Source organism: Arthrobacter oryzae (assembly GCF_030718995.1).
GTDB classification, from domain to species: Bacteria; Actinomycetota; Actinomycetes; order Actinomycetales; family Micrococcaceae; genus Arthrobacter; species Arthrobacter oryzae_C.
Map to the genome: position 1 here is coordinate 4,379,593 of NZ_CP132204.1, position 54,365 is coordinate 4,433,957.

55 protein-coding genes, 4 tRNA genes and 1 other RNA gene (2 of these 60 only partly in view) are annotated in these 54,365 nt (G+C 65.8%); 25 read left to right on the forward strand and 35 right to left on the reverse strand.

Features of this window, described 5'->3' with window-relative positions; translation table 11 throughout:
• Window positions 1-1,448, forward strand: the 3' portion of a protein-coding gene (valS, locus tag Q8Z05_RS20140; protein ID WP_305941301.1) for a valine--tRNA ligase. 1,174 nt of this gene lie to the left of the window's left edge; 1,448 of the gene's 2,622 nt are visible here — the last part of the coding sequence; its start codon lies off the left edge, out of view; it ends in the stop codon at window positions 1,446-1,448.
• Window positions 1,449-1,805: 357 nt separating this feature from the next.
• On the opposite strand, the gene Q8Z05_RS20145 is transcribed toward valS, so the two are convergent.
• From Q8Z05_RS20145 to Q8Z05_RS20170, 6 genes are all read right to left on the reverse strand, one after another.
• Window positions 1,806-2,420, reverse strand: a complete 615-nt coding sequence (locus Q8Z05_RS20145) for a mycothiol-dependent nitroreductase Rv2466c family protein (protein ID WP_305941302.1) — start codon at window positions 2,418-2,420, stop codon at window positions 1,806-1,808.
• Between the two features lie 68 nt (window positions 2,421-2,488).
• Entirely contained in the window at window positions 2,489-3,778 is a 1,290-nt protein-coding gene (gene clpX, locus Q8Z05_RS20150; protein ID WP_305941303.1) for an ATP-dependent Clp protease ATP-binding subunit ClpX, read from the reverse strand.
• 197 nt (window positions 3,779-3,975) lie between these two features.
• Window positions 3,976-4,635 (reverse strand): ATP-dependent Clp protease proteolytic subunit, encoded by a 660-nt coding sequence (locus Q8Z05_RS20155; RefSeq protein WP_305941304.1) that lies wholly within the window; start codon window positions 4,633-4,635, stop codon window positions 3,976-3,978.
• Between the two features lie 36 nt (window positions 4,636-4,671).
• A complete protein-coding gene (locus Q8Z05_RS20160; protein WP_011692247.1) occupies window positions 4,672-5,283 on the reverse strand; it encodes an ATP-dependent Clp protease proteolytic subunit in 612 nt (203 codons plus the stop codon).
• A 270-nt stretch (window positions 5,284-5,553) separates the two neighbouring features.
• Window positions 5,554-6,966, reverse strand: coding sequence for a trigger factor (tig, locus tag Q8Z05_RS20165; RefSeq protein ID WP_305941305.1), 1,413 nt, complete (start codon window positions 6,964-6,966; stop codon window positions 5,554-5,556).
• A gap of 66 nt (window positions 6,967-7,032) precedes the next feature.
• Window positions 7,033-7,107 (reverse strand) — tRNA-Pro (locus tag Q8Z05_RS20170).
• A gap of 130 nt (window positions 7,108-7,237) precedes the next feature.
• Here Q8Z05_RS20170 and Q8Z05_RS20175 point away from each other — a divergent pair.
• Window positions 7,238-7,311, forward strand: a tRNA-Gly gene (locus Q8Z05_RS20175).
• A 58-nt stretch (window positions 7,312-7,369) separates the two neighbouring features.
• On the opposite strand, the gene Q8Z05_RS20180 is transcribed toward Q8Z05_RS20175, so the two are convergent.
• From Q8Z05_RS20180 to Q8Z05_RS20190, 3 genes are all read right to left on the reverse strand, one after another.
• Complete coding sequence (locus Q8Z05_RS20180) at window positions 7,370-8,302, reverse strand: Fpg/Nei family DNA glycosylase (protein WP_305941306.1); 933 nt, start codon at window positions 8,300-8,302, stop codon at window positions 7,370-7,372.
• The gene (locus tag Q8Z05_RS20185) at window positions 8,302-8,796 is read right to left on the reverse strand and encodes a ribose-5-phosphate isomerase (RefSeq protein ID WP_305941307.1); all 495 of its coding nucleotides are present in this window, start codon (window positions 8,794-8,796) and stop codon (window positions 8,302-8,304) included. The genes Q8Z05_RS20180 and Q8Z05_RS20185 overlap by 1 nt, the downstream gene beginning before the upstream one ends.
• A 113-nt stretch (window positions 8,797-8,909) precedes the next feature.
• The gene (locus Q8Z05_RS20190; protein WP_305941308.1) at window positions 8,910-9,911 is read right to left on the reverse strand and encodes a hypothetical protein; all 1,002 of its coding nucleotides are present in this window, start codon (window positions 9,909-9,911) and stop codon (window positions 8,910-8,912) included.
• Between the two features lie 145 nt (window positions 9,912-10,056).
• Here Q8Z05_RS20190 and pepN point away from each other — a divergent pair, with 145 nt between their 5' ends.
• Both pepN and Q8Z05_RS20200 read left to right on the forward strand, forming a co-directional pair.
• Window positions 10,057-12,609, forward strand: coding sequence for an aminopeptidase N (gene pepN, locus Q8Z05_RS20195; RefSeq protein WP_305941309.1), 2,553 nt, complete (start codon window positions 10,057-10,059; stop codon window positions 12,607-12,609).
• A 10-nt stretch (window positions 12,610-12,619) separates the two neighbouring features.
• Window positions 12,620-13,099, forward strand: a complete 480-nt coding sequence (locus Q8Z05_RS20200; RefSeq protein WP_305941310.1) for an OsmC family protein — start codon at window positions 12,620-12,622, stop codon at window positions 13,097-13,099.
• Here the strand turns inward: Q8Z05_RS20200 and Q8Z05_RS20205 are convergent.
• On the reverse strand, window positions 13,096-14,103 hold the full coding sequence (locus tag Q8Z05_RS20205; protein WP_305941311.1) for an NAD-dependent epimerase/dehydratase family protein: 1,008 nt from the start codon (window positions 14,101-14,103) through the stop codon (window positions 13,096-13,098). The two genes, Q8Z05_RS20200 and Q8Z05_RS20205, sit on opposite strands and share 4 nt — an antisense overlap.
• Before the next feature lie 114 nt (window positions 14,104-14,217).
• On the opposite strand from Q8Z05_RS20205, the gene Q8Z05_RS20210 reads away from it, so the two are divergent.
• Window positions 14,218-14,883, forward strand: coding sequence for a mechanosensitive ion channel family protein (locus Q8Z05_RS20210; protein WP_305941312.1), 666 nt, complete (start codon window positions 14,218-14,220; stop codon window positions 14,881-14,883).
• Between the two features lie 4 nt (window positions 14,884-14,887).
• Window positions 14,888-15,346, forward strand: coding sequence for a globin (locus Q8Z05_RS20215; RefSeq protein ID WP_305941313.1), 459 nt, complete (start codon window positions 14,888-14,890; stop codon window positions 15,344-15,346).
• A gap of 25 nt (window positions 15,347-15,371) precedes the next feature.
• Here the strand turns inward: Q8Z05_RS20215 and Q8Z05_RS20220 are convergent, their stop codons facing one another.
• Together Q8Z05_RS20220 and Q8Z05_RS20225 are read right to left on the reverse strand one after the other, a co-directional pair.
• Window positions 15,372-16,079: a Pr6Pr family membrane protein gene (locus Q8Z05_RS20220; protein WP_305941314.1), complete on the reverse strand. Its 708-nt coding sequence runs from the start codon at window positions 16,077-16,079 to the stop codon at window positions 15,372-15,374.
• Between the two features lie 39 nt (window positions 16,080-16,118).
• Window positions 16,119-16,778 carry a hypothetical protein gene (locus Q8Z05_RS20225; protein WP_305941315.1) on the reverse strand — a complete coding sequence of 220 codons (660 nt, stop codon included), beginning with the start codon at window positions 16,776-16,778 and terminating at the stop codon, window positions 16,119-16,121.
• Between the two features lie 63 nt (window positions 16,779-16,841).
• Here Q8Z05_RS20225 and Q8Z05_RS20230 point away from each other — a divergent pair, with 63 nt between their 5' ends.
• A complete protein-coding gene (locus Q8Z05_RS20230; RefSeq protein WP_305941316.1) occupies window positions 16,842-17,822 on the forward strand; it encodes an acyl-CoA thioesterase in 981 nt (326 codons plus the stop codon).
• Window positions 17,823-17,894: 72 nt separating this feature from the next.
• On the opposite strand, the gene ettA is transcribed toward Q8Z05_RS20230, so the two are convergent.
• From ettA to Q8Z05_RS20245, 3 genes are all read right to left on the reverse strand, one after another.
• Complete coding sequence (ettA, locus tag Q8Z05_RS20235; protein ID WP_305941317.1) at window positions 17,895-19,577, reverse strand: energy-dependent translational throttle protein EttA; 1,683 nt, start codon at window positions 19,575-19,577, stop codon at window positions 17,895-17,897.
• A 73-nt stretch (window positions 19,578-19,650) separates the two neighbouring features.
• Entirely contained in the window at window positions 19,651-20,187 is a 537-nt protein-coding gene (locus tag Q8Z05_RS20240; protein ID WP_305941318.1) for a DUF6993 domain-containing protein, read from the reverse strand.
• A 62-nt stretch (window positions 20,188-20,249) separates the two neighbouring features.
• Entirely contained in the window at window positions 20,250-20,828 is a 579-nt protein-coding gene (locus Q8Z05_RS20245; protein ID WP_305941319.1) for a single-stranded DNA-binding protein, read from the reverse strand.
• Between the two features lie 223 nt (window positions 20,829-21,051).
• On the opposite strand from Q8Z05_RS20245, the gene Q8Z05_RS20250 reads away from it, so the two are divergent.
• Both Q8Z05_RS20250 and Q8Z05_RS20255 read left to right on the forward strand, forming a co-directional pair.
• A tRNA-Arg gene (locus Q8Z05_RS20250) sits at window positions 21,052-21,124 on the forward strand.
• Between the two features lie 206 nt (window positions 21,125-21,330).
• A complete protein-coding gene (locus tag Q8Z05_RS20255) occupies window positions 21,331-21,774 on the forward strand; it encodes a LapA family protein (RefSeq protein ID WP_305941320.1) in 444 nt (147 codons plus the stop codon).
• A gap of 22 nt (window positions 21,775-21,796) precedes the next feature.
• Here Q8Z05_RS20255 and Q8Z05_RS20260 read toward each other — a convergent pair whose 3' ends face one another.
• The 5 genes from Q8Z05_RS20260 to Q8Z05_RS20280 all read right to left on the reverse strand — a co-directional run bounded on the left by Q8Z05_RS20260 (window position 21,797) and on the right by Q8Z05_RS20280 (window position 25,816).
• The gene (locus Q8Z05_RS20260) at window positions 21,797-21,973 is read right to left on the reverse strand and encodes a hypothetical protein (protein WP_305941321.1); all 177 of its coding nucleotides are present in this window, start codon (window positions 21,971-21,973) and stop codon (window positions 21,797-21,799) included.
• 82 nt (window positions 21,974-22,055) lie between these two features.
• Window positions 22,056-22,487, reverse strand: a complete 432-nt coding sequence (locus tag Q8Z05_RS20265; protein WP_305941322.1) for an SRPBCC family protein — start codon at window positions 22,485-22,487, stop codon at window positions 22,056-22,058.
• A 106-nt stretch (window positions 22,488-22,593) separates the two neighbouring features.
• Window positions 22,594-23,436 carry a sugar phosphate isomerase/epimerase family protein gene (locus Q8Z05_RS20270; protein ID WP_305941323.1) on the reverse strand — a complete coding sequence of 281 codons (843 nt, stop codon included), beginning with the start codon at window positions 23,434-23,436 and terminating at the stop codon, window positions 22,594-22,596.
• Window positions 23,433-24,647: a dihydrodipicolinate synthase family protein gene (locus Q8Z05_RS20275; RefSeq protein ID WP_305941324.1), complete on the reverse strand. Its 1,215-nt coding sequence runs from the start codon at window positions 24,645-24,647 to the stop codon at window positions 23,433-23,435. Before Q8Z05_RS20275 ends, Q8Z05_RS20270 begins: the two co-directional genes overlap by 4 nt.
• On the reverse strand, window positions 24,647-25,816 hold the full coding sequence (locus tag Q8Z05_RS20280; protein WP_305941325.1) for a Gfo/Idh/MocA family protein: 1,170 nt from the start codon (window positions 25,814-25,816) through the stop codon (window positions 24,647-24,649). The genes Q8Z05_RS20275 and Q8Z05_RS20280 overlap by 1 nt, the downstream gene beginning before the upstream one ends.
• 163 nt (window positions 25,817-25,979) lie before the next feature.
• On the opposite strand from Q8Z05_RS20280, the gene Q8Z05_RS20285 reads away from it, so the two are divergent.
• Genes Q8Z05_RS20285 through Q8Z05_RS20295 form a run of 3 tightly spaced genes read left to right on the forward strand, consistent with a single transcriptional unit; the run spans window position 25,980 to window position 28,425 of the window.
• Window positions 25,980-27,077, forward strand: a complete 1,098-nt coding sequence (locus Q8Z05_RS20285; protein ID WP_305943646.1) for a LacI family DNA-binding transcriptional regulator — start codon at window positions 25,980-25,982, stop codon at window positions 27,075-27,077.
• An 11-nt stretch (window positions 27,078-27,088) separates the two neighbouring features.
• Window positions 27,089-27,823, forward strand: a complete 735-nt coding sequence (locus Q8Z05_RS20290) for an alpha/beta hydrolase (RefSeq protein WP_305943647.1) — start codon at window positions 27,089-27,091, stop codon at window positions 27,821-27,823.
• Between the two features lie 11 nt (window positions 27,824-27,834).
• Entirely contained in the window at window positions 27,835-28,425 is a 591-nt protein-coding gene (locus Q8Z05_RS20295) for a GNAT family N-acetyltransferase (protein WP_305941326.1), read from the forward strand.
• On the opposite strand, the gene Q8Z05_RS20300 is transcribed toward Q8Z05_RS20295, so the two are convergent.
• Window positions 28,422-29,678: an ROK family transcriptional regulator gene (locus Q8Z05_RS20300; RefSeq protein WP_305941327.1), complete on the reverse strand. Its 1,257-nt coding sequence runs from the start codon at window positions 29,676-29,678 to the stop codon at window positions 28,422-28,424. The two genes, Q8Z05_RS20295 and Q8Z05_RS20300, sit on opposite strands and share 4 nt — an antisense overlap.
• Window positions 29,679-29,805: 127 nt before the next feature.
• On the opposite strand from Q8Z05_RS20300, the gene xylA reads away from it, so the two are divergent.
• Together xylA and xylB are read left to right on the forward strand one after the other, a co-directional pair.
• Window positions 29,806-30,993 (forward strand): xylose isomerase, encoded by a 1,188-nt coding sequence (gene xylA / locus Q8Z05_RS20305; RefSeq protein ID WP_305941328.1) that lies wholly within the window; start codon window positions 29,806-29,808, stop codon window positions 30,991-30,993.
• A gap of 10 nt (window positions 30,994-31,003) precedes the next feature.
• The gene (gene xylB / locus Q8Z05_RS20310; RefSeq protein WP_305941329.1) at window positions 31,004-32,431 is read left to right on the forward strand and encodes a xylulokinase; all 1,428 of its coding nucleotides are present in this window, start codon (window positions 31,004-31,006) and stop codon (window positions 32,429-32,431) included.
• Window positions 32,432-32,441: 10 nt separating this feature from the next.
• Here the strand turns inward: xylB and Q8Z05_RS20315 are convergent, their stop codons facing one another.
• The gene (locus Q8Z05_RS20315; protein WP_305941330.1) at window positions 32,442-33,347 is read right to left on the reverse strand and encodes an aldose 1-epimerase family protein; all 906 of its coding nucleotides are present in this window, start codon (window positions 33,345-33,347) and stop codon (window positions 32,442-32,444) included.
• Between the two features lie 143 nt (window positions 33,348-33,490).
• Between Q8Z05_RS20315 and Q8Z05_RS20320 the strand changes: the two genes are divergently transcribed.
• Entirely contained in the window at window positions 33,491-34,177 is a 687-nt protein-coding gene (locus Q8Z05_RS20320; RefSeq protein ID WP_305941331.1) for a DNA alkylation repair protein, read from the forward strand.
• Here the strand turns inward: Q8Z05_RS20320 and mptB are convergent.
• On the reverse strand, window positions 34,170-35,726 hold the full coding sequence (gene mptB, locus Q8Z05_RS20325) for a polyprenol phosphomannose-dependent alpha 1,6 mannosyltransferase MptB (protein WP_305941332.1): 1,557 nt from the start codon (window positions 35,724-35,726) through the stop codon (window positions 34,170-34,172). The two genes, Q8Z05_RS20320 and mptB, sit on opposite strands and share 8 nt — an antisense overlap.
• Window positions 35,727-35,924: 198 nt before the next feature.
• On the opposite strand from mptB, the gene orn reads away from it, so the two are divergent.
• From orn to def, 3 genes are all read left to right on the forward strand, one after another.
• Entirely contained in the window at window positions 35,925-36,518 is a 594-nt protein-coding gene (orn, locus tag Q8Z05_RS20330; protein WP_305943648.1) for an oligoribonuclease, read from the forward strand.
• A 131-nt stretch (window positions 36,519-36,649) separates the two neighbouring features.
• A tRNA-His gene (locus Q8Z05_RS20335) sits at window positions 36,650-36,722 on the forward strand.
• Between the two features lie 102 nt (window positions 36,723-36,824).
• Window positions 36,825-37,397 (forward strand): peptide deformylase, encoded by a 573-nt coding sequence (gene def / locus Q8Z05_RS20340; protein ID WP_305941333.1) that lies wholly within the window; start codon window positions 36,825-36,827, stop codon window positions 37,395-37,397.
• Between the two features lie 55 nt (window positions 37,398-37,452).
• On the opposite strand, the gene Q8Z05_RS20345 is transcribed toward def, so the two are convergent.
• The 4 genes from Q8Z05_RS20345 to rnpB form a co-directional block, all read right to left on the reverse strand.
• On the reverse strand, window positions 37,453-38,250 hold the full coding sequence (locus Q8Z05_RS20345; RefSeq protein ID WP_305941334.1) for an HNH endonuclease family protein: 798 nt from the start codon (window positions 38,248-38,250) through the stop codon (window positions 37,453-37,455).
• 92 nt (window positions 38,251-38,342) lie between these two features.
• A complete protein-coding gene (locus Q8Z05_RS20350) occupies window positions 38,343-38,552 on the reverse strand; it encodes a hypothetical protein (protein ID WP_305941335.1) in 210 nt (69 codons plus the stop codon).
• Between the two features lie 76 nt (window positions 38,553-38,628).
• Window positions 38,629-40,071 carry a glyceraldehyde-3-phosphate dehydrogenase gene (locus Q8Z05_RS20355; RefSeq protein WP_305941336.1) on the reverse strand — a complete coding sequence of 481 codons (1,443 nt, stop codon included), beginning with the start codon at window positions 40,069-40,071 and terminating at the stop codon, window positions 38,629-38,631.
• A 316-nt stretch (window positions 40,072-40,387) separates the two neighbouring features.
• Window positions 40,388-40,779: RNase P RNA component class A (rnpB, locus tag Q8Z05_RS20360), an RNA gene on the reverse strand.
• A 121-nt stretch (window positions 40,780-40,900) separates the two neighbouring features.
• On the opposite strand from rnpB, the gene Q8Z05_RS20365 reads away from it, so the two are divergent.
• Together Q8Z05_RS20365 and Q8Z05_RS20370 are read left to right on the forward strand one after the other, a co-directional pair.
• Window positions 40,901-41,713, forward strand: coding sequence for a slipin family protein (locus Q8Z05_RS20365; protein ID WP_305941337.1), 813 nt, complete (start codon window positions 40,901-40,903; stop codon window positions 41,711-41,713).
• 66 nt (window positions 41,714-41,779) lie between these two features.
• The gene (locus Q8Z05_RS20370; protein WP_305941338.1) at window positions 41,780-42,544 is read left to right on the forward strand and encodes a YaaA family protein; all 765 of its coding nucleotides are present in this window, start codon (window positions 41,780-41,782) and stop codon (window positions 42,542-42,544) included.
• 62 nt (window positions 42,545-42,606) lie between these two features.
• On the opposite strand, the gene Q8Z05_RS20375 is transcribed toward Q8Z05_RS20370, so the two are convergent.
• Together Q8Z05_RS20375 and Q8Z05_RS20380 are read right to left on the reverse strand one after the other, a co-directional pair.
• Window positions 42,607-43,344, reverse strand: a complete 738-nt coding sequence (locus Q8Z05_RS20375) for a zinc ribbon domain-containing protein (protein ID WP_305941339.1) — start codon at window positions 43,342-43,344, stop codon at window positions 42,607-42,609.
• A gap of 122 nt (window positions 43,345-43,466) precedes the next feature.
• Window positions 43,467-44,375 carry a Nif3-like dinuclear metal center hexameric protein gene (locus Q8Z05_RS20380; protein WP_305941340.1) on the reverse strand — a complete coding sequence of 303 codons (909 nt, stop codon included), beginning with the start codon at window positions 44,373-44,375 and terminating at the stop codon, window positions 43,467-43,469.
• 100 nt (window positions 44,376-44,475) lie between these two features.
• Between Q8Z05_RS20380 and msrA the strand changes: the two genes are divergently transcribed.
• The 3 genes from msrA (at window position 44,476) to epsC (ending at window position 46,639) form a co-directional block, all read left to right on the forward strand.
• Window positions 44,476-45,000, forward strand: a complete 525-nt coding sequence (gene msrA / locus Q8Z05_RS20385; protein ID WP_305941341.1) for a peptide-methionine (S)-S-oxide reductase MsrA — start codon at window positions 44,476-44,478, stop codon at window positions 44,998-45,000.
• Window positions 45,001-45,077: 77 nt separating this feature from the next.
• Entirely contained in the window at window positions 45,078-46,013 is a 936-nt protein-coding gene (cysK, locus tag Q8Z05_RS20390; protein ID WP_011692288.1) for a cysteine synthase A, read from the forward strand.
• 41 nt (window positions 46,014-46,054) lie between these two features.
• Window positions 46,055-46,639: a serine O-acetyltransferase EpsC gene (gene epsC, locus Q8Z05_RS20395; protein ID WP_305941342.1), complete on the forward strand. Its 585-nt coding sequence runs from the start codon at window positions 46,055-46,057 to the stop codon at window positions 46,637-46,639.
• On the opposite strand, the gene Q8Z05_RS20400 is transcribed toward epsC, so the two are convergent.
• Both Q8Z05_RS20400 and gndA read right to left on the reverse strand, forming a co-directional pair.
• Window positions 46,636-47,469, reverse strand: coding sequence for an oxidoreductase (locus tag Q8Z05_RS20400; protein WP_305941343.1), 834 nt, complete (start codon window positions 47,467-47,469; stop codon window positions 46,636-46,638). The genes epsC and Q8Z05_RS20400 overlap by 4 nt on opposite strands.
• Window positions 47,470-47,590: 121 nt before the next feature.
• Window positions 47,591-49,027 (reverse strand): NADP-dependent phosphogluconate dehydrogenase, encoded by a 1,437-nt coding sequence (gene gndA, locus Q8Z05_RS20405; protein WP_305941344.1) that lies wholly within the window; start codon window positions 49,025-49,027, stop codon window positions 47,591-47,593.
• A 218-nt stretch (window positions 49,028-49,245) separates the two neighbouring features.
• On the opposite strand from gndA, the gene Q8Z05_RS20410 reads away from it, so the two are divergent.
• Window positions 49,246-49,974: a FadR/GntR family transcriptional regulator gene (locus Q8Z05_RS20410; protein WP_305941345.1), complete on the forward strand. Its 729-nt coding sequence runs from the start codon at window positions 49,246-49,248 to the stop codon at window positions 49,972-49,974.
• A 59-nt stretch (window positions 49,975-50,033) separates the two neighbouring features.
• Here Q8Z05_RS20410 and Q8Z05_RS20415 read toward each other — a convergent pair whose 3' ends face one another.
• Genes Q8Z05_RS20415 through Q8Z05_RS20425 form a run of 3 tightly spaced genes read right to left on the reverse strand, consistent with a single transcriptional unit; the run spans window position 50,034 to window position 52,802 of the window.
• Window positions 50,034-51,092, reverse strand: a complete 1,059-nt coding sequence (locus Q8Z05_RS20415) for an L-idonate 5-dehydrogenase (protein WP_305941346.1) — start codon at window positions 51,090-51,092, stop codon at window positions 50,034-50,036.
• Window positions 51,092-51,862, reverse strand: a complete 771-nt coding sequence (locus Q8Z05_RS20420; protein ID WP_305941347.1) for an SDR family oxidoreductase — start codon at window positions 51,860-51,862, stop codon at window positions 51,092-51,094. The genes Q8Z05_RS20415 and Q8Z05_RS20420 overlap by 1 nt, the downstream gene beginning before the upstream one ends.
• 13 nt (window positions 51,863-51,875) lie before the next feature.
• Complete coding sequence (locus tag Q8Z05_RS20425; RefSeq protein ID WP_371745895.1) at window positions 51,876-52,802, reverse strand: NAD(P)-dependent oxidoreductase; 927 nt, start codon at window positions 52,800-52,802, stop codon at window positions 51,876-51,878.
• Window positions 52,803-52,918: 116 nt separating this feature from the next.
• On the opposite strand from Q8Z05_RS20425, the gene Q8Z05_RS20430 reads away from it, so the two are divergent.
• Complete coding sequence (locus Q8Z05_RS20430) at window positions 52,919-53,983, forward strand: D-2-hydroxyacid dehydrogenase (protein WP_305941348.1); 1,065 nt, start codon at window positions 52,919-52,921, stop codon at window positions 53,981-53,983.
• Between the two features lie 6 nt (window positions 53,984-53,989).
• Here the strand turns inward: Q8Z05_RS20430 and Q8Z05_RS20435 are convergent, their stop codons facing one another.
• Window positions 53,990-54,365, reverse strand: the 3' portion of a protein-coding gene (locus Q8Z05_RS20435) for an FMN-binding negative transcriptional regulator (protein WP_305941349.1). It continues 248 nt past the right edge of the window; only the last 376 of its 624 coding nucleotides appear in the window; its start codon lies beyond the right edge, outside the window — the gene reads right to left on this strand; it ends in the stop codon at window positions 53,990-53,992.

A 54,365-nucleotide genomic window follows, 5' to 3' on the forward strand; every position in this document is an offset into this window, starting at 1 on the left:
TCTTCGAGAAGGGCGACAAGCCCCTCGAAGTGGTGACGTCGCGCCAGTGGTACATCCGCAACGGCGGCCGTGACGAGGACCGCCGCGAACGCCTGATCGGGCGCGGCAACGAGATCGAATTCCACCCGGCGTTCATGCGCTCCCGCTACGAAAACTGGATCTCAGGGCTGAACGGCGACTGGCTGGTGTCCCGCCAGCGCTTCTTCGGCGTGCCGGTGCCGGTCTGGTACCCGCTCGACGCCGACGGGAACCCGGACTACGACGCGCCGGTCCTGCCGACAGACGAACAGCTCCCCGTCGACCCGGCTGCCGACGCCGCTCCCGGATACGAGGAAGCCCAGCGCGACGTGCCGGGCGGCTTTACCGGTGATGCCGACGTCCTCGACACGTGGGCCACCTCCTCGCTGACGCCGCAGATCGTGGGCGGCTGGAGCACGGACGAGGCACTGTTCTCCAAGGTCTACCCGTTCGATGTTCGCCCGCAGGCCCACGACATCATCCGGACGTGGCTGTTCTCCACGGCCGTGCGTGCCGACGCGCTGCAGGACACGGCACCCTGGAAGCACGCAGCCATCTCCGGCTGGATCCTCGATCCGGACCGCAAGAAGATGTCCAAGTCCAAGGGCAACGTGATCGTCCCCACCGATGTCCTCGAGGAGTACGGCTCCGACGCGGTCCGCTACTGGGCGGCCTCGGCCAAGCTCGGCGCGGACACCGCCTACGAGATCGCGCAGATGAAGATCGGCCGTCGCCTGGCCATCAAGCTCCTCAACGCCTCGAAGTTCGTCCTGAACCTGGGCGCCACGGAAAACTCGGTGGTTTCCGCGGACCTGTCGGTGCTCACCAACCCTCTGGACCGTGCCGTGCTGGCTCAGCTGTCGGACGTCGTGGCCCAGGCCACCAAGGCGTTCGAAAACTACGACTACGCCCGTGCGCTGCAGATCAGCGAAAGCTTCTTCTGGCAGTTCACCGACGACTACGTGGAACTCATCAAGGACCGCGCCTACGGTGCGGCCGGCGAGCCCGAAAAGGCGTCCGTGCTGGCCGCCCTGGCCACCACGCTGGACACGTTGCTGCGGCTGTTCGCGCCGTTCCTGCCGTTCGCCACTGAAGAGGTCTGGAGCTGGTGGCGCAGCGGATCGGTGCACCGCGCCGAGTGGCCGGCCGCCCTTGAGGTCCCCGACGGCGACACCACCATGCTGGCGACCGTCGGAGTGGCGCTAAGCGGCATCCGCAAGGCCAAGTCCGAGGCGAAGGTCAAGCAGCGCACTGAAGTGCTGTCCGCCACCATCACCGCCACGGAATCAATCACCACGCAGCTGAAGGCAGGCCTTGCCGACCTTAAGGCCGCGTCCAATGCGCGCGAGCTGACGCTTGTGGCGGGCGAAGGCGAACTGACGGTCAGCGATGTTGTCCTGGCCCAGCCGGAGGACGCCCCGGGCGCCTAGCCGGCAGTTTCGGGCAAAAGGGAAGCCCCATCAGCGAGGAACGCTGGTGGGGCTTCTGTTTTCGGGCAAAGGGGAAGCCCCATCAGCGTTTTGCCGTTGGTGGGGCTTCGACTTTTTCGATTGTCTCGTGACGTCTGTGACAATCTGGCGGAATCCTCGGAATTTCAGGTCTTCCTACCTCGTCACTGGTAGCCAGCTTCTGACTTTGCCGAAGGCTGCGTCAGATGCGTGTCACTGAATCTTTGGTTTCCGTGTCCCTCTTCTTTCGAAGTGGGTAAGAACTATTGTTGTCCTCCCCCCGGGCATCCGCAAGGGTCCCGGGGGAATTACAGGACAGTAATTATGGTTGGCGGGACGTCAGTTGAATTCGGGACGCTCGGTGCGGCTTCGCTTGATCTCGAAGAAGTGCGGGTACGCGGCCAGGGTCACCGCGGCGTCCCAAAGACGGCCGGCTTCCTCGCCCCTGGGGATGCGCGTGAGCACCGGGCCGAAGAACGCCGTGCCGTTGAAGGCCACCACCGGCGTTCCCACATCCTGCCCCACGAGGGAGATGCCCTCTTCATGGCTGGCGCGCAGCTGCTCGTCAAAAGCGTCGGAGGAGGCCTCGGCCGCGAGCCCGGCCGGCAGGCCGCATTCGGCCAGGGCCTTGCTGATCACGACATCGAAATCCTGCTCGCCGGCGTCGTGGATCAGGCTTCCCATGGCGTCATAGAGCGGCTTGATGACCTGGTCACCATACTGCTCGCGAGCGGCGATGATGACGCGCACAGGACCCCAGCCCTTGTCCATCGCTTCGCGGTAGCCGGGATCGAGTTCCCGGCCTTCGTTCAGGACGGAGAGGCTCATGACGTGCCACTCGGTTTCAATGTCACGGACTTCCTCCACTTCGCCCACCCAGCGGGACGTGATCCAGGCGAAGGGGCACAGGGGGTCGAACCAAAAGTCGGCTTTGCTCGCAGTGGTTTCAGGCACGGAAATCTCCTCCGGAAAAGGCGTCAGGGCATGGCGCACTACGGCGCACATCTACCAAGAGCAAAGAACTAAGCGGATTTATTCCGCCGCTTCGCCACCACGTCGTGGGCGATCATGGTGGGCTGGGCCTTCTTCGCCACCACATCAGCCGTGATCACGACGCTCGCGATGTCATCTCGGCTCGGGAGGTCGAACATGACGGGAAGAAGCACTTCCTCCATGATGGCGCGGAGCCCGCGGGCACCGGTGCCCCGCTCCAGGGCCTGGTCCGCGATCATGTTCAGCGCTTCATCGTCAAACAGCAGCTCCACGCCATCCAGCTGGAACATCTTCTGGTACTGCTTCACCAGGGCGTTCTTCGGCGTGGACAGAATCTGGATCAGGGCTGCCCGGTCCAGGTTGGAGACCGTGGTGATGACGGGAAGCCGGCCGATGAATTCGGGGATCAGCCCGAACTTCAGCAGGTCCTCCGGCATGACCTCACCGTAGGAGTCGGAGTTGTTCTTGACTTCGTTCAGCGGAGCACCGAAACCGATGCCCTTGCGTCCGGACCGCGAGCCGATGATCTCTTCGAGGCCGGCGAAGGCCCCGGCAACAATGAAGAGCACGTTGGTGGTGTCGATCTGGATGAATTCCTGGTGCGGGTGTTTCCGGCCGCCCTGCGGGGGAACCGAGGCAACCGTGCCTTCCAGGATCTTCAGCAGCGCCTGCTGCACACCTTCGCCGGAGACATCCCGGGTGATGGAAGGGTTCTCGCTCTTCCGGGAGATCTTGTCGATCTCGTCGATGTAGATAATGCCTTGTTCGGCCTTCTTGACGTCATAGTCAGCGGCCTGGATGAGCTTCAGGAGAATGTTCTCGACGTCCTCGCCCACGTAGCCGGCTTCGGTCAGCGCCGTGGCATCCGCTACTGCGAACGGAACGTTGAGGCGGCGCGCCAGGGTCTGGGCCAGGTAGGTCTTGCCGCAGCCGGTTGGGCCGATCAGGAGGATGTTCGACTTGGCGATCTCGACGTCGTCGTGGTGAACGCCTTCGGCGAGGCTGCCGCTCTTGGGGGCGTGCCCTGCCTGGATCCGCTTGTAATGGTTGTACACAGCCACGGCGAGGGAGCGCTTGGCTGGTTCCTGGCCGATCACGTATTCCTGCAGGAAATCGAAGATTTCACGCGGCTTCGGCAGTTCGAAGCTGCCGAGGTCCGCTACTTCCGCGAGTTCCTCTTCAATGATCTCGTTGCAGAGCTCAATGCACTCGTCGCAGATATAGACGCCGGGCCCGGCAATGAGCTTGCGCACCTGCTTCTGGCTCTTTCCGCAGAAAGAGCACTTCAGCAGATCCGTGCTCTCGCCAATCCGAGCCATATGTGAACCCCTTAGTATCCTGCTGCTACCGCAGCACTGCACCGGTTGCTGGAATCACGGTGGGTCCGGAAGGTCCGGCCGTGACATGTTCCACTCTAGGTCACATTCGGCCTGAGGGGTGGAACCTTACGCGTTGAAAACGAAAGCCGGTGCGGTCCATTTTTCATGAACCGCACCGGCTCCGCGTGTCGTGCCAGTTATCTGGCGATCGCCTGCGGTTTGATCTTGCGGGAGTCAAGGACCTGGTCGATGAGTCCGTAGGACTGTGCCTCAGCGGCGGTCAGGATCTTGTCACGCTCGATGTCGTTGTTGACCTGCTCGGACGTGCGGCCCGAGTGCTTGGCAAGCGTGTCTTCGAGCCAGGAACGCATGCGCATGACTTCAGCAGCCTGGATCTCCAGGTCGGAAGCCTGGCCGCCCTGGCCGCCGGACAGGGCCGGCTGGTGGATCAGCACGCGCGCGTTGGGCAGTGCCAGCCGCTTGCCCGGTGTGCCGGCTGCGAGCAGGACGGCGGCGGCGCTGGCCGCCTGGCCCAGGCAGACGGTCTGGATCTCGGGACGGATGTACTGCATGGTGTCGTAGATGGCCGTCATGGCGGTAAACGAACCGCCCGGGGAGTTGATGTACAGCGTGATGTCGCGGTCCGGGTCGGTGGACTCAAGCACCAGCAACTGGGCCATAACGTCGTCAGCGGAAGCGTCGTCCACCTGGACACCCAGGAAGATGATCCGGTCCTCGAAGAGCTTCGTGTACGGGTCCTGACGCTTGAAGCCGTAGGGCGTGCGTTCCTCGAACTGCGGCAGCACATAGCGGCTGGTGGGCAGGTTCCCGGCAGTCGATCCGAAATTGTAGTTCATGTTCATTTCTCCTGGCATCATTTCTGTCTTCGCCGGTTACTTTTCCGAGCCGCTGGCGTTTTGCGTTCCGCCGCCGCCGGCCACAGATCCCGCGTGCGCGGCAATCTTGTCGAAGAAGCCGTACTCGAGGGCTTCAGGAGCCGTAAACCACTTGTCGCGGTCATTGTCCTTGAGGATGGTCTCCACGGTCTGGCCGGTCTGGTCTGCGGTCAGTTCGGCCATGACCTTCTTCATGTGGAGGATGAGTTCAGCCTGGATCTTGATGTCCGAGGCCGTGCCGCCGATGCCGCCGGAGGGCTGGTGCATCAGGATGCGCGCATTCGGGGTGGCGTAGCGCTTGCCCTTGGTGCCCGAAGAGAGCAGGAACTGGCCCATCGACGCGGCAAGGCCGGTGGCGACGGTTACGACGTCGTTCGGGATGAACTGCATGGTGTCGTAGATGGCCATACCGGCCGTCACGGAGCCGCCCGGCGAGTTGATGTAAAGGTAGATGTCCTTATCCGGGTTTTCCGCCGACAGCAGCAGCAACTGCGAGCAGATCGCGTTGGCGTTTTCATCGCGGACCTCGGAGCCGAGCCAGATGATTCGCTCTTTCAGCAGGCGGTTGTAGATGTAGTTGTCCTGGGCTGCCGGATCGACAGTAGCCATCCGGGGGGCCCCTGCTTGCTGTGACATATGTACTTACCTCTCGCTGGCGACGGTGGCGTCACGGGACGACGCCACTGAAAATCACTACTTGGACACTAACCGGTTTCGCGGCCGTTTTGTTCTCACGGATCGCGCTGTTCGCTGACGGCGCACGATTGGCGCAACGGCACCGGACAGCAGTACACCGCCGCCATTCCGGCTTAAACAATTCAGGACTTAAACGGGGGAAGCCCCCGGATCTGGGATCCGGGGGCTTCCGTGCAGCGTGGGTTAGAACTTCACTGCTGCGGGGTCATCATTCGGCGTGGCTTCCTCAGCGGAGGCTTCACCTTCAACGGCTTCGCTGTCAGCGGCCGGAGCTGCTTCAGCCTCAGCGGCTGCAGCTTCTTCGCCGCCGGGGCGCACGAAGTCGCTGAGGTCAACCTTGTTGCCCTCAGAGTCGGTGACCTCGGCCTGGCCCAGGACTACGGCCAGCGCCTTGCGGCGGCGGACCTCGGAAACCATCATGGGAACCTGGCCGGACTGGTCGATGATCTGGGCGAACTGGTTCGGGTCCATGCCGTACTGGCTGGCGGTGGTCACGATGTAGTCGATCAGCTCGTTCTGGCTGACGCCGACTTCTTCCTTGTCAGCGATGGCGTCGAGGATGATCTCGTTCTGGAAGGCACGCTCGGTGTTGGCCTTGACCTCCGCGCGGTGTTCTTCGGTGTCGTGCTCGCCCTCGCCGTGGGAGTTCTCGGCCTTGAAGTGCTGCTCCAGCTGCTCTTCGACGACCGACGCGGGGACGGGAACCTCAACGAGCTCAACAAGCTTGTCCAGGACCTTGTCACGTGCCTCGACGCCCTGCTCGACGACCTTCGATTCGGCAGCCTGCTTGGCGAGGTCCTCGCGCAGTTCGGCCAGCGTGTCGAATTCGGATGCCAGCTGGGCGAAGTCGTCGTCGGCCTCAGGAAGCTCGCGCTCCTTGACGGACTTGACCACTACCTTGACTTGGGCCGCTTCGCCGGCGTGGTCGCCGCCAACGAGGGTGGTCTCGAAGATGGCGTCCTCATCGGCGCTGAGGCCGGTGACGGCTTCGTCCAGGCCTTCCAGCATGGTGCCGGCGCCGACCTGGTAGGAGAGGCCGGAAGCGGAGTCAACTTCAGCGCCGTCGATCGAGGCGGTGATGTCGATGGTCAGGAAGTCAGAGTCGGCGGCCGGGCGGTCCACGGACTTCAGCGTGCCGAAGCGGCCGCGGAGCTCGTCGAGGGCCTTGTCAACGTCTGCTTCGGAAGACTCTGCAGCCGCAACCTCGACCTTGATGCCGGCGTAGTCCGGCAGTTCGATCTCGGGGCGGATGTCAACTTCAGCGTGGAACTTGAGTTCGCCGTCGGTCGCGGTGGGATCCGGGACCTCGGTGATTTCAACCTCGGGACGGCTCAGCGGGCGGATGCCGGTTTCCTGGACGGCTTCCTGGTACCAGCCGTTGAGGCCTTCGTTGATGGCGGTCTCCAGCACGTAGCCGCGGCCGACGCGCTGGTCGATCAGCTTCGCGGGGACCTTGCCCTTGCGGAAACCGGGGACCTGGATCTGCGAAGCAACAGTCTTGTATGCCTCTTCGATGCTGGGCTTCAATTCCTCAAAAGGGACCTCAACATTGAGCTTGACCCGCGTGGGGGTGAGGTTCTCGACAGCGCTCTTCACAGTCTAAGTACTCCTGGTTTTGTGGGATGGGGTTCTGCAAACGCAATGATCTGACAAGCTGCAGAGTCGGGGTGACAGGATTTGAACCTGCGACTTCCTGCTCCCAAAGCAGGCGCTCTAGCCAAGCTGAGCTACACCCCGTAAGTGCACAGAACAGTCTACGGTCATAACGGCCGGATATGCACATTTGACACCGGGGCACTGAATTAGGTTTAGTTGTATCCGGCTCGAGCAGCCGACCGGAAGAAATGCAGCGACACTGCATCTCCACGGGGACGTAGCTTAATGGTAAAGCCTCAGTCTTCCAAACTGATTACGCGGGTTCGATTCCCGTCGTCCCCTCCAGGACAAACGAAAAGCAGTACAAACGAAAAGCCCCTCTCCGGAGGGGCTTTTCGCTGTTCTAGGCGCCTTGCTGGCAGCCCGGGCACCAATAGAGCTTGCGTGCCGCTAGCTCCGTCAGCGCCACCGGGGTTCCGCAGTCGCGGCAGTCCAGGCCCTGCCGCCGGTAGACGAAGTGCGACTCCTCCGGCGCCGGAAGTCCGGCGACGGACTCCGTCCAGTAACCGGGAGGTGTCGTAATGATCCTGCCGTCACGGACGCCGTCGGACATCATGGCAACTGTGTCCTCCCAGAGTTCGCCGGCCGCGTCGGCGTCCAGCGCACGGCCGGGCAGCCAGGGATCCACTCCCTGGCGGAAGAGCAGTTCGGCGCGGTAGACGTTGCCGACACCGGCGATCACCTTCTGGTCCATCAGCAGGGACGCGAGGGGCGTCTTCCGTGCGCGCACTCCTGCGGCGAAGCCTTCCTTGTCCCCGGGAAGGTTCCGCAGCGGGTCCGGTCCCAGCCGGCCCAGGACTGCGTCGGCCTCCTCCTCCGTGATGGCGTGGCACGTCGTGGCGCCCCTGAGGTCCGCCCAGCCGTGGTCACCGGCAAGCCGGACGCGGACGGCACCGACGGGCGCGGGCGGGCCCGCGTACGGGGCAACACCGCCGGGGCTGCCGTCCAGGGCACTCTCGTCCGTCACGCCGTCGTCGAACACTTCCCGCTCCCCCACTTTGCGGGGCGCGCCGATGCTGGACGCGCCCCGGAACGTGGCGTCTCCGCCGAAGTCCCAGGCGCCGTAGAGGCCAAGGTGAACGTGCAGGACAAGCCCGTGGTCGAAATGCAGGAACAGGTGCTTGCCGTGGGCCACCGTGCCGACGAGGGTGCGCCCGTCCAGCAGTGCTGCTCCGTCGGCAAACCTGCCCTGCGGGCTGGAAACGGCCAGGCGCCGGCCGGAGAACACGTCCGCGAACTGGCGGGCCAGTCGGTGGACCGAATGCCCCTCAGGCACTAGGCGATAACCTCGCCGGTGTTTTCGTAGGCCGCGATCTTGCCGATGCGGCGGACGTGGCGTTCATCGTTGCTGAACGGTTCCTGCAGGAAGGCCTCGATGATTTCCGTTGCTTCGTCCACGCTGTGCTGGCGGCCGCCGACGGCGACGACGTTGGCGTCGTTGTGCTCGCGGGCCAGTGTTGCCGTGGACAGGTTCCAGGCCAGTGCGGCACGGACGCCCTTGACCTTGTTGGCGGCGATCTGCTCGCCGTTCCCCGAACCGCCGAGCACGATGCCCAGGGCGTGGACGCCGGCAGCCTGGTCCGCCACGACGGCGAGCGCGGCGTTGATGCAGAAGGACGGGTAGTCGTCCAGCGCATCGTATTCCTTGGGTCCGTGGTCCACTACGGTGTAGCCCTTGGCCGTGAGGTGGGCTACCAGGTGGGCGCTGAGCTCCATGCCTGCGTGGTCGGTGGCGATGTGGACGCGCGGAAAGTCGGAAGAAGTGGTCACGGCAGTGTCCGTTCAGTCATTAGCACCGGTAGGCTTCCGGGCTGCTTCGGGGGTCGGATCCAAGCGTACTAGGGTGCAGGCGCCGGCGGCCCGCCGTGAACACTCCGCGGACATCACGGCAGGGGCGGGCGCTTCTCGCCGCGGGCCCGGGCTGCCACCCGGGACAGGACGGCGGCCACCTTTTCGGCGGAAGCGGTGCTGCCGCCGCTGACCGCCACCTTCCGGCCGTCTGCACGGTTGACGACGACGGCGGGGCCGCTGCTGACCAGCATGGCGGTGGTCCCGCCGTGGTGGCGGTAGCCCCAGCCGCCGTAGTCTGCGGCGCGGACATCCGCCGGCGCCGCCGAGGAAATCGCCGATGCCGGAACTTCCATGACGGGGACAAATCCGGCGACGAAAACCCGCAACCCGCTGCGGTCAACGATGATCCGTGCGAAAAGGAAGGCCGCTGCCAGTACGGCAAGCACCACCAGGAGGGCGCCCAGCCACGGGACGGCAATGGCGATCAGCGCAGCAGGAAAGAGCGAGGCGATACCCAGCATCACAAACACCGAACTGCGCGCATGGACCCACAGCCGCACTGAATCCGCGGCAAGGTCGGGGTCCAGTTCTCGGTCCAGCGCCTCCTGCAACGCACGCTCATCATCCACCGACCAGCGCTCGTCGGCTTTGAAAACGAAGAACATAATGACGCCGAGGGGCAAGGCCGCCCCGCTCCCCAGGGCGAGAACGGACATGTCGACCCGTGCTTCGCGGACGTCGGCGATTCCTGCCTGGCCCACCAGCACTGCGGCCAGCACCGTGGTGACAAAAAGGCTGACGCTGAGTCCCGTGCCCATCATCAAACGCCGCATGACGGCGGGCCGGCCCAATGGAACGGCCTGCCCCAGGACGAGCCAGCCCACCAACACGATGATCAGGCCGCCGAACGCCACGAAGGCGGAGAACGGCGCGAAGCCGGCCGGACCGGCGTCGGACCAGCGCACCGCCATGGGGTCCGGGACGTCGGCGCGCAGCAGGAATGCGCAGACGACAAACGCGGAGGCCAGAAGCACCGGGAACACCGCGGCGAAGCGCAGCGCCCTGACGTCCACCGAATCCCTGAGCTTTCCCATACCTCAACGCTACTCCGCACCGGCGCTGCGTGATGCACCTAACTTGCCATCGCCCCTTGGAGTGAAAGAATGACTTCACAGTGCCGGTGATGACCGTTGCCGGCCGGTATCCGCAACCTTTTCTGGAGGCCACACCTTGCCAGGCATGAACCTGACGCGCGCAGAAGCCCGCGAGCGCGCCAACCTCATCTCAGTTGAGTCCTACGACGTCAGCCTGGACCTGACCCGGGGCGAAAATATCTTCGGGTCCACCACTGCCGTCAAGTTCAGCGCGCGGCCCGGGTCCTCCACCTTCATCGACGCGGTCACCCACAAGGTTCACAGCATCATGCTCAACGGCACCGAACTGGACCCCGCGGAGGTGTCGGACGGTGTCCGCATCCAGCTCCCGTACCTGGCTGCGGAAAACGATCTGCTGGTGGTTGCGGATGCGCCGTACATGAACACCGGTGAAGGACTCCACCGTTTCGTGGATCCGGTGGACAACGAGGTCTACCTGTATACGCAGTTCGAGGTGCCCGATTCGCGCCGGATGTTCGCAGTGTTCGAGCAGCCCGACCTCAAGGCCAGTTTCACGTTCACCGTGACAGCGCCGTCGCACTGGGACCTGGTGTCCAACTCCCCCACGCCCGTTCCCATCGAAACCATTCCCGGCGAGGACGGCGGGGCCCGTTCTGTCTGGGAGTTCGAAGCAACCCCGAGGCTGTCGTCGTACGTCACGGCGCTGGTCGCCGGCCCGTACCAGTCGGTGCGCAGCGAAGTGAAGTGCGCCGACGGCCGGGTCGTTCCGCTGGGCGTGTTCGCGCGCAAATCCCTCATGCAGTACCTTGACGCGGACAACATCTTCGAACTTACCCGGCAGGGATTCGAGTTCTTTGAGGCGCAGTTCGGCTGCCCCTATCCATTCGAGAAGTACGACCAGCTCTTCGTCCCCGAGTTCAATGCCGGCGCGATGGAAAACGCGGGCGCCGTCACCATCCTGGAAGGCTACGTGTTCCGCGGCAAAGTCACGGGAGCGCAGGTCGAACGCCGTGCCATCACCGTGCTGCACGAACTCGCACACATGTGGTTCGGCGACCTTGTCACGATGCGCTGGTGGAACGACCTGTGGCTCAACGAATCCTTTGCCGAGTACATGTCCCACCTCGCCGCGGTGGAGAACACCGAGTTCGACCACGCCTGGACCACCTTCGCCTCGGTGGAGAAGTCCTGGGCCTACCGCCAGGACCAGCTGCCGACAACCCATCCGATCTTCGCCGAGATCAACGACCTGCAGGACGTTGAGGTGAACTTCGACGGCATCACCTACGCCAAGGGCGCCTCGGTGCTGCGCCAGCTCGTTGCCTGGGTGGGCCCGGAACAGTTCATGTCCGGGGTCCGCGAATACTTCAGCAAGCACGCCTGGCAGAACACCGAGCTCAGCGACCTCATGGTGGAGCTGGAAAAAGCCAGCGGCCGTGACCTGGACCAGTGGGGGCGGCTGTGGCTGGAAACGGCCGGGGTCAACACCCTGACACCGGACGTGGCCGTGGATTCCGCCGGTACCATCACGTCCTTCGCCATCGTGCAGTCCGCGGTTGCCGAGCAGCCCACCATCCGGCCGCACCGCCTCGCCGTCGGCTTCTACAACGTCACCGACGGGCAGCTTGTCCGTGTGCACCGCGAGGAACTGGACGTCGACGGCGAGCGCACCGACGTGCCTGCCCTGGCCGGCCTGCAGCAGCCCGACCTGATCCTGCTCAATGATGACGATCTCGCCTACGCCAAGGTCCGGCTCGATCCGAAGTCGCTGGCCACCGCCAAGGCGCACCTGAAGGACTTCCGCGAGAGCCTGCCGCGGACGCTCGTCTGGGGCTCGGCCTGGGACGCGGCTCGCGACGGCGAAACACCGGCCCGCGGGTACGTTCAACTGATCCTTGCCAACATCGCCTCCGAATCCGATTCATCGGTGATCCTGGTCCAGCTCCGGCAGCTGGCCACAACGCTCAGCTTTTACGTCGCCGAAGAGCACCGCGAAGAGGCGTCAGTGGCCGCGGCGGACACGCTGTGGGACCTCGCCGGCGCGGTTCCGGCGGGATCGGACTCCCAGCTGCAGTTCGTGAAGTCCTTTGCCCTGCTGGCCCGCAGCGAAGGCCAGCTGGATAAGGTCTCAGCCCTGCTCGACGGTTCGGAGTCCCTGGCCGGCCTCACCGTGGACCAGGACCTCAGGTGGGAACTGCTCGCGTCGCTGGTGGCCGGCGGCCGGTCCGGCCAGGAGCAGATCGACGCCGAACTCAAGCGGGACAACACCGCCAACGGCCAGAACGCCGCCGCCCTTGCCAAGGCAGCCATCCCCACGGCGGAGGCCAAGGCTGCGGCCTGGGAGTCCATCGTGGTGAAGGGCGAGCTCTCCAACGCCCTCCAGGCGTCCGCAGTGGCAGGTTTCACCCGGGTGCTGGACCCGGCGCTGCTGGCGCCCTACACGGAGAAGTATTTCGACGCCGTTCCCGGCATCGTCGCCAACCGCACCCACGCCCTCGCCCAGCAGATCGTCGTCGGGCTGTACCCGGCACAGCAGACCACGCAGGCCACCGTGGACCGGACGGACGAATTCCTGGCGACGCTGCCTGGCGACAGTGCCGCCCTGCGGCGCATGATGCTGGAAAACCGCGACGGCGTGGCGCGCGCACTGCGCGCCCGCCAGGCTGACATCGGGTAGGGCCGGTGAGATGAGCCTCGATGAGCACCGCTACGCCGTGACCGTCCGCTGGACCGGGAACCGGGGAGACGGAACGTCCACGTACCGGGGGTACTCCCGGGATCACGACATCGAAATCCCCGGGCTTTCCGTCCTCAAAGGTTCCGCGGATCCGACGTTCCACGGGGACAAGACGCGGTACAACCCCGAACAGCTGCTGCTGACCGCCCTGTCCCAGTGCCACATGCTCTCCTTCCTGCACGTGGCGGTGAAGCACGGCGTGGTGGTGACGGCCTACGAGGACCGCGCGGAAGCGCTGATGCGGACCAACCGCGACGGCAGCGGCCAGTTCGAATCCGCCACGCTGCGGCCCGAGGTGACCGTTGCCGCCGCCGTGGACGCCGCCCTCATGGAGCAGCTGCACGAGGAGGCGAACAAGGTCTGCTTCATTGCCCGGAGCGTGAACTTTCCCGTGCTGCACGAACCCGCTGTCCGGGTGCAGGACGCCTAGCTACGGGCCGGGCCTTGTTCGCGCAGGAATTCACCCACGAGCCGCCGCTCGGTTTCGGCACTGAGTCCGGCCTTCCGGTCCCTGTCGAGGCCGCGGCAGCGTTCGTCGTCGAGCGTGTCCCGGAGCGTGTCCTGCCACGGGCGCAGCCTGAGCCCGGCCGCCAGGGCGGCGTCATTGGAGCGCGCGGCAAACCCGTCATGTCCTGGCGGGAGGCAGAGGGGCAGTGAATCCGGGCCCGCCCAGTAGCCGATCCCCCGTGCCACCAGCCAGGCTTCCGGGACCACCAGCGCCCGGCCGGCGTACTTGCCTTGCCACTGTGCTTGCCCCAGGTAGTCATCGAACCCGACAACGCTTCCCACCGCGTTCAGGGCACCGGTAATTCCCCGTCCGGCGGCTGTGAGCACCCATGCGGCGAGGTCGCGGACGTCGATGACCTGGGTGGCACCCGGGCCGGTGTCCGGAACAATGACGGGCTCCGCGTCGCGGGAGAACCGGGCCGGCCAGTAGCCGTAGCGGTCGGACCCGTCGCCGGGACCGCCGATCAGGCCGGCCCGGCAGAGGTGGGCCTTTCCGCCGGCAATGGAGGTGGCGTACTGTTCGATTGCCGATTTCGCCTCGCCGTAGTTCTCCGGTGTGAAGGCAGTGCCCGGTGCGAGCGGACGTAACAAAGCTGCGCCCTCGTCCGCTCCGGGCACCGAATGGTCGGCGTACACCGAGCAGCTGGACACCACGGTCCAGTGCGCTGCCAGGGGCGCCAGCGCCTCGAGCGCGTCCCTGGCCTGCTCCGGGTCACGGGCCACATCAACGACTGCGTCCCACTCTCGTTCCGCGTCGCCATAGGCCCGGCGCCCGGCGCTGCGGTCCGCCCGCAACCAGGTGGTTCCCTCCGGCGGAGGGGCCGCCGACCCGCGGGCAAGGCACGTCACGTCGTGGCCGGCGGCGGCTGCCTGCCGGGCAATTTCTGCTGACAGGAAGGCGGTGCCGCCAAGAACCAGGATGCGCATGCAGCCACGCTACGGCGCTAGTGTTGAAGGTGAACAGAGTGTTATGCGCCCGGCGAACGAGAACGCCCGGCAGCTCCGGCGGAAGCCGATAAGCAATAAGGAGCATCCCTGCCGATGTACAGCATGTTGTCGATCACCACGCCCGCCGCACCGGACATCTCCGGCATCAACGCCGCCGGAATCGTGATCAGCATCGGAGTTGGCGTCACGATCTGGCTGGTCGCTTCCTTCGTGATTGCCGGAATCACGAAAAGCGTTGCCGCCGGCACCACGTTCTTCAAGAAACCGCACTTCCGCTGGGTGGCCCCTGCCCTGCGCGCCCTGGACCACGAACGCAGGGTCCAGCGGGCCAAGACCATCGGATCGCTGCTGAACAGCGTGGCAGGTGTGCTCATCGCGGTGATCACCATCATGTACGTGCTCAAGAACCTGGACGTGGATATCGCGCCGCTCCTGACCAGCGTGGGCATCCTGGGTGTCGCCATCGGCTTCGGCGCGCAGCAGCTCATCCGCGACTTCCTGGCCGGCATCTTCATCACGATCGAGGACCAGTACGGCATCGGCGATGTCATTGAGACCAGCGAAGTGGTGGGCACGGTGGAGTCCATGGGGCTCCGCATCACCCGGGTCCGCTCGGACGACGGCGCCATCTGGTACCTGCGCAACGGTGAGATCCTCCGGGTGGGCAACCGCTCCCAGGGAACCTACGTGGCACCGGCGGACGACTCCGCCGAGGAGTCCGACCCCGAATCCGCACCCCAGCAGAAGGCCGGAGAATAGAACCATGACGATTCCGAGCGCCGGCGAACCCCGCCAGCCACAGCAGCTGATGCAGAACGATCCCTTCACGCAGCCCGGGTACACGGACAACTTCTATGACGCCGTGGGCGGGCACGAGACCTTCGTGAAGCTCATCGACGTCTTTTACGACGGCGTGGCCACAGACCCGCTGCTGCGGCCGATGTATCCGGAAGAGGACCTGGAACCGGCCAAGCGGCGTTTCCTGATGTTCCTCGAGCAGTACTGGGGAGGACCCACGACCTATGGGGAGGAGCGCGGACATCCCCGCCTGCGCATGCGCCACATGCCGTTCCGCGTCACGCCCGAGGCGAAGGACCGGTGGCTGCACCACATGCGCACGGCAGTGGACGCGCTGGAACTGCCGCCGCTTTACGAGGGCACCCTCTGGGACTACATGGAGCGCGCTGCGCTGTCCATGGTGAACAGCCCCTCGGACGCCTGAGAACGCCCGCGCGTCCAAGGCGCAGTCAGCGCCGCTTCCGCCGGGTCGCGACTGCGGCGCGCGCGTTGCCGCCAAGGTGCACCAGCAGGGCGATCAGGAGAAACGCCACGAGGACCTGCGCCGTCGTCATCAGCGCGGCCGGCCAGCCGCCCTCGAGTGTCGGATCAAGGAAGTCGTAGACGTACCAGCCATCGATCCCGCCGCGAATCCAGGAGTAGATGAGGAAGGCGGACGGGTAGCTGAGCCAGGCGAGCGGCCGCGACCACTTTCCGTGGACCGTCTTCGTGACCAGAAGCCAGTCGAGAGCGATGAACAGCGGAGCCAGGCGGTGGTGTCCCAGCTGGGGCCAGTACATGTCCCAGCTCCACCACGGCTCGTCCGGCGGCGCGACGAGGACTGCGTAGATGATGCCTGTCATCACCAGATAGAACGTGAGTGCGCCCAGCAGGTGGTCCCACCACTCCGGCAGCCGGGCCCGGGTCCGGGCGGCGGAAACGACCAGGACCAACCCCAGGACGAGGTTCGACTGGACGGTGAATTCCGAGTAGAGCTGGCCGATGTCCACATCGCTGCCCGGAAGGGTTGCGTCGTACGTCTTCTGCACAAGGGCCACCAGGACGAAGACGCCGACCGCAAAGCGGAGCAGGCGGACCCAGCCGCGGTCGGGATGCAGCGCATCGTTGAAGCCCGGGTGGCGCTCAATCGGGGGAACCAGAATAGCCACATCGCTCATGCGCTCAGCCTGTCAGGCCGTCAGGCTGGCGGCTAGGAGCTAAAGTCCCGACCCCGTGCGCGCCAGGACATGTCCGCGGGGTCCGCTGAGCCGGAACCAGCGTCCCCCCCGGTAGAGCTGCTGTTCGCCGTCGCCGAGGAAGCCCAGGGTGAGGGCCGCGAACGCAGCGCCCAGCGGGAGCCCCGAAGCGCCGGGGAGTTCCCGGCCCCAGACTGTGGCCCGGGCGTTGTTGACGATCAGCGCACCGGGCTTGTCCGGGATGATGGCGGCGATCTCCGTGATGCCGGCTTCTGCGGCCTGGCGCAGCGCACTGTCGGGCAGGGCGGCGACGGGCTCCCAGCCGGTGCGGGGCGCACCGACGCCGGCCCACGATTCGGTGACGGTCATTGGCGGCAGCGGCAGTTCGACGTCGTTCTCCCCTGCCCGGGCAAGCCGGTCCAGCACCGCCGAAATCGGGACGGTGACGTCGGTGTCCGCGGGCTGTGCTAGGGCCATGGTCCGCAGCCCGAGGATGGTCGGCGTCGCCTCGCCCAGCAGCCTGGGCCGCAGCACGCACACGTACGCGGCAAGCACCGGGCCGGAGGCCTGGAGGCGGATGGCGCCGTCGTCGATCGACCTGGCGCGGGTGGCAAAGGTGCGCAGATCGGCAAGGTCGCGGGGATCGGTGAACTGCAGGGGCTGGGTTAGGACGTCAGACACAATATCGACTCTACCGGCTGCGCCTCTTTGGGACGGCGCCGGAGTGACGTCTAAAGTCGAACCATGACTGAAGCCGACGCCGGACTGCAGGGGCCACCGATCCAGGACCCCACCTCCTCGCTCATTGAACTTTTGGACCTCGGCGAGCTTGAGGGTGCCAGGACCGATGAGGACATCTTCATGGGACCGTCCCAGCGGCAGCCCCGGCAGCGGGTCTTTGGCGGCCAGGTCCTGGCGCAATCGCTCATCGCCGCAAACCGGACGGTCGATGCGGCGCGCAGCGTGCATTCCATGCATGGATATTTCCTGCGGCCGGGTGACGCCAACAAGCCCATCACGTTCGGCGTCCAGCGGCTGCGGGATGGACGGTCATTCTCGGCCCGCAGGGTCCACGCGTACCAGGACGGAATGCCTATCCTGTCCATGATTGCCTCCTTCCAGGAGGAGGACGAGGGAATCGACCACCAGTCCACCATGCCCGAGGGCATACCCGATCCCGATTCGCTGCCCAGCACGGCGGACCTCCTGGGCAAGTTCGACCACCCCGTGGCCCGGCACTGGGCGTACGAGCGTCCCTTCGATATCCGGCACGTGGATCCGCCGCTGTACGTTTCGGCCAACGGTGAGAGGGAAGCCCGGAATGCCGTCTGGATGAAGACCTTCGGGCCGATGCCCGACGACGCCAACACGCACCGGGCGGCCCTCGCCTACGCCAGCGACTACACGCTGCTGGAGTCCATCCTCCGGAAACACGGACTCAGCTGGATCACGCCCGGCATGAGCGTCGCAAGCCTTGACCACGCCATGTGGTGGCACCGGCCCGTGCGCGTCGATGAATGGCTGTTGTATGTGCAGGAATCCCCGAGCGCCCAGGGGGCCCGCGGCCTGGCCACTGGCAAGATTTTCAGCCGGGACGGGCAGCATGTGGCGACAGTGGCCCAGGAGGGCATGGTCCGGGTGCCGACCGACCTCAAGAACAAAGTGGTTGGAGCCTTCCAGACGAAAGTCCTCCAGCACCAGATGCGCAAAGCCGGGAAGGACTAAACCGGGCAGCGTACGCAGAAGGCCGGTTCCCCAAGGGAACCGGCCTTCTGCGTACCCCGGACGGCTGTGGGCCTAGTCGCGGGTCAGGCGGCGGTGCGTGACGCGGTGCGGCTTGGCCGCATCGGGGCCGAGGCGCTCCACCTTGTTTTCCTCATACGACTCGAAGTTGCCCTCGAACCAGTACCACTTGGACGGGTTTTCCTCGTCGCCTTCATAGGCCAGGATGTGCGTGGCCACTCGGTCCAGGAACCAGCGGTCGTGCGACACCACGACGGCGCAGCCGGGGAATTCCAGCAGTGCGTTTTCGAGGCTGCTGAGCGTCTCGACGTCCAGGTCGTTGGTGGGTTCGTCAAGGAGCAGCAGGTTGCCGCCCTGCTTGAGGGTCAGCGCCAGGTTCAGGCGGTTGCGCTCACCACCGGAGAGCACACCTGCCTTCTTCTGCTGGTCCGGGCCTTTGAATCCGAACGCCGCGACGTAGGCACGTGACGGCATTTCAACGTGGCCGACCTGGATGTAGTCGAGGCCGTCCGAGACAACCTCCCAGAGGGACTTGTTGGGATCGATCCCCCCGCGGCTCTGGTCAGCGTAGGAGATCTTGACGGAGTCACCGATCTTCAGGTCGCCGCCGTCAAGGGGTTCCAGGCCCACGATCGTCTTGAAGAGCGTGGTCTTGCCAACGCCGTTGGGGCCGATGACGCCGACGATGCCGTTGCGGGGAAGCGTGAAGGAGAGGCCGTCGATGAGGGTGCGGTCCTCGAAGCCCTTCTGCAGGTTCTTGGCTTCGAGCACCAGGCCGCCGAGCCGGGGTCCCGGAGGAATCTGGATCTCTTCGAAGTCGAGCTTCCGGGTGCGGTCCGCCTCTGCAGCCATTTCCTCGTAGCGCGCAAGGCGGGCCTTGGACTTTGTCTGGCGGCCCTTGGCGTTGGAGCGGACCCACTCGAGTTCTTCAGTGAGTCGCTTGGCCTGCTTGGCGTCCTTCTTGCCCTGGATTTCAAGGCGGGCGCGCTTCTTTTCCAGGTACGTGGAGTAGTTGCCCTCGTACGGGTAGAGGTGGCCGCGGTCCACTTCCGCGATCCATTCGGCCACGTGGTCCAGGAAGTACCGGTCGTGGGTGACGGCCAGGACCGCACCCGCGTAGCTGGAGAGGTGCTGTTCCAGCCAGAGAACGCTCTCGGCATCGAGGTGGTTGGTGGGCTCGTCGAGGAGCAGCAGGTCCGGCTTCTGCAGCAGCAGCTTGCACAACGCGACACGGCGGCGCTCACCACCGGAAAGGAGGGTCACGTCGGCATCGGCAGGCGGGCAGCGAAGGGCATCCATGGCCTGCTCGAGCTGGGAGTCGAGGTCCCAGGCGTCGGCGGCGTCGATGGCTTCCTGGAGGTGGCCCATTTCCTCCAGCAGGGTGTCGTAGTCAGCATCAGGGCTGGCCATTTCCTCGGAGATCTCGTTGAAGCGCTGGATCTTCCCGTAGATCTCGCCGACGCCCTCCTGGACGTTGCCCAGGACCGTCTTCTCCTCGTTCAGCGGCGGCTCCTGGAGAAGGATGCCTACCGTGTAGCCCGGGCTGAGCCGCGCTTCACCGTTGGAGGGAGTGTCCAGGCCGGCCATGATCTTGAGGATGGTGGACTTACCGGCACCGTTGGGGCCAACAACACCAATCTTGGCCCCCGGAAAGAAGGACATGCTTACGTCGTCGAGAATAAGTTTTTCGCCAACAGCCTTACGGGCCTTGGTCATTGTGTAGATAAATTCCGCCATGGTTCCAAATCTAGTGGGTCGGCGGGCTTAACTCACATTCGCGGCCGGCATTGGACGAGGGTCCGGCCCAGGGTCAGCCTCCGACGAAACATTTCCCGGTTGCCAGCACCGGAAGGACTGTGACCACCACAGCTCCTTCGCGGATCTGGCCGATCACGCAATCCCCACCCTGCAGGGCCGCCGCCTCAATGGCGTCGACCGCCAGGCCGGTTGGCGTGCTGCCGGCCGACACCTGCAGTGAACCGGCGGGTATACCCGCTCCCGTCAGCGCCGCGGCCACCTGCTCCTGACCAGGTTTGGGGTTGGCTGCGGCGACTCCGCGGAGGGCGTTGCCGACTGTTTCAGTGAGGCGGGCGGTCGCGGCGTCAACCTCCGGCTGCCCCGCAGCCGCCGACGCGGAAGAGGAGCCGGCCGGTGCAGCCGGTTGTTCGGCCCGCGAGGAGCCTGCCGGGGACCCGGCCTGCGTTCCGGTGCAGCCCGCGAGGCCGGCTGCGATGACAAACGCCCCCATGAGCAGGGCACAGGCGCTGCGTACGCGCCGCCCGGTTCCGGACCGTGGCGTGCCGTACCGGCGACCGTACTGTTGCTGGGATGTCTCTGCGCGGATCACTGTGCCATTCTGCCATGCGGCACCGCAGGGGTACGGTGCCGCAGGCGGCGTCGGCGGTGTATTCAGGCGGCGGCTCCGGTGAGTTCGCCGGTCGCCGGATCGAGCTGCAGGACGCCGCCGTTTTCGTCGTCAACGAATATGCCTTCAGCTGCCGGGTCGTCGCTTTCGTCTTGCTCGCGGCCGTCTCCGGCGTCATCCGGTTCTTCAGTACCCTGCCCGATGCCGTCCTGCGTCCCGGATACGGAGCCTTGCTGGCCCTGCCCCATACCGGGCTGGGCGGAGTTTCCGGCCGTGCGGATGAAGTTGGCGGAGCCCCACATAAGGTCATGGCCCACTGACTCGGCGTTGATCTCGGCAACATGGTGGATCCGGCCGTCTTTTTCCCAGCTCCGCATCTTGAGCCGGCCCACGATGATGACGCGCTGGCCTTTCTTGATGCTGCAGCCCATATTGCCAGCCAGCTGTCGGTAGCCCTGCACGGTGAACCAATTCGTGTTGCCGTCCACCCACGTGCCGGACGCGCGGTCATAACGCCGGTCTGTCGAGCCGAGCCGAAACGATGCGGTGGGCACTCCCCGGGGTGTGGTGGAACTTTTGATCTCCGTGGCAACGAAGCCCCGGACAGTGATGGTGTCAGTCATCTTGGTTTCCTGTCTCGAAAATGATGGTGCCCTAGCAGGCATCTTCAGCTTCACGCCGCCAGGGCCAGGGAGCGAGGGGCGGCCTTTGTTATGTGCAAAACTCCCGCTGAAGTCCGGATGTGGGGGACGAGTCAAAACGCCCGTAAACAGGCTGACTGGCCGAGGGCGCGCGGCACTGTAAACTTTTCTAGGCGCCGCCGGAATGGCCCGGACGCGCCCACGTGCCCCAGTAGCTCAGGGGATAGAGCAGCGGCCTTCTAATCCGCCGGTCGGGGGTTCGATTCCCTCCTGGGGCACAACACGAAGCGGCTCCCGCCTGCGCCAAGCAGAGGGGGCCGCTTTGTTTGTCCTGGACGTGACATGCCGAAATGCGGGACAACAGCCTTCTGCGGGCTAATTACGCTAAGCATGCTTATGATTCAGGGGCGGCGCTGACTCATTTGAAGTGGCGTCGGCGCCGCGCCTTCCGCCACCGGCGGATCACCTCGGAGAGGATGGACCCATGACTCAGCAATCACCGGACAACGAGCCGCGCGAGACAGCCGCACCATCACCCCAGTCTGAGCTGGCACAGCCGGTCCCGGCCCAGCCTGAGCCGGCACAGCCCGGCCCGGCCCGGCCAACGCCGGCACAGCCAACGCCATCAACTCCGCCAGCAGCGTCGCCCCTGCCCGAGGACCGCCACGTCACCAGGGCAGGCATGGTCTGGGCCGCCGTAGCCACCGCTTTGGCGGTGATGGTGCTCCTGATCATCTTCATCCTGCAGAACCAGGATTATGTGCAGGTCCGGTACTTCGGACTCGAGGGCGCGGTGCCGCTGGGCATCGCGCTGTTCATCGCGGCTGTCGGCGGCGGGGTGCTCGTGGCTGTCGCCGGGGCCGCACGAATCATCCAACTGCGGGCCGCGGCCCACCGCCGCCGCGTCCTTGCGCAGCGGGTCCGCTAAGCACGCCGAAGCGCACGCCGCTTCACCGGTGGTCCGTCTCGCCCCTATGTCCTTCGGGGGTGTCGTCCATCCCGGCTATATCGGGTTCGATCGTAGCGGCCAGGTCGCCGGCGACGGTGTCCCGTCCCGCCTCGTCCACCGGCCGGGTCGTTCCGTCGTCCCCGCGCGCGGTGCCGTCTTCGTCTGGAATCTCGGTCATGTGCCCAAGCTAGCCCCGAACGTCCCGCGTGTCGACGCCCCGCACGGCGGCGCCCACGTCCAAGCCGCCTCAGGCCGAATCGTCAGCGCTCCAACAGCTCCTTAAGGTTCCCCAGCACCATCTCCCAGAGCTTGGCGGATTCCTCTGCCTCTGATTCGCTCTTGTTGTTCCCCTGCGTGATGATGACGCGCGTGCCGTCAGGGCTTTCGTCCAGCCGGTACTCCACGGTGTGGTAGTTTTCGGGCTCATCCGGCAGCCCCGTCAGCGGGCTGTAGTGGGTGATGCGCAGGAGTTCTTCGTGCCGGTTTTCGAGCACGACTCCCTTGTCCTGATAGCTTTTGCCCTTCCACTCCCCGGCAAAGGTCACGGGTTCACCTACCTGCCAGGTGGTAGTCAGTTGAGTGCCGAGGAAATATTGCCTGACGATATCCGGATCGGTCAACGCCTGCCATACCCGGCTCCGCGGGGCGTCCACGAGCACCGACGCCCGGGCGTCCTTGATCGGATCTTCCATGTGAGTGCCTCCCTTGGCACGACAATACGCGCGGTCAACGAAGGTGTTAAGGGCAAGAAAACGGCCCGGCACCGTCATGCGGTGCCGGGCCGTCAGCCGGAGGCAGTCAGGCGAACGGCAGGACGAGTGCCGCGTAGCGCTCCTTCATGGTGGCCAGGACGCTGTCGCCGTCAGCGTCCCAGATTTCCTGGTTGAAGATTTCCACTTCGATGTCGCCGGTGTAGCCGGCGTCCCGGACCCACGTGCCGATGGTCGCGAAGTCGATGACGCCGTCGCCCATCATGCCCCGGGACAACAGGGCGTCGGCGGCGATGGGCAGGTTGAAGTCGCAGACCTGGTAGGACGCGAGGCGGCCCTCCCGCCCTGCCCGTTCGATCTGCGCCTTCAGGTCCGGGTCCCACCAGACGTGGAACGTGTCGACGGCGACGCCGACGGCTTTGGCGTCGTACGGCGCCGCCAGGTCCAGGGCCTGGCCCAGGGTGGAGATCAGGGCGCGGTCGGCGGCGTACATCGGGTGCAGTGGTTCAAGGACCAGCCGCACGCCGTTCTCGACGGCGAACGGAACCAGGTCCGCGAGGCGGTCGGCAACGCGCCGGCGGGCGGCCACCACGTCCTTCTCCCCCGGGGCAAGGCCACCGACCACAAGGAAGAGCTCCCGGGTATCCAACGCCACGGCTTCCAGGATCGCGGCACGGTTGTCGGCAAGTGCGCCCGCCTGTCCTTCGGCGTCCGGCGCTGTCAGGAAGCCGCCCCGGCACAGCGAGGAAACACGCAGGCCGGCGTCCTTGATGAGCTTCGCAGCTTTCTCCACTCCGGCTTCGTGGACGCGGTCACGCCACGGGCCAATAGCGGGGATACCGGCACGGGCGCAGCCGTCAACGGCCTCGGCCAGGGTCCATTTCTTGGTGGTGGCGCTGTTGAGGGACAGCCTTGAGAAGTCGTTGCTCATACTCCCACTCCGTTGATGCGCAGGTAGTCCGACATCCGGAACGCGGCAAGGGCAGGGTCCTTGAGCAGGCCTGCCTGGTCAGCCAGTTCGAAGGTCTTCGCAAGGTGCACGACGGAGCGGCCCGAGTGCAGTCCGCCCACCATCTGGAACCCCGGCTGCTTGCCGTTGAGCCAGGACATGAACGCGATGCCGGCCTTGTAGTAGAACGTGGGTGCGCTGAAGATGTGCTTGCCCAGTTCCCGGGTGGAGTCCAGGATGGCGCGGGCCCTGACGGCGTCGCCGGCGTCGTAGCTTTGCAGCGCGGCCGATGCTGCCGGGTAGATGGCGGCGAAGATGCCCAGCAGGGCATCCGAGTGGCGGGTGCCGTCGCCGTCGATCAGTTCCGGATAGTTGAAGTCGTCGCCGGTGTACAGGCGGACACCCTCGGGGAGGGACGCACGGAGCGCCACCTCGTGGCTGGCGTCAAGGAGCGAAACCTTGACCCCGTCCACCTTGTCCGCATGCTCGCGGATCAGGGACAGGAAGGTGTCTGTGGCTGTGGAGACGTCGTCCGAGCCCCAGTAGCCGGCCAGGGCCGGATCGAACATGGTGCCCAGCCAGTGCAGGATCACCGGCTGGTCCGCTTCCTGCAGGAGGGTGGAGTACACATGCAGGTAGTCGTCCGGACCGCTCGCCGCCTTCGCCAGTGCCCGTGAGGCCATGAGGATGACTTTGGGTCCGGCCTCGGAGACGACGGCGACCTGCTCGCGGTAGGCGTCCAGGACAGCCTGGATTCCGGCAGCACCTGTCGGCAGGGCGGCCAGGTCCAGCTGGTCGGTGCCGGCGCCGCAGGACACCAGGTCGCGGACTGACTTGCCGGCCGTGGCCGGGCCACCCGCTTCGACAACGGATGCGGCCTCGACGCCGGTGCGCTTGATCAGTTGCTGGGTGGCCGCCCAGTCCAGGCCCATGCCGCGCTGGGCTGTGTCCATGGCGTCAGCCACCCCGAGGCCGTAGGACCAGAGTTCGTGCCGGTAGGCCATGGTGGCGTCCCAGTCGAGGCGGGCCGGGGCTCCCGGAGTGTTGTCCGCGGTGACTTCGGGGATGACATGGGCTGCGGCGTAGGCGTGCCGCGAGGTGATGGGTGCCACGGGCTTGGACCAGGCGGGTGCCGGCTGCAGCCGGTATTCGCGGGTTCCGCCGTCGCCGGTGGGAAGGATCAGTGATGTCATCAGAGCGTGATCTCCGGGATGTCGATGGTGCGGCGCTGGTCGTTGGACTGCAGGCCGAGCTCGGCGAGCTGGACGCCGCGGGCTGCGGAGAGCAGGCCAAAGCGGTGCTCGCGGCCGGCGACGACGTCGCGCAGGAATTCTTCCCACTGCAGCTTGAAGCCGTTGTCCAGTTCGGCGTTGGCGGGGACTTCCTGCCACTGGCTGCGGAAGGACTCAGTGACGGGCAGGTCCGGGTTCCAGACGGGCTTGGGCGTGTGGGCGCGCTGCTGCGCGACACACTTGTTCAGGCCCGCGACGGCTGAGCCGTGGGTGCCGTCGATCTGGAATTCCACCAGCTCGTCGCGGTAGACGCGGACGGCCCAGGACGAGTTGATCTGGCCGACGACCTGGTCGCCGCCCGGGGTTTCCAGTTCGAAGATGCCGTAGGAGGCGTCGTCGGCCGTGGCCTTGTATTCCTTGCCGGCCTCGTCCCAGCGGGCCGGGATGTGGGTGGCGGTCTTGGCGTTGACGCTCTTGACCTTGCCGATGATGCCTTCGAGGACATAGTTCCAGTGGCAGAACATGTCCGTGGTCATGCCGCCGCCGTCTTCCTTGCGGTAGTTCCAGGACGGACGCTGGGCCGCCTGGACGTCGCCTTCGAAGACCCAGTAGCCGAACTCGCCGCGGATGGACAGGATGCGGCCGAAAAAGCCTTCATCGACGAGGCGGCGCAGCTTGACCAGGCCGGGCAGGTACAGCTTGTCGTGCACCACACCGGCGGTGACGCCGGCCTCCTTCCCGATCCGGGCGAGTTCGATGGCCTCTTCGAGCGTTTCGGCAGTGGGCTTCTCGGTGAAGATGTGCTTGCCGGCGAGCATGGCCTTCTTCAGGGTGGCCGCGCGCAGGCTGGTCATGGACGCATCGAAGACGACGTCGACGGTGGGGTCGTTGATCACGGCGTCCAGGTCGGTGCTCCACTCGGAGACCTTGTGCAGCTCGGCAAGCTCCCGGATCTTGGCTTCGTTGCGTCCAACCAGGATGGGTTCGACCTGTACCCTGGTGCCGTCCTCGAGGGTGAAGCCGCCGGCGTCGCGGATGGGGAGGATGGAGCGCAGCAGGTGCTGGCGGTAGCCCATCCGGCCGGTGATGCCGTTCATGGCGATACGGATCGTCTTTGTTTCGAAGCCCATGTGTCCTCCACAGTTTTGTTAACTCAATCGAGATTGCTGGGAAAGCGCATTCCCACTGCATTTATGATGCATCGTCAGGGCCTGCATGGCAAGCGCTTTCCCGAAAGTCTCACCAACTGCCATAATGACCATGACGCGCACGTTTGCTGAACAGGAGAAATCGGTGGCTGCAAGTACCCTCACCGAGGTGGCACGACTGGCCGGAGTCTCACCGGCCACTGCATCACGGGTCCTCAACGGTTCTGCCCGTAAACCGGGCCCGGGAGTTTCCGAGCGGGTGCGGCAGGCAGCCGAAACCCTCGGCTACATTCCCAACGCCCAGGCACAGGCACTCGCGAAGTCCAGCTCGGGGCTGGTGGGCCTGATCGTGCACGACATCGCGGATCCCTATTTCTCGGCCATAGCCCGCGGTGTGCAGGAAGTGGCGCGTGAACAGCACAAGATGGTGCTGCTGGCCACCACGGCCGGGACCCCGGCCGATGAGAAGGAAGCGGTGGCCGCCTTTGCGGCCAGGCGCGCCGACGCCATTGTGATTGCCGGCTCGAGGTCATCCCGGCCTGAGGATGAGCAAGGCAATGCTGAACTTGCCGCCGAACTGGACCGCTATTGCCGCAACGGCGGCCACGTGGGTGTGGTGGGGCAGGCAATCGTCGGCGCAGCGGCCCTGGACGGATACCACCTCGTGGAAGTGCCGAACGAGCAGCTGGCTGCGGAACTTGCCGTGAAGCTGGCGGCCAGCCACTCGGGTGACTTCGTGATCATAGGCGGCCCCGAAGGGCTCATCACCTCCGATGACCGGATCCGCGGCTTCCAGTCCGGCCTGGCCGCGGCCGGCCGCCCGGCAGCCGAGGTCCTCCGCGCCTCCTTCAACCGTGCCGGCGGCTATGAGGCCGGGCTTGTGCTGGCGGACCGCATGAGGGACGCCCGGAATGCCGAACCGGCGAACGAAGGCGCGAAACCGGCACTGTGCATCTTCGCCGCCAACGACGTCATGGCAATCGGCGCCACCGCGGCGCTCCGTTCCCTGGGATTCCGGGTTCCCCGCCACGCCCTGGTGGCCGGCTTCGACGACATCGAAACCCTCAGGGACTTCCGCCCCGGACTCTCAACGGTCCGCCTTCCGCTCGAAGAGATCGGCCGCCTGGCCACCCTGAGCACCGTGGGCCCCGACGTTCACGGCGGACTGGACATGGACCGCGACGGCGGCACAGCCGTCACGGGTCAGGTGACGCTCCGGCGGAGTACAGATTGGACTCCCTGACCGCACTGGCCATGGAGCCGGCAGGCCTCAGCGCCGTCCCCGCAAACGTCCCTGCGGGCCGGGAGTCCCCGGCCATCCTGGTCCTTCCCGGCGGCGGCTACCAACGCCACGCGGACCACGAGGCCGAGCCGGTGGCCGGGTGGCTTTCGTCGCTGGGCATCCATGCCTTCGTGCTGCGCTACCGGGTGGCTCCGCACCGCCATCCCGCGCCGCTGGCGGACGCGAAGGCCGCCCTGGCCTGGATCCGGAGCGGCGGGCACGGACTGGCAGTGGACGGCTCACGTGTCGGGGTCCTCGGATTCTCCGCAGGCGGTCACCTGGCTGCCACGCTGGCCGCAGGCATCCCCACCGGCGACGACGCACTGGACGTGCCGGATTCCCGTCCGGACCTCGCCATCCTGTGCTATCCCGTGGTGTCCTTCGAAACGTCCGTCCACCAGGGCAGCATCGATAACCTGCTCGGCGCCTCGCCGTCCAGGGAACTCCTGGCCGGGCTCTCCGCCGAGCTGACCGTGACCGGCCGGACTCCCCCGGCCTTCATCTGGCACACCTTTGACGACGGTGCCGTTGATGTCCAACACAGCCTGCGCTATGCCTTGGCGCTGCGCCAGGCGGCCGTGCCGGCCGAACTGCATGTGTTTCCGGAGGGCCGGCACGGGCTGGGCCTCGCTTCCGGAGTCGCCGGCGTGGAGCGGTGGACTGAACTGTGCGCCACGTGGCTTGACGGACACGGGTGGCGCGAGTGAACACGCCGCCCTTGACCACAGCACCGGCGGCCTGGCCCGACGTCGAGCGCCTCTTTGGAGTGCGCGGTGAACCGTCCCGTTGCTGGTGCCGTTTCTTCGCCCTGACCGGGGCCGCATGGAATGCCTCAACCCCCGCGGACCGTAAGGGCCAGTTGCGCGCAAGGTTCGACGCCGGCGGCCCGGCACCGGGGGTCCTCGCCTTCCGCGGCGGAGTGCCCGTGGGCTGGTGTGCCGTGGAGCCGCGCGACTGCTATCCGCGGATTCTGCGTTCGCAGGTCCTGAAGGCGGCCGGCCCGGCGGTGCACGGCGGGGCCGGGGACGGCACCGAGGGACCGGTCTGGTCGGTGACCTGCTTCGTTGTGGCCCCGGGCCACCGCCGCAGCGGCGTGGCCGGAGCGCTCCTTCGCGCCGCCGTCGGCCATGCCGTGGCCCATGGTGCCGGCATCGTGGAGGGCTACCCCGTGGATCCCGGGGTTCGGCCGAAAGCCGGTCCGTCGGACCTGTACCACGGAACGTTGAAGCTGTTCCTGGACGCAGGCTTCGAGCAGGCCAGTGATGCGGTGCCCGGCCGGGCGGTGGTCCGGCTCTTCGTTCGGCGCTAGCTACCGGACGGGCCCTGGCCTGCCGGTGTCAGGCTGTGCGGGGCGGCGAGGACGGATCGCAGGGCAGTGCCTGCTGCGCCGAGGAGGGCAGCCGACTGGCCGAGTTCCGAGACCGCCACCCTCGAGGGGCTGACGACACCGGGTGCATAATCAGCCAGGCTCCGCAGCACAGCCGGCGCAATCCACGGCCCCATCCGGGTGAAATGCCCGCCCAGCACCACGGCGGAGAGGTTCATCAGCCGGGCCGTGGAGGCTGCGGCGATGCCCAGGTAGTGCCCGGCGCGCTCAACGGCTGACGTTGCCGCCGCATCTCCGGCGACAAGCCGTTCAGCCAGGTCCGTGAGCCGGACCGATGCTGCCCCCGGGGCAATGCCGGCCTCGGAGAAGATGGCCTCCTGGCCCGCGAACGTTTCCAGGCAGCCGCGGCCGCCGCACGAGCAGTCCGGACCCGAAGGTTCCACGACCACGTGGCCCACCTCGCCCGCCTGTCCGCGGGGTCCGGAGAAGAGCCTGGATCCGATGACCAGCCCGCCGCCGACGCCCACCTCGCCGGAGACAAACAGGTAGTCCCGGAAATCCTGCCCGTGACCGTACCAGAGCTCGCCCAGGGCAGCGCAGTTTGCCTCGTTGTGCAGCACAGTGCCCAACGGCGCAGCGGGCAGCAACCCGTCGAGCTCCAGGGTGACGTCCTGCCAGTGGAGGTTGGGGGCGCTGGAAACGGTGCCGGTTGCCGTGTCCACCAGGCCGGGGACGGCCAATACGCCGCCGAGGATCTCGATTCCTGCCAAGGACGCCTCCGCAGCGACGTCGCTGACGAGTCCGGCCAGGAGGGCCATCACGGATCCAGGCGGCTGGCCGCGGTTGCCGCATTCCAGGGTCCGGTGGGCGCGCAGCGTTCCGCCGAGGTCAAGCACGCCGGCCGAGATGTAATCCACGTTGATCTCCATGCCCACCACGCCGCGGCGGGTGCTGAGCTCGAGGCCCACCCCCGGGCGTCCGCGTTCACCATCCCTCGTGGCGCCCGATTCCGTGACCAGCCCGGAGTCCGCCAGTTCCGCCACCAGGCTGGACACGGACGCCTTGGTCAAGCCTGTGAGGGAGGCAAGGTCGGCGCGCGTCGGATAGCGCCGCGGATCCGTCCTTGCCTGCGCGAGGGCAGCAAGGACCCGGACCAGGTTGCCACGCCGGACGTCCTCCACACGGCCCGGCGCCGGAAGCGTCCCGCGGCCGTCGTGATTTTTTTCCAGTGACATTTCCGCCGCCCTCATCATTGACCCAAGTCAATCATGATGCATATAGTTCAGATTGAAAACTAATTCAGCTCCCGGGCCTCGAACTCCGGACGCCAGCTGGCACCCACCTCTGAACCAAGGACGCTTCATGACTCTTCAGCCCACCCCTGCAGACCGCTTCACCTTCGGCCTTTGGACCGTCGGCTGGACCGGCGCCGATCCGTTCGGAGTCGCCACCCGCCCCGCGTTGGACCCTGTCGAGGCCGTCCACAAACTCAGCGAAATCGGCGCCTACGGCATCACCTTCCACGACAACGACCTGGTCCCGTTCGACGCCACGTCCTCGGAGCGGGAACTGATCCTGAAGAACTTCAAGGCGGCCCTGACCGAGACCGGCCTCAAAACCCCCATGGTGACGACCAACCTGTTCAGCCACCCGGTCTTCAAGGACGGCGGCTTCACCTCCAACGACCGCTCCGTCCGCCGCTTCGCACTCAGCAAGGTGCTGCAGAACATTGACCTGGCAGCCGAGCTGGGCGCAGAGACGTTCGTAATGTGGGGCGGGCGCGAGGGCAGCGAGTACGACGGGTCCAAGGACCTCTCGGCTGCCCTGGACCGGATGAAGGAGGGCGTGGATACGGCCGCGGCCTACATCAAGGACAAAGGCTACGGCCTGCGGATCGCCTTGGAACCGAAGCCCAACGAGCCCCGCGGCGACATCTTCCTGCCCACGGTCGGTCACGGGCTGGCCTTCATCGCCCAGCTTGAACACGGCGACATCGTAGGCCTTAACCCGGAAACCGGGCACGAACAGATGGCCGGACTGAACTTCACCCACGGCATCGCCCAGGCGCTGTGGGCCGGAAAGCTGTTCCATATCGACCTCAACGGCCAGCGCGGCATCAAGTACGACCAGGACCTGGTGTTCGGCCACGGCGACCTCACCAGCGCGTTCTTCACCGTGGACCTCCTCGAAAACGGCTTCCCCAACGGCGGCCCGAAGTATGACGGCCCGCGACACTTCGACTACAAGCCCTCGCGGACCGACGGTTACGACGGCGTCTGGGAATCCGTGAAGTCGAACATGGCCATGTACCTGCTCCTAAAGGAGCGTGCCCTCGCCTTCCGCGCCGATCCGGACGTCCAGGACGCGCTGGCCACCTCAGGCGTCTTCGAACTGGGCGAGCCGACGCTGGCCGCCGGTGAGAGCGCCGCGGACCTGCTCGCTGACACGTCCGCTTTCGCGGAGTTCGACGCCGATGCAGCCGCCCGGCGGTCGTTCGCCTTCGTCCGCCTCAACCAGCTGGCCATCGAGCACCTGCTCGGCGCGCGCTAGGCTTCCATCCATGCCGTTGGTCGCAGGAATCGACAGTTCCACGCAGTCATGCAAAGTGGTGATCCGGGATGCGCACACCGGCGCCCTCATCCGCCAGGGCCGCGCCGCCCACCCCGGCGGCAGCGAGATCCACCCCGACCGCTGGTGGACCGCCCTCCAGGATGCCATCGCCCAGGCTGGCGGCCTGGGCGATGTGGCCGCCGTCTCCGTGGGCGGCCAGCAGCACGGCATGGTGTGCCTGGACACCTCCGGCGCGGTGGTGCGCCCGGCCCTGCTCTGGAACGATACGCGCTCCGCGGAGGACGCGGAACAGCTGATCACCGAGGCCGGTGACGGCGACGCCGGGACAGGATCTGCCTACTGGGCTGATGCAACGGGCACCGTTCCGGTGGCATCCCTGACCATCACCAAGCTCCGCTGGCTGGCACGCACAGAACCGGACAATGCACGCCGCGTTGCGGCCGTGTGCCTGCCGCACGACTGGCTCAGCTGGCGGCTCGCGGGCCACGGCCCGGGAACCGGTCCGTCGTCGCTGGAGTTCCTCCGGACGGACAGGTCAGATGCCTCCGGAACCGGGTACTTCTCCACGGCAACGGGGACCTACCTCCCTGAGGTCCTCGAAAAGGTGCTGGGCCACGTACCGGTGCTTCCCGCCGTCGCCGGTTCCCTGGAGGCGGCAGGAAAAATGCCGGCCGGAGCAATCATCGGCCCCGGCGCCGGTGACAATGCGGCTGCTGCGCTTGGCGTCGACGCCCGTCCCGGCGATGTTGTGGTGTCGCTGGGGACTTCAGGAACGGTCTTCGCAGTCTCGGAGACCCCTGCCGCCGATGCCACCGGACTCGTTGCCGGTTTCGCGGACGCCACCGGGAACTTCCTCCCGCTGGCCTGCACGCTGAACGCCACCCGGATCTTTGATTCCACTGCTGAGCTGCTCGGCGTCACGCTGGCGGGACTTACTGAACTGGCCCTTGCCGCCCCGGCCGGATCCGGCGGGCTCACGCTCGTCCCGTATTTCGAGGGTGAGCGCACGCCCAACCTTCCGCTGGCCACCGGCTCCCTCCACGGGGCCACACTGGCCAGCTATACCCGACCCAACCTGGCCCGGGCCGCCATCGAAGGAGTGGTCTGTTCCCTCGCGGACGGCCTCGCCGCCCTCCAGGCCCAGGGCGTGACTGCAGGCCGGATCATCCTCGTGGGCGGCGGGGCGCAGTCGGATGCCGTGCAGCAGGTTGCCGCGTCCGTTTTCGGCCTGCCCGTGGTGGTGCCCGCGCCCGGGGAATACGTGGCCGACGGCGCCGCCCGCCAGGCGGCGGCCGTCCTCACGGGACGGTGGCCGGAGTGGGAACTGGCCGGCACCGAAGTAACAGCGGCCGACGGCGGCGCACCGGCAGTCCTCGAACAGTACCGGCGGTACGCCAGCCCCTACCTCAACGGCTGACGCCTGCAGCTCACCGGCTGATCGCGCGGATGGTCCAGCGGGCCTCGTGGGACTCCCCCGGAGCCAGCCGCACCACGTCCGTTCCGCTGTTGAAGGCATCAGGCGGGCACGTCATGGGTTCAACCGCCAGGCCCAGCCGGGACGGTCCGGCAGGCTTGTCGGCAGTATGGATCTGCAGCCAGGGCAGCACCGTGTCCCATTCCAGTTCCACTCCGGTGCCGGAGGGATCGTGGATCCGCACGGCAGCCAGGCCGTTTGCGTTGGCAACCAGTCCCGTAAAGGCGTGGTCGATTTCCATGGCCCCGAGGACTTTCCCCGCCCGAAAGTCAAGAACGTGGCCCTGCACAGGGGCGATTCCTTGCGGGAGCAGCCGGTCCTCCGAGACCTCCATGAACTCGGCGGCCGGGATCTGCACCGTCCATTCGTCGAGCGGGGCGGGCCCGGCCACCAGGTACGGGTGCGGGCACATGCCGTACGGCGCCGCGTCCACACCGACGTTTTCCGCGCGTACCGTGCTGTCCAGCCCGTCGGCCCGCACTTCGTATTCAACGGACACGTCGAGGCGGCCGGGATACCCCGCACCGGGTTCAATGCGGGTTCCGAGGCGCACGGAGGAGGCGGTGTGCTCCTGCAGCTCCCATTCCGTTCCGAACACGAGGCCGTGCAGGGCAGCTCCCCGTTCCTGCTCGTTTTCCACTGCCTGGAACTCCTTGCCGTCGAAGCTGTACCGGCCGTCGGCCAGCCGGTTCGGCCAGGGCGCGCAGATGACACCGCGGTAGTCGGGAATCCTGCCGGCTTCGCCGAAGCTGACCACCAGGTCGCGGCCGTCATGTTGCAGTTCGCGCAGCGCTCCCCCACGGGCGGTGGCGATGGCTGTGTAGGGGCCGAAACTGATCTGATGCTCGGTGCGGGTCATGAGGGTCCAATACTGCCGAAAATTGCTCGATGTTAGCGCTCACTATCCTAATACACGGCCCGCCTTTACCCGCTAGCCCTGGCGAGTGCGTCAGCGTGCCGCAGGCCGCGACCGCCGGGCGGGACGCCAGTAGAGTGGCCACCATGGCCAACCAGGAACTTATTGCCGGGATCCGCAGCCGGCTGACGGCGGCTGCGGACCCGGTCCGGGCCGCCGGAAGCCAGGCCTATCTCAAATCGGACATGCCAACGCTGGGGGTCAGGGTGCCCGAAGTCCGGAGAATCACCGCCGGCGCCGCCGCCCAGTGGCCGTGCGGCTCATTCGAGGAACTGCATGGAACCATCCTGGACCTCTGGCGTTCTGCTTCGTTCCGGGAAGAGCGCTACGCCGCCATTGATCTGGCCCGTTCCCGGCTGGCCAGGGGCAGGCTGGAGATGCTTCCGGTGTACGAGGAAATCATCCGGACCGGAGCCTGGTGGGATCTGGTGGACGGAGTGGCGCACCGGATCTGTGACCTGCTCCAGGCCCACCGTCCGGAGGTTGAGCGGCTGCTCCGCACTTGGAGCGAAGACCCCGACATGTGGATCCGCAGAGCTGCCATCACGGCCCAGCTCGGGGCAAAGCGCGCCACCGATCCCGCGCTGCTTGCCTCAGTCATCGAGGCCAATCTGGCGGACCGGGAGTTCTTCATCCGCAAAGCCATTGGCTGGGCATTGCGCGAGTACGCAAAGACCGATCCGGAATGGGTCAGGCAATTCGCGGCCCGCCACGAAACCGGGCTCAGCCCGCTCTCGCGCCGCGAGGCCCTCAGGAACCTCCCGGTCAGATGACCGGACGGGTGGTCACCGGCTCATCCGGCTTGCTGAAGAGCTGCTTGGTTTTGGGATCCAGGAAGATCAGGTACAGCGCGAACATCAGTGCGATGATGGCCGCCGCGTTGCGCGCCAGTGCCAGGGGAAGGCCAAGGTCCTCGGTCTGCAGGTAAGGGAAGACTTCAAGCTGGTCCGAGATGGCGTAGACCATGAAGAACGACACGATGAAGTACAGGGCCTTAACCTGCCAGTCGTCCCGGATGCCGGTGACGGCGAACAACGGGATCAGCCAGACCACATACCAGGACTGGATCATGGGGGCCAGCAGGACAACTGCCGCGAACCCCAGGGTGAGCCTGCGCATCAGGCGGTCGTGGTCACCGCGGAAGATCAGCCAGGCGACAAGCCCGACGGCGAGCAGCTTGCCGGCGTCGTAAACGTATTTGGCCAGCCCCCAGCCGTCCAGCCCGAAAGCGTTGGAGATGGAGGCCACCACCAGCCCCAGCAGGCCTACCGGCGCGTACCAGATCCAGATGCTGCCGGGAGCGGACAGGCCGTTCACCCAGCCGAAGCCAAAGCCGTTGACCATGCTCATCGCGTACAGGATTGCCAGGCTGATGCCGGCCGTGAGTCCCCAGAAAACAAACTTCCGCGGCCAGCTGGCGTTCTTGCCGGCCCAGAGAAGCCCAATGAACGGCAGGAACACAATCGTGATCGGCTTGACGGAGATCGACAGCGTCACCAGGAGCAGCCCGAACAGCACGCGCCTGGTTGCGCAGTAATAAAGCCCGGCCAGGGCCAGTCCGATCATGAGGGCATCGTTGTGGACACTCGCGATGAAGTTGGTCAGGAACAGCGGGTTGGCCGCTGTCAGCCACAGCGCCCGGTGCGGATTGACCCCGTGCAGCTCCGCCAGCTTCGGGACGTACACGATGCACAGGACCACACCGACCAGGGCGGCGCCGCGGAACAGCATGATGCTGGCCTCGGGATGCACATTCGTGGACCACACCACCAGCTGTTCAATCCACAGGAACAGCTGGCCATAAGGAACGGGCGCTTCAGTCCACATCTTGTCCGCGCCGAGCTGGAAGTAGTTGGACAGCGCCGAGATGCCGTTTTCGTAGGGATTGAACCCTTCGACCATCAGGCGCCCCTGCCCGATATAGGCGTAGACGTCACGGCTGAAAAGCGGCACGGAGAACATCATGGGCAACCCCCACAAGGCAACAGCCTGCAGGGTGGCCCTGCGGGCACCCGCACCCCAGACGCGGACGCGCTGGCCGAGGCGAAGCCAGGCCCGGACCAGGAGCATGCCGCCCACAGCCAGGAGCACGATGGAGAGTGCCACGCCGATTGCTTCGGTTCGCATCCAGATGAACAGCGGCAGGCGGCGAAGCTCGGAAACAGGCGCCAGCCAGCCAACCCCCAGCGAACCAATGGCCATGAACATCGAGCCGGCGAATCCTGAGAGGAGGGGCGAAAGCGGATTGTCCACCTCCGCTGCAGCCGTCTCCGGTGACGTACCGGCAGCCATATTTCCCGCCGCAGGCACAGGCGCCGTCATCTCAGGATCGTCCAATCTGTTGTGGGGCATTTTCACCCGGTGTCGGCCGGGCAGGCCGGCGGGGGCGGGGCCGCAACGGTGCAAAGAGGGCACAGCCGCGTACTCGAAATCCTAGCATCGGACAGCTCTGAGGCAGCGGAACGGTAGGCTGGTCGGGTGCCTATAACTAACGAACGCATTGTCTGGATCGACTGCGAGATGACCGGCCTGGACCCCAAGAACGACGCCCTCATTGAGGTGGCCGCCCTGGTGACGGACTCCGAACTCAACATCCTCGGCGACGGAGTGGATGTTGTCATCCGGCCGGACGATGCCGCCCTGGCCCAGATGAACGATTTCGTCCGCGACATGCACACGCGCTCCGGGCTCCTCGAAGAACTGCCGCACGGGAAGACCATGGCAGAAGCCGAGGCAGTGATCATGGAGTACATCGCGAAGTGGGTGCCGGATCCCCGCAAGGCTCCGCTGGGAGGCAACTCCGTGGGCACGGACCGCGTGTTCCTCGTCCGGGACATGCCCGCCGTCGTGGAGCACCTTCACTACCGGGTCATTGACGTCAGCACCATCAAGGAACTGTCCCGGCGCTGGTTCGCCCGGGCCTACTTCCAGGCCCCGGCCAAGCACGGCGGGCACCGGGCACTTGGGGACATCAAGGATTCCATCGACGAGCTGCGGTACTACCGTGAGGCAATCTTCGTCCCGGCACCGGGGCCGGACAGCGCCACAGCACAGCGCATTTCCAAGTCCGTCATGGCGTCCGCAGGGCGCCCGGTGGAGTCCGCGGAAAAGTAATCTGCGCCACGTTTGGGGGAAATTTCGGCAAAACCGGCAAAAGTGGCAAAAACACCTCCGCGGAGCAGGTAAGCTATATGACGTTGCCTTCCAAGACAGCCGGTTCGCCGGACGGTCCGACAGGGCACATGGTGGGCTTAGCTCAGTTGGCAGAGCGCCTGGTTGTGGTCCAGGAGGTCGCGGGTTCAACCCCCGTAGCTCACCCTCATGAAGGGCATGATTTTCCGCCCTTGCGTAAAGGCCGCACCGGTTATCCGGTGCGGCCTTTAGTTGTTCCCGTACTGCATCAAAAGGAACCCACCTGACATGACCGTTCTGCCGATCACCATCTGGGGCGAGCCGGTTCTCCACCGCCGGGCCGCCGAGGTGGAAGTCTTCGACGACGAACTCCGCACCCTTATTGCCGACATGTTCGAAACGAACGACGCAGCCAACGGCGTGGGGCTCGCCGCCCCGCAGGTGGGCGTGGGCAAACGCATCTTTGTGTACAAGTACGCCAACGAAGACGGCGTGCCTCCTACGGGTGTCCTGGTGAACCCGGTCCTGACGTTGTCCAAGGTTTCCGGCGCGCTCCCTGATCCTGATGAGGAAGTGGAGGGCTGCCTGTCATTTCCCGGCGGCCAGTACCCGCTCAAGCGCGCAGAGTGGGCCCGCGTGCAGGGCTTCGACGGCGACGGGAACCCGGTGGACTTTGAGGCCACGGACTGGTTCGCCCGGATCATCCAGCACGAGTACGACCACCTGGACGGCAAGCTGTACGTGAACCGGCTGATGGACCGGTACGCGCGGAAGGCCATGAAGCAGGCCAAGCGGAGCGGCTGGGGAGTTCCCGGCCTGACGTGGATGCCCGGCGTCGACCCCGACCCGTTCGGGCACTAAGCGACGCGGCACCGGTGCAGCTGCCGCCTCGCTGCTCCGGTGCCGCGTCGCTCCCCTAGCGGGGAACGATGGTCTGCTGCTGCGGGCACGATGACAATACGCGCTTCATGGCGTCCTTTTCAGCCTGGGTTACCCACAGGGTGTAGGCGGCTTTGACGGAGATCTGGCGGGCTACGTAGTGGCACCTGAAAGCTTTGTTTTTCGGCAGCCAGCCGGCCGCGTCCGACGCGCTTTTTTCCTGGTTGGCCCGCCCGTCCGCCGCGATGAGGTTAAGGGGATCGTTGGCAAAGCTCTGGCGCTGCTGTGGCGTCAACTGCCGGGCACCCTTTTGCCAGGCGTCGCCCAGGGCCACGACATGGTCGATCTGGACCGCCTTGCTGCTTTCCGCTCCCCTGGTGAAGGTCACCACCGCTCCGGTGTACGGCTCGTGGAACTCGCCGCGCGCTATCCGGCACCGGGAACCCTCGGTGAACTGCGCGGCGTCCAGGTCGCGCCGCAGGATGTCGTTGCGGGTGTCGCAGCCGTTGCGGTCCACATCCAGCCATGCCTGTCCGAATGCCGTGCGGTCGTAGTTGTCGTTGGACGCCCGCCCTTTGACGGCGAGGGTTTCGAGCGCGTCCGCCGCACTGCCGTCCGGTACCGGCCGCACCGGGGGGACTGCTTTCATCCATGCAGCGTCCAGCACGGGAGCTTCGCTGGGTCCGCTGACCGCAGGCTCCGCTGCGGCAAACTGGCCTGCCGAGAAAAACCAGCAGACGGCGGCAAGCAGTCCCGCGGCGAAAAGAATCAGCACGGCCCAGGCCTGGCGGGAGCGGCGGCGGGCACGGCGGTAGGCCGTCCAGCTGATGGTCATGATTGATCTGTCCGGAGAGTATTCCTATGCACCGGACGAGCCTAGGTCAGGCCACTGACAACGTGGCCGATATCCCCAGTGTGGAGGAGGAGTTATTGCTCCTTCATCACACGCTTGAGGTCTTCGGCAGCAAGGTCCAGCAGCTCCTGGAGCTGCCTTACCCTGCCCTCGGGAATCTCTCCCGCGGCATGCGCCACCCGAGCCTGTTCAAGGAGGCGGGTGGCTTCCTTGTGGTTTTTCCGCGCTATATCGAGGGCGTGTTCCAGTGTGGTTTCATGTTCGAGAGTCGATTCCTGTTCCATGACTCCATTTTGGGACCGTTTCCCGGCCGATGCCAGAGCGCCGGCCGGGAAACCTCAGGGCATTGCTGCCTGGTTCCTAGACCGCGATTGCCGCCAGCGCCGCAGCCGGTTCCTTGACCGGGAACGACGGCGGGTTGACCCCGGCCATTTCCTCCATCACGCGGACTACCTGGCAGCTGTAGCCGAACTCGTTGTCGTACCAGACGTAGAGGATGACGTTCTTGTCGTTGGAGATGGTGGCGAGGCCGTCCACGATGCCCGCACGCCGTGAACCGACGAAGTCCGTGGACACAACCTCGGGGGAATCGATGTAGTCAATCTGCTTGCGCAGGTCCGAATGCAGGGACATCTGGCGCAGGTAATCGTTCACCTCATCCTTGGTGGTGCCGTTTTCCAGGCTCAGGTTCAGGATGGCCAGGGAGACGTCGGGGGTGGGGACGCGGATGGAGCTGCCGGAAAGCTTGCCCTGAAGTTCGGGCAGCGCCTTCGCCACAGCAGTGGCCGCACCGGTTTCCGTGATGACCATGTTCAGGGCTGCGGAGCGGCCGCGCCGGTCACCCTTGTGGAAGTTGTCGATCAGGTTCTGGTCGTTGGTGAAGGAGTGGACCGTTTCGACGTGGCCGTGGATGACGCCGAACTTGTCGTTGATGGCCTTCAGGACCGGTGTGATGGCGTTGGTGGTGCAGGACGCCGCCGAGACAATCTGGTCCGAATCCTCGATGCTGCCGTGGTTAATGCCGTGCACGATGTTCTTCAGCGCGCCCTTGCCCGGTGCGGTCAGGAGAACCCGGGCTACGCCCTTGCTCTGCAGGTGCTGCGACAGGCCTTCAGCGTCGCGCCAGCGTCCCGTGTTGTCCACCACAAGCGCGTTGTTGATACCGAACGCGGTGTAGTCGATCGTGGCGGGGTTGTCCGAGTAGATGACCTGGACCTGCACGCCGTTGGCAGTGATGGTGTTCGCTTCTTCGTCCACCCGGATGGTGCCCTCAAAGGAGCCGTGGACGGAGTCGCGGCGCAGGAGGCTGGCGCGCTTGGCAAGGTCCTTGTCCGAGCCGCGGCGCACCACGATGGCGCGCAGGCGCAGGCCGTGGCCGCCGCCGGCCTTTTCGATCAGCAGACGGGCCAGCAGGCGGCCGATGCGGCCAAAGCCGTACAGCACGACGTCGGTGCTGGTGCGGTCATCAGCACCGCGCTTGCCCACGATCTCGGCCAGTTCGGCGCGGAGGAATTCTTCCAGGCTGGCACCGTTGCCTTCAAGCTTGTACTTCTCCGTCAGGCGGGCCACGTCGATGGCCGCGGCACCGAGCTCGAGCTCGGCCAGGGCGTTCAGCAGGGGTGCGGTCTCTTCGAGCAGCAGCTCGGTGTTGCTCATGCGGCGGGCGAACCGGTGCGCCTTGAGGATGTTCATGGTGGACTTGTTGATCAGGCTGCGACCGTGGATGCTGGTCACCACGTTGTTCTCGCGGTACAGCCGGCCGATGACCGGGATCATGGCCTCGGCAAGCGCCTCACGGCCCATCCACGTATCAAGACAAGAATCTGACGTCTGGCTCACAGAACTACCTTCCTTGGGTCAACCACATACGCCCTCGTATGCAGATGTCGGCCACCGGAGGTATTCCGGGGCACAGGCATCGGCGGGGATTCGGTCCACCCCGGACACCTTGGAGAATCGCAAAGAAAAGCCGCCGGCTGCGAACGCAGACCAGGCGGCAGAACTTCTACGTTCGCTATCCATTCTAGGGCGGCGCCGGCTCCCCCACGGCCCCGTAAAGCGTGAAGTCACTCACATGCCGCCGAACGGCATGACTCCAAGAGCAGGCCGTAAACGGTGGTGGATGGGTTGACCGATACGCCGGGTTCTGTGTTCCCGCACCGTTGCCGGAGCGGGAGTAGCGGCCATCCATCTACGAACGCCGTTGCCGACGCCCTCCAGCGGCCTACCCGGACACTCGGGCGGGCAGCCCTCGAACGTGTCCTGTCTGGCCTTGCTCCGGGTGGGGTTTACCTAGCCTTCCCGGTCACCCGGGAAGCTGGTGGTCTCTTACACCGCCGTTTCACCCTTACCTGCTTCGTGCCGCTTTCAAACCGGCGCGATGCAGGCGGTCTATTTTCTGTGGCACTGGCCTGCGGGTTACCCCGAGTGGGCGTTACCCACCACCCTGCCCTGCGGAGCCCGGACGTTCCTCGAGCCACTTGCGTGACGCGCGGCCGCCTGGTCAACCCATCCGCGTTTCATTCTACGGGCTATGCCGGCTGCCCGGTTCCGCAGCGGCTGCAAGGGGGCTTTTCGATCCGCCGGTGGGACAATTGAACAAGATCAACCCGGCACAAAGGAGGGGATCCGAATGGACCCCACCATTACGTACATCGCCATCGCCGTCACACTGCTGCTGCTGCTGTTGCTGAAGATGTCCATCCGGATCGTGCGGCAGTATGAGCAGGGTGTGCTTTTCAGGCTGGGCAGGGTCATTGGAATCAGGCTCCCGGGGCTTCGGTTCATCATCCCCGTCATTGACCGTCTTCCGCTGGTCAGCCTGCGGATCGTGACCATGCCAATCCAGTCACAGGGCATTATCACGCAGGACAATGTCAGCGTCGACATCTCAGCCGTGGCCTACTACCGTGTGGTCGATGCGGTGAAATCCGTCGTGGCCATCGAGAATGTGGCCGCCGCCATCGACCAGATTGCCCAGACCACGCTGCGGAAGGTCGTTGGCAGGCACAGCCTGGACCAGACGCTGTCAGAAACCGAGCGCATCAATAGCGACATCCGGGAAATACTGGATGCCCTGACGCTCGAGTGGGGTGTCGAAGTGACTTTGGTTGAACTGAAGGACATCCAACTCCCCGAAAGCATGAAGCGCGCCATGGCCCGCCAGGCTGAGGCCGAGCGGGAAAAGAGGGCGAAGATCATCGCAGCGGAAGGTGAGGCCATCGCGGCAGCCGCCCTCGGCGACGCGTCGGACACCATGATGGCCCACCCGCTGGCCCTGCAGCTGCGGAATTTGCAGTCCCTGGTGGAAATCGCCGTGGACAAGAACTCCACAGTTGTCTTCCCGGCGCCGCTGATGAGCACCATCGGCGAACTATCCGCCTTCCTCGCCCGCGAGAACCAGGCGGCCACCGCCGCAGCCAAACCGCCGGTCAAGGCGGCCTGACAGCCGCGGTGCCGCCGGCAGGACCGCGACATCACTCCATCGTTCCAGCGCCGGTAAGATCGTACGGTGCTGATTCTGCTGCCGCCGTCCGAAGGCAAGACCCCCGCTGCCCAGGGAGAAGCCGTCGACTGGACCGCCCTGAGCTTTCCCACCTTGAACACCTACCGGGCGAAGGTGCTGGAAGCGCTGGGAGGCGTCAGCGCCCACCGGGACGCCCTCGCACTGCTGGGCGTCGGCGCATCCCTGAGTGCCGACGTCGAACGCAACACCCGGCTCCACACGGAACCGGCGGCGCCGGCACACCAGGTCTATTCCGGCGTCCTCTACGACGCACTCGGCTATCAATCGCTGACGGCGGCGCAGCGCCGGAAGGCGGATGAATCAGTACTGGTGGTCTCCGCCCTCTGGGGCGCCATCCGCTTCGCCGACCGGGTGCCCGCTTACCGGCTGTCGATGGGAACGTCACTGCCCGACGTCGGCCGGCTGGCCTCGTTCTGGAAGCCACAGATTTCGGCCGCACTGGCGGGCGAAACCAAAGAGGAACTTTTAGTGGACTGCCGCTCCAGCACCTATGCCGCCGCCTGGGCTCCGCCACCGGCGCAGACCGTCACCGTCAACGTCTTCACTGAAGTGAACGGTGTGCGCAAGGTGGTCAGCCATTTCGCCAAACACACCCGCGGCGAACTGGCCCGCCACCTGCTGACCCGACGTGGCGCCGCCCCCCGTACCCCGGCGCAGCTGCTGAAAGCGGCCCGCGAAAAGTGGGAAGGCGAGCTGGTCGAAGGCACGCCGCGCAAAGCGCATGCCCTCAACATCATCCTGCCCAACTGACTCGCAGTTAACGTCGTCATTCGCGCTTTTCACGACGTTAACTGCCAGCTACTTGGGTATGCCTAGGCCCACTCTGCCGAGCGGACCAGGATGCAGCCTGAGTCCGGGCAGTAAACGATGTCGTCCTCGGCGGCTGCCTTGATGTCGGCGAGGTCGCCGGGGCTGAGCTGCATGCCTGAGCCCTCGGACTTACCGTGGAACAGCCGGGCTGCGCCGACTCCGCGCTTGGCCAGGGTCTTTTCGTAGGCAGCCAGCAGACCGGCATCGAGGCCAGCCGCGAACTCCGAGCGCCTGGCACCCACTTCGGCGGCTTCCGCGGCAATTTCAGCCAGTGCAGCGTCCAGCTCGGCGCGGATCCCGCCAAACGATCCCTGGACGTCGTCCACGATCTTCTGCTGGGCAGCCTGGCGCTCACGGAGGCCTTCCAGCCGTTCCATCACCTCCAGCTCCACGTCCTCGAGGGTGGACAGCCGTTTGGTGAGCGAAGCGATGTCGCTTTGGAGAGCGACGAGGTCCTTGGACAGGCCGGTGCCGCTGTTCAGCCGCGCTTCATCGCGCTTGATCCGCGAGGCCACCTGCTCCACGTCAGCTTCCGAGCGCTTGAGCTCGGCTTCGGCGTCGTGAACCGCCATTTTCGCCGCGCCGAGTTCGCCGTTGGCCACGGCCAGGGCGGCCTGGAGGTCGCTGATCCGGGGATCGGCTTCAATGCTCCGGCGGCGGTTGGACAGCGATTTGAGCCTGGCGTCGAGTCCCTGCAGTTCGAGCAATTTCAACTGTTCTGCCGGTGCTGCCTTGGCCACTATTACCTCCGCTTGTTCCTACCGGCCGCGGCCGGGCACCGGACCGGCGCAGTTTAGACTCTAGCGCCTAGCGTGCTCCCCTGCCTCGCTGCGCTCACCCGGGGACCCCGCGCACGCCGGGCTTAGCCCGGAGTCAGAATGAAGTCCCACGGATCGCTATTGGTGGTGCTCACCCGGATCTCGACGTCGTGCCCCTGGTCGCTGAGGACGTTTCCCAATGCTTCGGCCGCCGCCGGCAGCCACAGCCACTCGCTGGCGAAGTGGGAAACGTCGATCAGGTACGGCCGGTCATTCACGGCGTTCTCGCGCGCCTCGGACGCGGGGTGGTGGCGCAGGTCTGCGGTGACGAAAAGGTCGGCGTTGCTCGCGCGGACCTCGTTGAACAGGGAGTCCCCCGCGCCGCCGCATACTGCAACGCGCCGCACCAGGCCGTCCTTGTCCCCCGAGACCCGCACGCCGCCGGCCACGGCCGGCAGGATGCCGAACACGCGGGCTGCGAAGTCCCCCAGCGTCATGACGTCCTCAAGGTCGCCCACCCTGCCGATGCCTTCTTCGGGCAGGCCGTTCAGGGCAGGGGTCAGGGGCACAACGTCGTGGAGGCCCAGGGCGTCCGCCAGGACATCGGAAACGCCCCCGACGGCGGAGTCACCGTTGGTGTGGACGGTCAGGAGCCCGGTCCCGGATTCGATCAGGCGATGGACCGCCTTCCCCTTGGCCGTAGTGGCCGCGACCGAGTTGACTCCCTTAAGCAGCAGCGGGTGGTGCGTGATCAGCAGTTCCGCGCCCCACTCGATGGCTTCCTCGATGACGTCCAGGGTGGGATCCACCGCGAACATGATCCTGCTGACTTCGGCCGACGGATGGCCCGCGACCAGGCCCACCTCGTCCCACTCCTCGGCGAGGGACTCCGGCCAGAGCTCTTCCACGGCCAGCAGGATTTCGCCGAGCGTGGGGGCGTCCGCGGGTTCGGCGGCGGCGGACTCAGCACCGGTACGGGCATCTTCTGCAACGTCGGTGTTCACAGGTTCCATACCCTCATTTTTACCCTATCCGCCGCCGTCGCCCGCACGCGCAACAGTCTCGTAAGGTGGTGGAGGGAATCATCAGCGCGCTTCAACCATTGAAGAGGACATGAAGACTTTTGTGCTTGGCGGAGGCTGCTTCTGGTGCCTTGACGCCGTCTACCAGAAAACCAAAGGTGTCACGTCCGTCATTTCGGGCTACACCGGCGGCCACGACCGCCATCCTGACTATTACTCGGTCTGCTCGGGCACCACGGGCCATGCCGAAGTGGTGGCTGTGAGTTTCGACGAGGACGTGATCCCGGCCGAGGTCATCCTGGATATGTTCTTCGCCCTCCACGATCCCACCACGCTCAACCGCCAGGGATACGACGTCGGCACCCAGTACCGTTCGTCCATGTTCTACGAGACCACGGAGGAAAAGATCCTCTTCGAGGAGGCGATCGAGCGGAACCAGGAACTGTGGGCGCATCCGATCGTCACCGAGGTCAGCAGGCTGCCCGTCTTCCACGTGGCGGAGGATTTCCACCAGGACTACTACGCCAAGCATCCGGAGCAGGGCTACTGCCAGGTGATCATCAACCCCAAGCTGGCGAAGGCACGGAAATATTACTCTGCATGGCTTAATGCTTAGCAGCGGTCCGGCCGCCCTCGTTAGGCTGACCTCAGTATTCGCTGTTCAGAGAACTCTTCAGAGATAGGCACAAATACATGGCACGGATCTACGACGACGTCACCCAGCTTGTCGGCGGCACTCCGCTGGTCAGGCTCAACCGGCTCACGGAGGGCCTCGATGCCCAGGTGGCGGTCAAGCTCGAGTTCTACAACCCGGCCAACAGCGTCAAGGACCGTATCGGCGTGGCAATTGTCGACGCAGCGGAGAAGTCCGGCGCCCTGAAGCCCGGCGGAACCATCGTCGAAGGAACCTCCGGCAACACCGGCATCGCCCTGGCCATGGTGGGTGCCGCACGCGGCTACAAGGTCATCCTGACCATGCCCGAGACCATGTCAACCGAACGCCGCGTGATGCTCCGCGCCTTCGGCGCCGAGATTGTCCTGACCCCGGGTTCCGAAGGAATGCGCGGCGCCGTGGAAAAGGCCCAGGAGATCGTGGCCAACACGGAGAACTCCATCTGGGCACAGCAGTTCGCCAACGAGGCCAACCCGGAGATCCACCGCACCACCACGGCCGAGGAAATCTGGTCCGACACCGACGGCAAGGTGGACATCTTCGTCGCCGGCATCGGCACCGGCGGCACTGTCACCGGCGTCGGCCAGGTCCTGAAGGAACGCAAGCCGGACGTCCAGATCGTCGCCATCGAACCGAAGGACTCCGCCATCCTGAACGGCGGCGCCCCCGGCCCGCACAAGATCCAGGGCATCGGCGCCAACTTCATCCCCGAAATCCTGGACACCAACGTCTATGACGAGGTCCTTGACGCCACGCTGGAGGATTCCGTCCGCGTTGCCCGCGACCTCGGCGTCAAGGAAGGCATCCTGGGCGGCATTTCCTCCGGTGCCATCGTCTGGGGAGCCCTCGAGCTCGCCAAGCGCCCGGAGAACGCCGGTAAGCTCATCGTCGCGGTTGTCTGCGACTTCGGTGAGCGTTACATCTCAACCGTGCTCTATGACGACATCCGAGGCTAGGTCTTAGCCCGCCATTCACCGTTTCCTGTAGAAAGGTCTTTGTGAGCTTCTTCGCAAGACTTAAGGAAGACCTCGACGCCGCCCGGTCGCATGACCCGGCGGCTCGAGGTTCTTTTGAGAACTTTTTTGCCTACTCCGGCCTCCATGCCATCTGGGCGCACCGCCTGACGCACAAGCTTTGGCAGAATCCGTCGCTTCGCTTTCCGGCCCGCCTCATTTCGCAGCTGGCGCGTTTCCTGACCGGGATCGAAATCCACCCGGGAGCCACCATCGGCCGGCGGTTCTTCATCGACCACGGCATGGGTGTGGTCATTGGCGAGACGGCGGATATCGGCGAGGACGTCATGATCTATCACGGCGTGACCCTGGGCGGACGCTCGCTGGCGAAGGTCAAGCGGCATCCCACTATCGGGGACCGTGTGACCATCGGCGCGGGCGCCAAGATCCTGGGCCCCATCACCATCGGACGGGACAGTGCCGTTGGTGCCAACGCCGTGGTGGTCAAGGACGCCCCGCCGGAGTCGATCATCACCGGTGTTCCGGCAACATGGCGCCACCGCGATGCCCAGCGCGAGACCAAACCTGCCGTGGACCCGGCCGAGTACTACATCGAGTACCGGATCTAGCCCGAAAACCGCTTGTAGATCGCCCAGAGCACCACGTCGAACACGCTGTCCGGCAGGATCCTTCGCAGGGTCAGGATGGTGCGCGCACCCTTACCGACGGGATAGCGCGTCTTCGGACGCGCGGCCGTCGCGGCGTGGACTATGGCATCGGCAATGACGTCCGGGTGGGTTGACATGCCGGAGCCCGCCGTGGAGGCCAGCGCTGCGGCGACTATTTTCGCCTGGTCCCGGTACGGGCCGTGCCCGGATGTTTCCAGCAGGCTTTCGCCGGAGATGCCGCCCCACTCCGTCTGTGTGCCCGCGGGTTCGATGATGGACACCCTGATGCCGTGAGGCTTGAGTTCCAGGCGCAGGGAGTCACTCAGGCCCTCAACGGCGAATTTCGTGGCGTGGTACCAGGCGCCGAGGGGCTCGTACATCTTCCCGCCGATGGAGGACACGTTGATGATCCTCCCCTGTGCCGCTGCCCGCATGGCAGGCAGCACCAGCTGGGTCATGCGCGCCAGGCCGAAGACGTTGACGTCGAACTGCCGCCGGCCTTCAGCCAGTTCCACTTCTTCCAGGGAACCGTAGGAGCCGTAGCCGGCGTTGTTCACAAGCACGTCGATCCGGCCGTGTGCCTCCAGGATTCCGCCAATGGCTGCCGCCATGGACGCCTCGTCCGTGACATCCAGCGCCAGCACCTTTACGCCGGACTCTTTCAGCGGCTCCATCTTTTCGACCCGCCTGGCGCCCGCGTACACGGTGAAGCCGTGCTGGCTGAGCTTCCTGGCGGCCTCGAACCCGATACCGGTGGACGCACCCGTGACAAGGGCGACTGGCTGGGACATGGGTTGCACTCCTTAGGGACAGTGGCCGGCTTAACGACAATGGCCGGCGCCTCCCAGAGTATCCGGGAAGCGCCGGCCATTTGACGTCACCGGCGGTGTCACCGCCGGTGTTGCGTTGAAGCTAGTGGGTGTCCACTGCCTCGATTTCGGACTTGTCTTCGCCCCACAGGGTGTGGAACGTGCCCTCGGCGTCCACGCGGCCGTAGGTGTGCGCGCCGAAGAGGTCACGCTGGCCCTGGATGACGGCGGCCGGCAGGCGCTTGCGGCGCAGGCCGTCGTAGTAGGCCAGTGAGGAGGAGAATACCGGGACGGGGATACCCAGCTGGACAGCAGTGGCAACCACACGGCGCCAGGCCGGCAGGACCTCGGCAATGGCCTTGGTGAAGGCCGGCGCGAACAGGAGGTTGGCCGGCTTGTCCTCAGCTGCGTAAGCCTTGGTGATTTCCTTCAGCAGTTCCGCGCGGATGATGCAGCCGCCCCGCCAGAGGGAAGCGATCTCGTCCAGCTTCAGGTCCCAGCCGTATTCCTTCGCGGCGGAGGTCAGCATGTCCAGGCCCTGTGCGTAGGAAACCAGCTTGGAGGCGTACAGCGCCTGGCGGACGTCCTCGACGAATGTTTCCGGGACCTCAACGGCGATTTCCTCGCCGGCGAGCAGTTCCTGGGCCAGCTTGCGCTGTTCGGTCTGGGACGAGAGGGCACGGGCGAACACGGACTCCGCGATGCCCGACGTCGGGGAACCCAGCTCCAGCGCGGAGATGACCGTCCAGCGGCCGGTGCCCTTCTGGCCGGCGGCGTCAACAACGACGTCGACAAACGGCTTGCCGGTACGGGTGTCCACGTGGCCCAGGACTTCGGCGGAGATTTCGATCAGGAACGAAGCCAGCTCGCCTTTGTTCCACTCGGCGAAGATCTTGGACTGCTCGGCCGGTTCGATGCCGGCACCGGAGCGGAGCAGGTCGAAGGCTTCGCCGATGACCTGCATGTCGGCGTACTCAATGCCGTTGTGGACCATCTTGACGAAGTGTCCGGCACCGTCGGTGCCGATCCAGGCGCAGCAGGGCTGGCCGTCGACGTTGGCTGCGATCTTTTCCAGCAGCGGTCCGAGGGCGTCGTAGGACTCCTTGGAACCGCCGGGCATGATGGACGGGCCGTTCAGGGCGCCTTCCTCACCGCCGGAGACGCCAATGCCGACGAAGTGCAGGTCCTTCTTGGCCAGTGCGGCTTCGCGGCGGCGGGTGTCCTCGTAGTGCGAGTTGCCGGCGTCGATGATGATGTCGCCCGCTTCCAGCAGGGGCTCAAGCTGCTCGATCACGGAGTCGACGGGCTTGCCGGCCTTGACCATGATGAGTACGCGGCGGGGCTTCTCCAGGGAATCGACAAGCTCCTGGAGGGTTTCGGTACGCACGAAGTCGCCGTCGTGTCCGTGCTTTTCCAGCAGCGCGTCAGTCTTTTCAACAGACCTGTTGTGCAGGGCAACGGTGAAGCCGTTCCGGGCCAGGTTGCGGGCGAGGTTGGCCCCCATCACCGCAAGGCCGGTGACACCGATGTGTGCTGACATCAAAACTCCAATTCATTTCTGTGCAACGTGTGCATTCTGTTCCGCACTTCCTGCGGAACACGCTTTAAGAACCAGTGGCTGTCAATAAACCATATGTATTTCCGTCGACTACGGGAAAGTTGCGACCACGTTTTGGAAGGTGGCGCGTCACAAAACAGTCTATGATGCCGCCGGCGTCCGGCCGGGCGGAGCCGCCCGGCACGATTATGCTTACGACTATGTCAACCAGCCTCCATCATCGCGCCATCGAACACCTGGGCACCCGCATCGTGAGCGGCGCGCTGCCCCAGGGCCACGTGATGCTGGCTGAGCAGCTCGAAGACGAGCTGAAGGTCTCGCGCTCCGTGGTACGCGAAGCCGTCCGCGTCCTGCAGTCCCTCGGCCTGGTGGAAACCATCAAACGCGTGGGAATCCGGGTGCTGCCCGCCAGCCGCTGGAACCCGTTCGATCCCCTGGTTATCCGCTGGCGCCTGGCCGGCGAGGGCCGCGGCGCCCAGCTCAGGTCCCTCGCGGAACTGCGCTCCGCCGTCGAACCTGTCGCTGCCGAACTGGCCGCCGCAAACGCCCCCCAGGAGATCCGCAAAGAACTGCTGGAGGTATCCCTGGCAATGCGCGACGCCGGCAAGGCCGGCAATGTGGCGAAGTTCCTGCAGCTGGACATCCACTTCCATTCCCTCCTCCTCACTGGTTCCGGCAACGAAATGTTCGCCAACCTCGTGGGGCAGGTGGCGGAAACCCTGACCGGCCGCACCGTCCACGGACTCATGCCGGACCATCCGCGTGATACCGCGCTGCAGTGGCACGTGGACGTGGCGGAGGCCATCGCCGCCGGGGATGCCGCCGGAGCCAGGGAGGCTTCCAGCCGGATCATGCGCGAGACAATCTCCGAGATGGAAGCCAGCTGGCGGGACCAGCCGAGGACGTTCATCCCCCTGCCGAACAACTAAGCGCGAACGTACACTTGCGGCCCTCAAGGCAGGGCCGCAAGTGTGCGTTCGCGCGGACTCTACCCACGGCTGAAGTCCAGCAGCACCTTTCCCGATTCAGCCGAGTTCCTGGCCACGTCGAAGGCCTCGAGCCCGCGCCCAATCGGGAACTCGTGGGTGACCACCGGGTCCACGAACAGCGTGCCGTCCGCCAGCGCCGCGATGACCTCGTCGATTTCGCCGTTAAAGCGGAACGAACCCAGCAGCTCCAGCTCGCGGGTGATGGCCAGGGAGATCAGGACGGGCTGGGGACCGGAGGGCAGGAGCCCCACCATCACCACCTTGCCGCCCCGCACAGCTCCCTTGATGGCGGAGGCAAGCCCGTGGTGGCTGCCGGACGATTCGATCACCACGTCCGCCTCCACCGCGGCAATGGCGTCGGCTTCGTCGCCCGTGAGGACCTCGTCGGCGCCGACGGCGAGGGCGATCCCGAGTGGTTTGGGGTGCATGTCCACGGCCACGATCCGCCGGGCGCCGGCGCGCTTGAGGGCTGCGACAGCCAGCGCCCCGATGGGACCGCTGCCGATCACCAGGGCTGTTTTCCCCCTGACGTCCCCGGCGCGGGCCACGGCATGCCAGGCGACACTGGCCGGCTCCGCCAGCGCGGCCGTCCGCAGCCTGAGGCCGTCCGGCAGCGGACGGAGCATCCTGGCCGGCAGGGTGGCGTACCGGCTAAAGGCGCCGTCGGTGTGCGGGAAGCGGGCGGCGCTGCCCAGGTACGTGCAGCCCGGTGACAGGTTGGGCCGGTCTTCGGGATACCGGGCGGCGCCGGGGCCGGGCGTGGCCGGATGGACGGCAACCGGCGTACCTGCCGCAGGTCCCGTGCCGTCCGCCGCCGCGTGCAGGACGGTTCCCACGATTTCGTGCCCCAGGACCATCGGGGCACGAAGGATCGACTCCCCTGCGGCGCCGTGCAGCCAGTAGTGGAGGTCCGAGCCGCAGATCCCGCCGAAGGCAACTTCCACCACCGCTTCGTCGGAACGTGGCGCCGTAACGGGCACGTCCTCGATGCGAAGGTCTCCGGCCGCGTGGGCCACGACGGCTTCGGAGGTGGCGGGGAGTTCGTGGATGCCGGGCATCAGACCACCACCGTCATTCCGCCGTCGATGAAGATGGTCTGGCCGTTGACGAAGTTGGACCCGTCCGAAGCAAGCCACACCGCCGGACCGGCCAGATCCTGCACAGTCCCCCACCGGTTCGCCGGCGTCCGGCCCAGGATCCAGGCATTGAACTGATCGTCATCCACCAGGTTCTGGGTCATCTCGGTGTGGATGTAGCCCGGCGCGATGCCGTTGATCTGCAGGCCCGACGCCGCCCACTCCGCCGTCATGGCCCGGGTCAGGTTCCGCAGCCCGCCCTTCGCCGCGATGTACGGGGCGATCGTGGGCCGTGCCAGGTCGGTCTGCACCGAGCAGATGTTGATGATCTTGCCCCGGCCGCGCGGAATCATGTGCCGGGCAGCCTCCCGTCCCACCAGGAAGGCGCTGGTCAGGTCCGTGGAGAGGACCCGCTCCCAGTCCTTCACATCCAGCTCCAGCATGGGCACCCGGTGCTGGATCCCGGCGTTGTTCACCAGGATTTCCAGCGGGCCCACGTTCTCCTCCACCCACGCGACGCCCCGCGCAGCCTCCGTGTCCTTCGTGACATTGAACGCGCAGCCGTGCACGCGCCCCGGCGGGTAGTCCGCAGCCATCGCGGCCTCAGCGTCCTTCAGCCGTTCCGGATTGAGGCCGTTGAGCACCACCGTGGCCCCGGCATCAGCCAGCGCCCGTGCCAGGGCATTGCCGATCCCCCGGCTGGAACCCGTCACCAGGGCAACCCGCCCGGTGAGGTCAAAAAGTGAATTCATCGTTTACTGTTCCTCAATTGGTCGTGGCAGCCGGTTGTGGCTGCTGGTTGTGGCTGTGGGGCGAGCTGAGATTCGAGATGGTTTGCCGGACGGCGGCGAGGTCGAGGTCCCCGAGCCCCTGGCGCTTGAGTTCGGCGTACAGTTCGACGCCGGCCGCTGCCATGGGCACGGCGGCCTCCACGGCGGCGGCACTTTCCAGAACGAAGGACAGATCCTTGTGCATGAACTTCGCGGGTCCGGTGGGCGCATAGTCTTTCGCCGCGAGGCGGGGTCCAACGATATCCAGGACCCTGCTGCCCGCCAGTCCGCCGGACAGAACCTCGTACAAGGCTTCTACGTCCATGCCCGAGCGTTCGGCGAGCTCGGCAGCTTCCGCGAGCGCCGCCGTCGTGGTTCCCACGATCAGCTGGTTGCAGGCTTTGGCCAGCGACCCGGATCCGAGCGGCCCCAGGCGCCGGACCGTGCCGCCCATGGCGTTGAACAGCGGGAGGAGCTTTTGGAAGTCCTTTTCCTCCGCGCCGACCATGATGGCAAGTGTTCCGTCCTCGGCGCCCCTGGTGCCTCCGCTGACGGGCGCATCGACGACGACGGCGTTGCCCCGGCTTGCGGCGGCAACCGTCGCCCCGAAGTCCCGGACAGCTGCCGGCGAGACGCTACTCATGACCACGACGACGGTCCCCGGCCGGGGCGGCTCTGCCGCCCAGAGGGCGAGGAGCCCGGCCGCCGCCTCCTCGATGTAGGACAGGTCAGGGAGCATAAAAATGATGACCGGCTCGTCACGGAGGGCTGCGACGTCTACAGCGCGGACGCCGCCGCGGGCGGCAAACTCGTCCAATGCCGCTGCCGACCTGTTCCAGCCGGTGACGTTCCAGCCGGCCTTCAGCAGATTGGCTGCCATGCGGCCGCCCATCAGGCCCAGACCGGCGAATCCGGCTCTCATTTCATGCAAAGTCGTGGTCACATCGTGGTCTGTCTGCGCATCCATTGGCAGCGGCACCTCACTACATCGTGGTTAATGGAGGAGAAATCTGTTCAATATCCTAGCCTCCATTCAGTATGATGAACACCATGACGACCAAAACCACCGTCGCAATCGCCGTCCCCCTCGAAGCTGAGCTGGTGGAGCGCATACGCGCCGTAGACCCTTCCGTAACCGTCCTCTATGAGCCCGCCCTCCTGCCGCCCGAACGCTTTCCCGCCGACCACTCCGGCGACCCTGACTTCAAGCGCACCCCGGAACAGGAGGAACGCTACTGGGACATGCTCAACAAGGCCGACGTCCTGTATGGCTTCCCCAACGAGAACCCCGACGGACTGGCCCGCATTGCCGGCAGCAACCCCCGGCTCCAATGGATCCACGCCATGGCCGCAGGGGCCGGCGGAGCCGTCAAAGCGTCGGGGCTGGACCAGGAAACCCTCCAGAAATTCAAGGTCACCACGTCAGCCGGCGTTCATGCCCTGCCGCTGGCGGAGTTCGCTGCCCTGGGCATCCTCAACGGCTTCAAGCGCAGCGCCGAGCTCGCGGCAGACCAGGCAGCCAGGATCTGGCCTGAACTGCGGACCCCGACCCGCCTGGTGAACGGCTCCACCCTGGTGGTGGCCGGCCTCGGCGAGATCGGGATGGAGACCGCCCGCCTCGCCCGGGCACTGGGAATGAAGGTCAGTGGTACCAAACGGAACGTGGAGCCGATCGACGGCATTGCGGAAGTTGCGGACAACGACGGCCTGCCCGGCCTGCTCGCTTCCGCCGACGCCGTCGTGAACACCCTGCCCGGCACGCCCTACACGGAGAAACTGTTCAACCGCGAAGTTTTCGCCGCCATGAAACCGGGGACGGTCTTCGTCAACGTGGGACGCGGCACTGTGGTGGACGAGGACGCGCTATTGGAGGCACTCGACAACGGACAGGTCGGGTATGCCTGCCTCGACGTTTTCGCCGTCGAGCCCCTGCCGCAGGACAGCCGGCTCTGGAACCACCCCAAGGTGATGGTATCCCCGCACACCTCGGCGCTGAGCGCGGCGGAGAACCGGCTGATCGCCGAACGCTTCAGCAGCAACCTGCGCGTATTCCTCGATGGCGGGGAGCTCCCCCACCTCGTGGACACGGTGCACTTCTACTAAGGCGCATTATCGCCGCCTGGCCTCCTCGACGTCTGAAGCTATGGCTTGCTGACCCCGGAGAGCAAGCCCGGCCACCACACCGTCGATGTCGGCGTCGGGCCGGTTCTGGCTGAGCTTGGTCTTCGCTTCGATCCTGGTGATGACCAGTTCGAGGCCCACGATGGCGCGCAGCTGGCCGGAGATGAAACGCTCCGGGGCATCGTCCACGCTCCATGGGTGGTCGGAGTCTTCCTCGTGACGGTCGGTCAGCCGCCTGACCTGGCCGGCGAGCCAGGCCGGATCGTCATGGATCACCAGTGTGCCGTAAACGTGTGCCGTGGAGTAGTTCCAGGTGGGCACCACGCGCCCGTGCTCGGCTTTCGAGGCGTACCAGGACGGTGAG

Excerpts from the sequence above, each read along its gene's own strand:
- clpX (WP_305941303.1), bottom strand. The coding sequence starts at position 3,778 with ATGGCTCGGATTGGCGAGAGCACGGATCTGCTGAAGTGCTCTTTCTGC.
- Q8Z05_RS20155 (WP_305941304.1), bottom strand. The coding sequence starts at position 4,635 with ATGAACTACAATTTCGGATCGACTGCCGGGAACCTGCCCACCAGCCGC.
- Q8Z05_RS20160 (WP_011692247.1), bottom strand. The coding sequence starts at position 5,283 with ATGGCTACTGTCGATCCGGCAGCCCAGGACAACTACATCTACAACCGC.
- Q8Z05_RS20190 (WP_305941308.1), bottom strand. The coding sequence starts at position 9,911 with ATGGGAAAGCTCAGGGATTCGGTGGACGTCAGGGCGCTGCGCTTCGCC.
- pepN (WP_305941309.1), top strand. The coding sequence starts at position 10,057 with ATGAACCTGACGCGCGCAGAAGCCCGCGAGCGCGCCAACCTCATCTCA.
- Q8Z05_RS20200 (WP_305941310.1), top strand. The coding sequence starts at position 12,620 with ATGAGCCTCGATGAGCACCGCTACGCCGTGACCGTCCGCTGGACCGGG.
- Q8Z05_RS20205 (WP_305941311.1), bottom strand. The coding sequence starts at position 14,103 with ATGCGCATCCTGGTTCTTGGCGGCACCGCCTTCCTGTCAGCAGAAATT.
- Q8Z05_RS20210 (WP_305941312.1), top strand. The coding sequence starts at position 14,218 with ATGTACAGCATGTTGTCGATCACCACGCCCGCCGCACCGGACATCTCC.
- Q8Z05_RS20215 (WP_305941313.1), top strand. The coding sequence starts at position 14,888 with ATGACGATTCCGAGCGCCGGCGAACCCCGCCAGCCACAGCAGCTGATG.
- Q8Z05_RS20220 (WP_305941314.1), bottom strand. The coding sequence starts at position 16,079 with ATGAGCGATGTGGCTATTCTGGTTCCCCCGATTGAGCGCCACCCGGGC.
- Q8Z05_RS20230 (WP_305941316.1), top strand. The coding sequence starts at position 16,842 with ATGACTGAAGCCGACGCCGGACTGCAGGGGCCACCGATCCAGGACCCC.
- ettA (WP_305941317.1), bottom strand. The coding sequence starts at position 19,577 with ATGGCGGAATTTATCTACACAATGACCAAGGCCCGTAAGGCTGTTGGC.
- Q8Z05_RS20245 (WP_305941319.1), bottom strand. The coding sequence starts at position 20,828 with ATGACTGACACCATCACTGTCCGGGGCTTCGTTGCCACGGAGATCAAA.
- Q8Z05_RS20255 (WP_305941320.1), top strand. The coding sequence starts at position 21,331 with ATGACTCAGCAATCACCGGACAACGAGCCGCGCGAGACAGCCGCACCA.
- Q8Z05_RS20260 (WP_305941321.1), bottom strand. The coding sequence starts at position 21,973 with ATGACCGAGATTCCAGACGAAGACGGCACCGCGCGCGGGGACGACGGA.
- Q8Z05_RS20265 (WP_305941322.1), bottom strand. The coding sequence starts at position 22,487 with ATGGAAGATCCGATCAAGGACGCCCGGGCGTCGGTGCTCGTGGACGCC.
- Q8Z05_RS20270 (WP_305941323.1), bottom strand. The coding sequence starts at position 23,436 with ATGAGCAACGACTTCTCAAGGCTGTCCCTCAACAGCGCCACCACCAAG.
- Q8Z05_RS20275 (WP_305941324.1), bottom strand. The coding sequence starts at position 24,647 with ATGACATCACTGATCCTTCCCACCGGCGACGGCGGAACCCGCGAATAC.
- Q8Z05_RS20280 (WP_305941325.1), bottom strand. The coding sequence starts at position 25,816 with ATGGGCTTCGAAACAAAGACGATCCGTATCGCCATGAACGGCATCACC.
- Q8Z05_RS20290 (WP_305943647.1), top strand. The coding sequence starts at position 27,089 with ATGGAGCCGGCAGGCCTCAGCGCCGTCCCCGCAAACGTCCCTGCGGGC.
- Q8Z05_RS20300 (WP_305941327.1), bottom strand. The coding sequence starts at position 29,678 with ATGTCACTGGAAAAAAATCACGACGGCCGCGGGACGCTTCCGGCGCCG.
- xylA (WP_305941328.1), top strand. The coding sequence starts at position 29,806 with ATGACTCTTCAGCCCACCCCTGCAGACCGCTTCACCTTCGGCCTTTGG.
- xylB (WP_305941329.1), top strand. The coding sequence starts at position 31,004 with ATGCCGTTGGTCGCAGGAATCGACAGTTCCACGCAGTCATGCAAAGTG.
- Q8Z05_RS20315 (WP_305941330.1), bottom strand. The coding sequence starts at position 33,347 with ATGACCCGCACCGAGCATCAGATCAGTTTCGGCCCCTACACAGCCATC.
- Q8Z05_RS20320 (WP_305941331.1), top strand. The coding sequence starts at position 33,491 with ATGGCCAACCAGGAACTTATTGCCGGGATCCGCAGCCGGCTGACGGCG.
- mptB (WP_305941332.1), bottom strand. The coding sequence starts at position 35,726 with ATGACGGCGCCTGTGCCTGCGGCGGGAAATATGGCTGCCGGTACGTCA.
- orn (WP_305943648.1), top strand. The coding sequence starts at position 35,925 with ATGACCGGCCTGGACCCCAAGAACGACGCCCTCATTGAGGTGGCCGCC.
- def (WP_305941333.1), top strand. The coding sequence starts at position 36,825 with ATGACCGTTCTGCCGATCACCATCTGGGGCGAGCCGGTTCTCCACCGC.
- Q8Z05_RS20345 (WP_305941334.1), bottom strand. The coding sequence starts at position 38,250 with ATGACCATCAGCTGGACGGCCTACCGCCGTGCCCGCCGCCGCTCCCGC.
- Q8Z05_RS20350 (WP_305941335.1), bottom strand. The coding sequence starts at position 38,552 with ATGGAACAGGAATCGACTCTCGAACATGAAACCACACTGGAACACGCC.
- Q8Z05_RS20355 (WP_305941336.1), bottom strand. The coding sequence starts at position 40,071 with ATGGGCCGTGAGGCGCTTGCCGAGGCCATGATCCCGGTCATCGGCCGG.
- Q8Z05_RS20365 (WP_305941337.1), top strand. The coding sequence starts at position 40,901 with ATGGACCCCACCATTACGTACATCGCCATCGCCGTCACACTGCTGCTG.
- Q8Z05_RS20380 (WP_305941340.1), bottom strand. The coding sequence starts at position 44,375 with ATGGAACCTGTGAACACCGACGTTGCAGAAGATGCCCGTACCGGTGCT.
- msrA (WP_305941341.1), top strand. The coding sequence starts at position 44,476 with ATGAAGACTTTTGTGCTTGGCGGAGGCTGCTTCTGGTGCCTTGACGCC.
- cysK (WP_011692288.1), top strand. The coding sequence starts at position 45,078 with ATGGCACGGATCTACGACGACGTCACCCAGCTTGTCGGCGGCACTCCG.
- Q8Z05_RS20400 (WP_305941343.1), bottom strand. The coding sequence starts at position 47,469 with ATGTCCCAGCCAGTCGCCCTTGTCACGGGTGCGTCCACCGGTATCGGG.
- gndA (WP_305941344.1), bottom strand. The coding sequence starts at position 49,027 with ATGTCAGCACACATCGGTGTCACCGGCCTTGCGGTGATGGGGGCCAAC.
- Q8Z05_RS20410 (WP_305941345.1), top strand. The coding sequence starts at position 49,246 with ATGTCAACCAGCCTCCATCATCGCGCCATCGAACACCTGGGCACCCGC.
- Q8Z05_RS20415 (WP_305941346.1), bottom strand. The coding sequence starts at position 51,092 with ATGCCCGGCATCCACGAACTCCCCGCCACCTCCGAAGCCGTCGTGGCC.
- Q8Z05_RS20420 (WP_305941347.1), bottom strand. The coding sequence starts at position 51,862 with ATGAATTCACTTTTTGACCTCACCGGGCGGGTTGCCCTGGTGACGGGT.
- Q8Z05_RS20425 (WP_371745895.1), bottom strand. The coding sequence starts at position 52,802 with ATGAGAGCCGGATTCGCCGGTCTGGGCCTGATGGGCGGCCGCATGGCA.
- Q8Z05_RS20430 (WP_305941348.1), top strand. The coding sequence starts at position 52,919 with ATGATGAACACCATGACGACCAAAACCACCGTCGCAATCGCCGTCCCC.